We start from the raw sequence: 56024 nt of genomic DNA on the forward strand, positions 1-56024 counted from the left end.
GGCTTCTAGACACGACTCACATTCCCGTCAAACCCTTTTTGCAATTTTATTACAAAAGAAACTAGTTCGGAAAAAAGCGATTAAAAACAGACCTCTGTTAGGCCAGATTGTCGAATTCCTCGTGCGCAGGAGATAAGAGAAAGTCGGCGGATTGGCGGGAATCACAGCCCTTGGCCCGAGACTCACAGACTTCAACGAGGAGTCGTGCGATTGATCGGCCGAAAGATTGGGCAGATTCTTCACTTTTAGGGGCTACGAACCCCATCGTGACTCGAGAAGGCCAGACAATCGCACCGGACGATACCGGATTCGCAGCGCGTGTGCGCAGTGCCCTAGCCTGGCGTTGGGGTAGCCAGGTGCTCGCGCAGGCGATCACCTGGACCTCTACCTTCATGGTCATACGTATATTGGAGCCAGCCGATTACGGTCTGTTTGCAATGTCGCAGGCAGTGCTGACCGCCCTCGCCTTTCTTAACGGCTATTCCTTTGCGACCTCGCTAGTGCAATCCCGCGAGATATCCGACCACCGGATCAGCCAGGTTTTCGGGATGCTGATCCTAGCCAACGTGCTGATCGCTGCGGCTCAGTTCATTTTGGCACCAGTTGCGGCGTCCTATTACGGGCAGCCGTTGGTTGCTGATATGTTGCGCATTCAGGCGGTCATCTTTCTGGCCACTCCCTTTATAGCATTGCCATCGGCTCTGCTTGCCCGCCGCATCGAGTTTCGCAGCCAGGGTCTGGTCAACATGCTTTGCGCTTTGGCTGGCGCTTCGACAGCACTGATCATGGCCTGGTACGGGTTTGGCGTTTGGGCGCTGGTGTTCGCGCCGATCGCAATGGCTGCAGTTCGCGCCATCGGCCTGACCATATCGGCGCGCCTTCTCGTCTGGCCGACATTTGATTTTCGCGGAGCCGGTGACGTCGTGACATTTGGCGGTGCGCTAACCCTGTGCCAGCTGCTCTGGATCGTACAAAGCCAGAGCGACATCTTCATCGCCGGGCGGGCATTCGAACCGCATGACCTTGGCATATATACAACCAGCCTTTTTCTGGTGCTGATTGTGTCAGGCAAATTTCTGCCCCCGATCAATGAAGTCACGTTCCCGGCCATGTCCGAACTATCGAAGGACGGCCTGCCGCTGGCGCCATTCTTTATCCGGATGATGCGTACCGTCGCGCTAGTTACCGCACCTATCTATATAGGGCTCGCGCTGACCGCCGAGGCGACCGTCTTCACAATCATGGGAGACAAGTGGTCGGAGATGATCCCGATCATCGCTGGACTGGCTTTGGCCATGCCGTTTTTTGCGCTGCAAATCGTTTGCTCGCCTGCGACAAACGCGATCGGCCGTCCGCGTATATATGTTGCGACAAGCGCATTTGGCGCCGTGGTATTTCCAGCAGTCTTCCTGGTCGGAATAGCCAGCGGCCCAATGGGCCTCGTCCATGCATGGTGGGTCGCCGCCCCTTCGTTGCTCGCATTTACGCTCGCGCTCACTTTGCCCGCCATCAATGTCAAATTGTCGGACCTGATCCGGGAGCTTGCCCCGGTCGCCGCTGCCTGCACGGTTATGGCTGCCGGGGTTCTTGCCCTCGGGGCGTTTATCAGCCCCCTTCCGTACATTGTGCAGTTGGTGCTTCTCGCACTCGCTGGCGCGCTTCTCTACGGCGGGACACTGTGGCTTGTGTGGCCCCGCTTGCTGAAAGAAACATGGGCCATGATCCGCGAAGGCAAACAGGATCCAGTCGCCGCGGCTGTAGCGATCTGATCCGGCCGGCCACCCGCCGCCTCAATTTGGCGAGTCCGAGCGCGCGTGGTACACATCCGATGTAACTTATCGGAGTAACGCGATGTCTATCTTGGCGATGTTTGTAATGGGTATGGTGCCAGTGGCCGGGCCAGTGCCGGACCAGCCAAGCGCGCTGCAATCCCCGCCTGTCGCAGACGCTGAACACGATGCTTCGGCCTATGAGAACGTCACAGCTGATGAAATAGTCGAAGGCAAGGCCGACTATTACGAACGGATGACTGTGCCGGTCACGATCGAGGGCGAAGGTCCTTTTCGCTTCATGATCGACACCGGGGCACAGGCGACCGTCGTGACCCGCGGGCTTACTGAAAGACTGAACCTTGCTCCGAATGGCGAGGCCATCGTTGTTGGAATGGGTAGCCGAGCGCCCGTTCAACTGGTCGAGTTGAACGGTTTGGAATTTGCCGAACGCATTCTCGACAATATTTCAGCGCCAATGCTGGAGGCCCGCCACATAGGCGCCGACGGCATACTCGGGCTGGACAGCCTCCAAGACCTGCGCGTGATGATCGACTTTCGCGCAGACACGATCTCCGTGAACGATGCCGAGGTTCTCGGCGGCAACCGAGGATATGAAATTGTCGTCCGCGCACGCCACAAGCTGGGTAGGCTCGTGATTACCAGCGCAGAGATAGATGGCGTCCGCACTGCGGTCATCATCGACACCGGCGCACAGAGCAGCTTTGGCAATATGAAGCTGAAACAGCGTCTGCGCGCGCGAAAACTGGAACAGCGGAGTTCGACAGATGTGAACGGTGCGGAGATTCTTGGCGATGTCCACGTAGCCAAAGGGCTCGAGATCCAGGATATGCAATTGAGCAATCTCGCGATCACTTTTACGGAAAGTCCCGCCTTCACCGCCCTCGGCTTAAATGGCCGCCCTGCACTGATACTCGGAATGCGGGACCTGCGCCTGTTTGACAGAGTGGCGATCGACTTTGCGACCCGGACAGTCCTGTTCGATCTCCCAGCCAATTCGCGCAGGCGCGCTCCACTCCGGGGCAGCATTATGCCCTCGCGACTTTAGGGTCGGAACAGGGGTGAGGGGCAAGCGGCCCGGGAGCGGCAGGACTTCAAACCAAGAAATCCTCAGCGACCCGGGCTGCTCACCGCTTAATTATCAGTTGGGATTGTAGTACGCATAGCACCAGTTTTCGCACTGACGGACGGTTTGTGCGTCGGGCTGCCAGTCCTGACAATCCTGCATGCATTGAATAAACGCCTCATCATTCACGTACTGCGCCTGAACTTGGGAAGCTGAAAATGCCATGACAAAGGCAAGTCCGGTAATTTTCATAGAAAACTTCTTCATTTTGCGTCCCTTTCCTAGAATGCATCAAAATAGATGCACGCCTTTTGTGGTTAAACCAAAATGATTTGGAAAGCTGACTTGGAAGTATTCGAGACGATTTGAATTATTCAGGGGACGAGTTGATGGATAGCATACGCGGGAAGACATTGGTTTTAGTTTGATACTGTGTCGACTCGAAGAAAGATCACCTTCGGCTGAGCGGGTGGTGCACCGTGCGCCCTGCCTCGCCATGCTCCGACCATTGCGGCAGGGTTCATTCATCTCCACATAGCGGGCTATGCCACCAGATCCCGCCACGCCAACGCCCGCCGACCATGACAGCTGGAGCACACTGAGGCGGTTTCTCCCTTACCTCTGGCCCCACAACAATCCCGGCTTGAAAAAGCGGATCGTGATTGCAGTCTTCTTTGTGCTGGCAGCGAAGGCGACAACTCTCGCACTGCCATTTGCCTATAAAAATGCCGTCGATACGATGACCACTCAGAATAATGAGGCTGTCATGGTGGCAATGGCGCTCGTTCTGGCATTCGTGCTCGGGCGCTTCACCAGCCTGGTGTTCGACAATTTGCGCAACATAACATTCGAAAGGGTGGGCCAGGACGCGACCCGTCAGCTGGCCGAGAATGTTTTTCAAAGCCTTCACAAGTTGAGCCTGCGGTTCCATCTGTCGCGGCGCACCGGCGAAATCACCAAGACGATCGAGCGCGGAACCAAGAGCATCGATTCCATGCTCTATTTCCTACTGTTCAACATTGCTCCGACTGTGATCGAACTGATCGCAGTGGGAGTGATTTTCTATATCAATTTCGGATGGGAGCTCGTCGCGGCCACCGGCTTCACCGTGATTGCCTATATCGCGGTGACACGCTGGATCACCGAATGGCGGACCAAGCTGCGCAAACAGATGAACGATCTGGATGGACGCGCGTTGGACCGGGCCGTCGATTCCCTGCTGAACTATGAGACGGTGAAGTATTTCGGCGCGGAAAGCCGCGAGGAAGAACGCTACGCCTCGGCGGCAAGGGCCTATGCGCAGGCTGCAGTGAAAAGCGAAAATTCGCTGGGCCTGCTCAACATCACCCAGTCGTTCATCACCAATGCGCTCATGGCAGGTGCGATGGCTTACACCGTCTGGGGCTGGAGCAAGGGGGAGCTGACAGTCGGTGACCTGGTCTTCGTCAACACCTACCTCATGCAGCTGTTCCGGCCGCTGGATATGCTCGGCTGGGTCTACCGCACGATCCGCCAAGGCCTGATCGACATGGCTGAAATGTTCCGGCTGATGGATACAGATGTCGAGGTCGAAGATCCGCCGAGTGCGCCGGCTCTGATAATCCGCCGTCCCACGGTTGCATTCGAAGATGTGGTCTTCGGGTATGAGCGGGATCGCACTATTCTGAACGGGTTGAGCTTCGAAGTCCCGGCCGGTGACAATATCGCCATCGTCGGCCCCTCAGGCGCGGGTAAATCAACCATCGCCCGGCTGCTCTTCCGTTTTTACGATCCGTGGTCGGGCCGTATCCTGATCGACGGACAGGATATCGCAACGGTCAAACAAGCGAGCGTGCGCGAAGCGATCGGGATCGTCCCGCAGGACAGCGTTCTGTTCAACGACACAATCGGTTACAACATAGCCTATGGCAAGGACGGCGCGGGCAAGGATGCTGTTCGCAGTGCCGCCCGCGATGCCGCGATCATGCCCTTCATCGAGGCATTGCCTCAGGGCTTCGAAACGGAAGTTGGAGAGCGCGGCCTCAAACTGTCTGGCGGAGAGAAGCAGAGGGTTGCCATTGCACGGACGCTGGTAAAGGATCCGCCCATCCTGATGCTGGACGAGGCTACAAGTGCGCTCGATAGCCGGACGGAACAGGACATTCTTGCCACGCTAGACCGTATCTCACGCCACCGGACGACACTCTCGATCGCTCACCGCCTGTCCACCGTGGCAAGCGCGCACGAGATCCTAGTTCTCGATCAGGGTAAACTGGCAGAGCGGGGAACGCACACCGACCTGTTGAAGATGGATGGTCTCTATGCAGAAATGTGGGCGCGGCAACAAAACGAGGAATGATCCAAGTGCTGCCCATCGCGCGGTGATATCGCACAGTGATATCGCACAGTGAGATTCGCTAACCCGCCGAGGCAGCCAGCCGTTCAAGGATAGCCAATGCCTGCTCCGCATATTCTTCGGGTACGAAGATATGATCGTGGTGAAATGCGGCAACGACGTTGCAGGCGATTCCGGCGTCCGCAAGCGCCGCGGACACGGCCGCTGTCAGCCCCACCCCGTCCAGCGCTGAATGCACCTGCAGAATGATCCGCCTGTAAGATGCAGCGGCCAAATCAGCCTTTTGCGCAGCATCGGCTGGCACGATCAGGGACAGCCCTTCTTCCTCGCGGAACGTCGCGAGTGCACGCCGCATTAGCTCAATTGCCTGACCGGGGTCGCTGACCGTCACGAAGCACCAGCGCCTCTGGTCAAGCAGCGGTGACATTTGCGCGATCATGGCCGCCGGATCGCGGACCTGCGCCATCAGAGAATGTATTTGCTGAGGTCGGTATCTTCAGCCAGTTCAGACAGCCGCTCCCGCACATATGGTGCATCGATCACGATCGTTTCACCGGCGTGGTCTTCGGCTTCGAAGCTAAGGTCTTCCAGCAGCTTTTCCATGACAGTCTGCAGGCGGCGGGCACCAATGTTCTCGACGCTTTCATTCACCTGTGCGGCAATCTTGGCGACTTCGACGATCGCATCCTGGCTGATCTCGACCGTTACATCCTCCGTCCCGAGCAGCGCCTTGTACTGCGCAACCAGATTGGCGCGAGTTTCCGCAAGGATGCGGACGAAGTCTTCTTCGGTGAGAGCCCGTAATTCAACCCTGATCGGCAAGCGCCCCTGCAGTTCCGGCAACATGTCAGATGGCTTGGCGACGTGGAACGCGCCGCTTGCAATGAACAGGATATGGTCGGTTTTCATCGGACCATACTTGGTTGCCACGGTCGTCCCTTCGATCAGCGGGAGCAGGTCGCGCTGGACCCCCTCGCGGCTGACGGAACCGCCGCGCACATCGCTGACTGCAATCTTGTCGATTTCGTCGAGGAACACGATCCCGTTGGTCTCTGCATTCTCCAGGGCGACGCGGGCTACATCGTCCTGATCCATTCGTTTCTCGGCCTCTTCTTCGACCAGTTTGTCCCACGCGTCGGGGACCTTGAGCTTCCGGCGCTTGGCATTGCCCTTGCCAAAGGCTTTACCCATCATGTCGCTCAGATCGATCATGCCGATATTGCCGCCCATGCCGGGGATATCCATCGGCATGGATGGCGCATCCTGCACCTCGATTTCGACTTCGGTATCGTTCATCGAATTATCGGTGATACGCTCGCGGAAACTCTCACGGGTCGCCTCGCTCGCGTTCTCCCCGACGAGGGCGTTCAACAAGCGGTCCATCGCCGCCTTGGACGCCGCTTCGCGCACAGCCTCGCGGCGGCGCTCTTTTTCAAGGCGGATCGCCTCTTCAGCCAGATCGCGGGCAATCTGCTCAACATCGCGCCCGACATAACCCACTTCCGTGAATTTGGTCGCCTCGACCTTTACGAACGGAGCCTCAGCCAGTTTTGCAAGACGGCGAGAAATCTCTGTCTTGCCGCAGCCGGTGGGGCCGATCATCAGGATGTTTTTCGGCGTGACCTCGTCGCGCAGTTCGTCGCCGAGCTGCTGGCGGCGCCAGCGGTTACGCAGCGCCACAGCGACTGCCCGCTTCGCGTCCTTCTGGCCGATGATGTGTTCATCCAGCGCGGCGACAATCGCCTTGGGGGTGAGTGCGTCGGTCATATTTTCTCTTAAATGGTTTCTACGGTCACATTGCCGTTGGTGAATACGCAAATGTCGGCTGCGACCTGCATCGCCTTGCGCGCGATCAGTTCAGCATCGTCTTCGTACTGGTCGAGCGCACGGCCCGCTGCGAGAGCATAATTGCCGCCCGAACCGATCGCCGTGATCCCGCCTTCCGGTTCCAGAACATCGCCATTGCCGGTCAGCACAAGAAGGCTTTCTTCGTCAGCGACGATCATCAACGCTTCCAGATTGCGAAGGTATTTGTCGGTTCGCCAATCCTTCGCCAGCTCGACTGCCGCACGCATCAACTGGCCGCGGTACTGCTCAAGCTTTTTCTCAAGACGTTCGAACAATGTGAAGGCGTCGGCAGTAGCGCCGGCAAAACCGGCGATGACTTTCCCGCCTTCACCGATACGGCGCACCTTGCGGGCATTGGGTTTCATCACGGTATTGCCCATGGAAACCTGCCCGTCCCCGGCAATGACGGTCTTACCGCCCTTTTTTACGCCGATGATGGTAGTCCCATGCCACTGGACGAGACCGTGCGGATTGTCTGTTGTGCTCATATTCCCGGATATGGGGAGCCTGTGCCTGCGATCAAGCTACGCGCTTGTCGGGACTTTTCGGCAGGCCGGGTTAGCCTTAACGTCCGGGGCCGGCACCGCCGCCGGCACCAGGCGCACCGACCTGACCGATATTGCCGAACAGATCTTCGAAGAAGCTGCGTTCACGGCCGAGCGTCGGCGTCTCGTCCCCATCGGGCTGGAGATAGACCACCTGATCAAGTCCGCTGCGATCTGCAGCAACCACATTGCCGCCTTCGTCGAATTTCACGGCCAGCACCATATGTTGCCGGATGCGCGGGCGTACGAACGGTTTGCGTCCTGTAACGCTAGAAACGTAATACCAGGTCTGGTCGCCGAACTGGCTGGTGAAGGTAGGACGGCCGAGCGTGGCCACGACCGACTGCTGGTTATCGATACCAGGCTGAACAGAACTGATCAGGGTTTCATCGACAATATAACCGCGGTTCTCGCGGATGGACGAGCAACCCGCCATTGCTGCGGACGCGCCAAGCAGCAAAGTGGCTGTCATCATCTTGCGAGAAAAACGCTTGCCTACAGTCATTCAAATAAACCTTTTCGTGTCGCCCGCATCCGGCGCTGAAACGCACCTTGGAATTACGGGCTCAAAACCTATATTCAGGCGAAGCCTTACGGCGATGCCAACCGCCATGCAACCATGCGCTTGGGCAGTAATTGCCAGCGTGTGTCGGCGGCGGCTTGAATTGCCGCTGAACGGCTCAATATTCCGCGGTCCAGATGGCACGGCCGCAATTGCAGGTGAATGACCCCTTGTCCCAAACAAACAGATCGTCTCGTCCAAGCAGAACCTCTTTCCTGTCTAGGCTATTCGGCACTGCCCCGGATCCTAAGGACGAGCTCAAGCCGCTATACCTTTCGGTTGTCGGCGAGGCGCGCGATCCGATTTGGTACCGCGACTACGGCGCAGCCGACACGGTCGAAGGCAGGTTCGACATGATCTCAAGCGTTCTGGCGCTGGTGATGCTGAGGATCGAAAATGAGCCTGACATGTTGCCCGCCACCGCCCGGCTTACCGAATTGTTCGTTGACGATATGGATGGGCAGTTGCGCGAAACCGGGCTCGGCGATCCGACCTTGGGCAAAAAAATGGGCAAGCTGATGGAGGCGCACGGCGGCCGGATGGGTGCCTTTCGCAGCGCCCTGCCAGCGAACGAGGCGGAAATGGCCGGCGCGGTTAAACGCAATGCGCGACTGAATGACGGGGCTGACCCGTCCGTAATGGGCAGAGCGCTGATTGCGCTCGCACAGCGGCTGGCAGGCCGCAGCCACGAACAGATACTGGCTGGAGAGATTGCCGCATGATTGAAAGCGAACTGCATTTCCCCGTCAAGACCAAGGCACTGAAGGAAGACCCCTACATTATCGAAGCGAGCGAGGCGCAGCGCGTTGCGCTCGCCGAGCGGTTTTCTCTGTCGGAGATCAAGTCGCTTCGGGCCGAAGTCATGCTCACGCCCAAAGGCGGCCACATTGCCGCTGAGGGAAGCCTGAAGGCGGATTGGCTGCAACCTTGCGCAGTGTCCGGGGAAGATTTCCCGGTGTCGGTGCAAGATACGATCGATATCAGGTTCATTCCCGCCGCCCCGCCCCCATCGGTGGTATCTGCTGACGAAGAGATCGAACTGGACGTGGACGATTTCGACGAAATCGAATTTAGCGGCGATACATTCGATCTGGGGGAAGCAATTGCCCAGACATTCGGGCTGGCAATCGACCCCTACGCCACTGGCCCTCGTGCCGACACGGCGCGAAAAGAAAAAGGCATCGTCACAGAGGGGGAGCAAAATGGTCCTCTGGCTGAAATGCTCGCCGCGCTGAAAAAGGACTAAGCCAGGCGCCGCAAAACCTGCGAACTTGCTGCAATCGGCTAGCTGTGGCAGCTTTCCCCCGGGCCGCTGATTTTTTGACCACCGGGGGATGGCGGCAATGGTGAGCATCAAGGCAGGCAAGGCAGGCGAGCCGTTTTATCAGCGTATGGCGATTGTGCTGACCGCGATCGTGATCGCCGGTTTCGGGTCCGCGCAATTGACCGGCACAGCCTTCGGCTCTCTCGCAAACCCCCTGATTTTAGCCCACGGCACCGTATTTCTTGGCTGGTATGTCCTACTGATTGTTCAGCCGCGCCTGATCGCGGGCGGCAATTGGGCACTCCACAAGCGGCTTGGAATGATCAGCCTGGCGTTCGCCGCACTAATCGTTGCGCTCGGTTACTGGATCACCAGAGAAGCCTATGCCCGGCCCGAGTTTTCGATCGCCGGGATGGACGGCGCGGGGTCAACGATATTCCCCGTCACCGACATCATCAATTTCGTGATCATTTATGCGCTGGCATTCTGGAACCGGAAGAATGCGCAGGCGCACAAACGGCTGATGCTGCTGGCCGGGCTCGTGATGCTCGATCCTGCGGCCGCAAGGCTGGTATTGTCATTCGGCGGACCGCCCCCGGTGATAATGGCGCTACACCTTGCGCTCTATGCCGCTTTCTTTGTGCATGACTGGAAGATGCAAAAAAGGCCGCACTGGGCGACAGTGACGGCCTTTTCCTTGTTCGTTCTGGCTATGATAGCCAAATTCACCGTCGCTGGCGGCCTATGGTGGGCCGATGTGACAGCGCGATTGTTCGGCTGATCAGAACGGAATATCGTCGTCCAGATCATCGTAATTGGAACCGCCGCCCGAGCTTCCGCCAGAGCCGCCATTGCCGCCGCCCTGGTTCCAGCCACCGCCGGAGCCGCCGGCTGAACCACCACCCGAACCACCGCCCGATGCGCCGCCGCCGTAATTTCCGCCCCCTTGACCGCCACCTTGACCGCCGGGACCGTCGAGCATCGTCAGCGTGCCGTTGAAACCGCGCAGCACAACTTCCGTGCTGTAACGGTCATTGCCCGACTGGTCCTGCCACTTGCGCGTCTGCAGCTGACCTTCGACGTAAACCTTGCTGCCCTTGCGCAGGAAACGCTCTGCAACGTTCACAAGACCTTCGGAAAAAATGGCAACCGTGTGCCATTCTGTTTTTTCCTGACGTTCACCTGTGTTGCGATCTTTCCAGGTTTCGGTCGTCGCAAGGCGCAGGTTGCAGACCTTGCCGCCGTTCTGGAAAGAGCGCACTTCAGGGTCAGCCCCGAGGTTACCGATGAGCATTACTTTGTTGAGGCTGCCTGCCATAAGACTTTTCCTTCGCGAATCTGTTGACCAACGGGTTAGCTAATCGCTGGGAGGCAGACCAGATTGCCAGTCGGTTTTTCTGACTCAAGGTGTGGACAGCGGCTCGCTACAAGCCGGCCCACACTGCGACCCAATAGGTCAGGCCGGCAAACACGTAAGCTAGCGCGAACAGATAGCCGACCATGAACATCGGCCATTTCCAGCCATTCGTCTCTCGCCGCGCAACCGCGATTGTCGAAATGCACTGCGGCGCGAATACAAACCACGCAAGGAAGGCGAGCGCCGTCGGCAAGCTCCACCTCGCAGCGATCTGTTCCTTCAATGCTTCCTCGGCTTCGCTTTCATCGTCCGAATCGACGGCGTAGGTCGTGGCCAGCGATGATACGGCAACTTCGCGGGCCGCCATTGCTGGCACCAGCGCGAGGGTCATTTCCTGATTGAAGCCGATCGGATCGAAAACCGGTTGGACCACAGCGGATATCTGGCCAGCATAGGATGCGTCGAGCTGGCTCTCGCCGATGTCAGCCTTGGGGAAAGTCAGCAGCAACCAAAGCACAACCGTTGCCGCAAAAATGATCGTGCCTGCACGGCGCAGGAAAACCCACGCACGCTGCCAGAGGCCAATCGCCAGATCGCTGAGCCTGGGCAGTTGGTATCGCGGCAATTCCATGATGAAACCGCTGGCGCGCCCTGCGGTAACCGTGCGCCTCAGAACCAGCGCCACCAGCACGGCACCGACTATACCCGCCAGATATAGCAGGAACATCACCAGCCCCTGCAATCCGATCAGCGGTGCGATTTGCCTTTCGGGGATCACAGCGGCGATGATAATCAGATAGACCGGCAAGCGTGCTGAACAGGTCATCAGCGGTGCGATCAGGATTGTGGTCAGCCGGTCTTTCGGATCGGCGATGCTGCGCGTCGCCATGATGCCGGGAATGGCACATGCGAAGCTGGACAGGAGCGGAATGAAGCTGCGCCCGGAAAGGCCCACACTCGCCATCAGCCGGTCCATCACGAATGCCGCGCGGGCCATGTAACCCGTTGCTTCCATCACCAGAATGAATGCGAACAGGATGATAATCTGGGGCAGGAACACTACGACCGATCCAACACCTGCAAGCAGGCCTTCAGTGATCAGATCGCGAAAGAAGTTCTGCGGGAAAGTGCTGCTTACCCACGCTGAAATCGCACTCACCCCTGCCTCAAGCCCATCGGCAAAAGGGGTCGCCCAGGCGAATACCGCCTGAAAGATCACGAACAGCAAGACAAAGAGAATAGGGGGGCCGAGCCATGGATGGAGCAGCACCCCGTCGAGGCCATGGTGGAAACGCCGTTCTGCCGTTTCCGACAGGATCGCCGCCTTAGCGATATTGCCCGCAGCCAGGCGTCTTTCCGGCAGGGTCAGATGCGGCTTCGGTTCCGGGTTCGGATGCTCTTCGCGCTGCTTTTCTGCATCGGCAATCGCTTCTGTCAGTTGCGCCAGCCCTTTGCGGCGCACGGCGACTGTTGGGATGACTGGTACTCCCAGCGCCCCCGCCAGCGCGTCTGCATCCAGCGTCAGACCGTCGCGTTCGGCCAAGTCGACCATGTTGAGCGCGGCGATCGTGGGGATGCCCAGTTCGATCACTTCCTGCGCGAAGACGAGATGTTGTTCGATATTTGCGGCATCGAGCACGATGATCAGAACATCCGGCTGATCCTGCCCGTCCAGATCACCCATCACCACTTTGCGGGTGACTTCTTCATCAGGGCTGGTCGCATCAAACGAATAGCTGCCCGGCAAATCGAGCAGTTCGATACTTTCACCCGATGGCAGGGATATCCGTCCGGCTTTCCGTTCCACGGTGACGCCGGGATAGTTGGCGATCTTTTGCCGGGCGCCGGTCAGCGCATTGAACAGCGCGCTTTTCCCGGCATTGGGGTTACCCACCAGAGCGGCGGTGCGTGTGCGGGTCATGATGGATCCACCTCCATCGCAGAAGCGTGAACTTTTCTGACAGCGATTGTCATGCGTCCGACCATCAATGCAATTGGATCGCTCGTGCCGAAAACACCGCGGTGAGCGACTGCCACACGCGCGCCGACATCCAGACCTAGCGCGCGAAGCCTTTTTGCTTCCTCGGGGGCAAGATCCTCCCAATGAACGCGGGTGATGGTGGCGCGTTTGCCGCGCGCGATTCGATCCAGTGTAGTCGGTGCCAAATCCATAGCGGCGCGCTGCCAGAGAGGCGCGCTATTTGCAACTGATTATCATTAACTCGACGGGTAGCGGAGGCGGCCAAGAAAACGCGAGATGCTGAATGTCTCGCGATCCGGATTAAGCCATTTTGCCTTCACCTTCTCGAATTTCATGACGCCTTCGATGCGGCGATCCAGAAACGCTCTCGTTTTCTCTTTGCCGTCGCTCGCGTCGTCGGCAAAAACGGCCAGTGTTGCACCGTAAATTCCCGCCAGGATCGTACGCTTGGTATAGTGATTGTAATCCGTCGCCGTGTCGCCTGCGAGCCGCCACATCAGGTCTGCGCTGCGCCAGCCGGTCTTCAGTGCCTGCGGGGCATTCTGCGGCATGGCCATTATTGCCGAAGCACGCTTCAGCGCTTCCTCTTGTCCGGTGATTGCATCCAGCCGAAACTGGACCAAGCTCCTGATCCGTTCTCGGATCGGCATCTTGGCCAGAACATCAGCCGGCAGTGCGTCCGCCATCCGGCCATCCACCGAAGCGATCCATGCGTCGATCATATCCATAGCGCCGCCAGGAAACGCCAGCCTCGCCACGTCCGGGTCAGCGCCAAAATCTTTTGCTGCCTGCTCGACAGCGGCGGCGGTCCACCCGTCAAATACAGCTGCCTCAGCGACGAGCGGGGCCATTTCGACGCGCAGTTCGTCAAGCGTCAGATCGGCAGCATCAATTTTCATAGAATGGGTCCGTAATTCTTCACTTCCTTGGCAGAGGCACGCTCTGCATCTGCATCTTCGAATTCTTTCAGGAGCTGCGAGTTCCCGTTGACCAGCTGTACATAATCGCGCGCCGTGCGCCCTGAATTGTCGCTGCGGTCAGGGTTCGCCCCTTTGGATAGCAGCAGCCTGACCAGCGCGGTATCGCGGCGATGAACAGCCGCAATCAAAGGCGTTTCGCCAGCAGTGTTGCTCTCATCGACATCGGCCCCGGCGGCAATCAGCGCATCTACCCCGTCGATAAATCCAAGCGAGGATGCAATCTGAAGCGGCGTCACTCCGTTCTTGTCGCGGATATTGGGATTTGCCCCTCGCTGCGCGAGGAATTTGATCCATGTCACATCGCGGCGCTTCGTTACGATATGCAAGGCCGATTCGCCCGAAGTGATGTCGCGTGTGTTGACGATGACGCTGCCCGGCTCGTTCAAGGCCTGCGTCACTTTGTCGCCGTCACGGTCTTTCACCGCTTTCAGGAATTCATATCCATCAGAATACAATTGTGCGGCCGCCGGCGCTGCGGAGAGCGTGAGCGACAAGGCTGCAATTGCAAAAATCTTACGGAAAACGGCGCGGGCCATTTTCATTCTCCAACCAGAAATTACTTATGGGACAGATTCGTCCCCTTGCCCGCCAGCAATTAGCAGAGCATGAACCCGTACGCTATGCCGAACCCTATTCGAACATTCTTCGCCCGCTTCGCCCCCACCGCAGTACTGGCCGCTGGGCTGTTGCTTTCCGCCTGCGGTGATCAGACCGCGCAGTCGCCCCAGCCGCCGCTGAAATCCGCGCCGCTTTACGGCTCGGCAATCAAGGGCGGTTTCGAACTGACGGATGAGAATGGTGCTTCCCGCACATGGGAAGATTATGCCGGAAAATGGCGTGTGGTCTATTTTGGCTACGCCTATTGCCCGGACTATTGCCCCACCGACGTCAGCCGGTTCTCTCGCGGGATCAGTTTGTATGCGAAGGATCATCCGGATCTCGCCGAGACAATTCAGCCGCTGTTTGTCTCGGTCGATCCGGAGCGCGACACGCCAGAGGTGCTGCGCGAGTTCACCGACAATTTCGATCCCAACCTGATTGGCCTGTCGGGCACGCCTGAGCAGCTAGAACAGGCGGCAAAAAATTTTTTCGTCCAGTACAACCGCGGTGAAGAATCGGAAGGTGGCGGGTACCTGATGGATCATACGACGATCACCTATCTGTTCAGCCCGGATGGCGACGCCATTGCCACGCTGCCGACAGATGACGGGCCAGAAGCAGTTGCCGCGGAACTCGCAAAGTGGGTGCGTTGAGAGAGAAATTCTGGGAGCTTCCGCTCGAACAGCTGGACCGCGCAGAGTGGGAGGCGCTGTGCGATGGCTGCGGGCGCTGCTGCCTGCACAAGATCGAAGATGAAGACACCGGCGAGATCGAGGACACCAACGTTTCGTGTAAATTGCTCGATACCGGGACGGCCCAATGCCGCGACTATCGCAACCGCAAGGCTTTCGTTCCTGACTGCCTGCGCCTGACGCTGAAGATCGTGCAGGATGTGCCTTGGCTGCCAAAGACCTGCGCGTACCGTCTGAGGGCTGATGGTCAGCCGCTGAAGGACTGGCACCCACTCATTTCCGGCGATCCCGAAACCGTCAAACATGCCGGTGTATCCGTGGCTGGCCGCGTCATTAGCGAAACTGATGCCGGCCCGTTGGAACACCATCTGGTGGATTGGGATGCCGGATCCGACGGTGCGAAATGATCGACTGGATCAGAAAAAACTACGATAAACCGAGCGTGGAGATCGGCGGAGAAATTCTTCCGGTTGCGATCCGGCGCCACCCGTCGGCCAAACGCATGGTTCTTCGCCTGGCCCCCGATGGCAGGGAAGTCAGGCTGACCATGCCTCGCTGGGGGCGAACATCTGAAGCGATGGCTTTCATCCATTCACGCACCGAATGGCTGGAGGCACAGCACGCCAAGACAGAGCGAACCGCCCCGCCTCGCCCAGGCGGCACCATTCCCCATCGAGGCGACCATATGACCATTGACTGGAGCCCGCTGCACGGCCGGGCTCCGCAAATAGACGGCACCAGAATTCGGGTCGGCGGTCCGGAAGCCAGCCTGCCCAGTCGGCTGGAAAAATGGCTGCGCGCACAGGCCATCGAATTGATGACCTATGACCTTGCCGACTATTGTTCCGCAGCGGGTAAGGTCGCACCAGAACTGAAACTTTCGCGTGCGCAGCGGCGATGGGGGAGCTGTTCTGAAAGCGGCGCGGTGCGGATCAACTGGCGGCTGGTTATGGCCCCGAACGAGGTCCGGCGATCAGTGGTTGCGCACGAAGTTGCCCATTTGGTCCATTTCGATCACAGCCCTGCGTTTCACAGGTTCCTGGATGAAATTTTCGAAGGAGACATCGACGCGGCAAATGGCTGGTTGAAACTTCACGGACGCACACTTTATCGCGCCTTCGGATAGCATTGCATTCCGCAAATATCTGGCACCAAGTGCCATGCCACCCTATATGAAGCCCATGCGCCTTATCAGAAGATTGAATCCCCTGCCCGGGATCGCCGATTTCTGGCGGGAATTCAGCCGCCCGCAGCCGTATCGATTGCCAATTCTCGGCGTGTCGATGCTCATGACCTTTTGCCTTCTCTATCTGTTTACAGAAGAAGAGGTGAGAGGCCCGCCGCCTAGCCCGACCGTGACTTACATCACCAGTTTCGCGCCAGACCGGACCGATGCAGAGATTATCGAAACCAACATCGAAAATCAGCGCAAGAAGGATGAACGCGAGGCACAGTTCCTTGCCCGCGAAGAACGGCGCAAGGAAATGTACCGCGCGCTGGCCCGTGCAAGCGGGATGGACCCTGAAGAGATCGAGCGGCAGGCCGCTGAAGAACAGGCGCGCGAAGAAGCCGCTGCTGAGACAAGCACCAGTCAGTCCGATCCCGGCAATTCCAGTTCAGGCGACTCCGAAGCTGGCACGACAGGTGGCGACGCTGCAGAGTGACCGGCGCTGGCTGGCGGCAGCTGCGCGGCTTGGTTCGCGCGGCAGGCCGCAGAGCCGGCCCAACCCGGCGGTCGGCGCGATTGTCGTCAAAGACGGTAAAGTGGTTGGCCGGGGCTGGACACAGCCCGGCGGCAGGCCGCACGGCGAAGCAATGGCGCTTGCGCAAGCTGGCGAACATGCACGCGGCGCGACTGTCTATGTTTCGCTGGAGCCGTGTGCGCACAAGTCAGACCGCGGGCCTGCATGCAGTGCGATCCTGGTTCAGTCCGGTGCAGCGCGGGTAGTCTATGCCATCAGGGACCCCGACCACCGCACTTCCGGTGCCGGCGCGCAGACACTGATCGATGCCGGCATTCGCACGGAACATATCCAGTGCAACGAAGCCGACCACAGCCTAGCCGGCTATATCTGCAAAGCGGCGCGCGGGCGCCCGCATGTTACGTTGAAACTCGCCATGTCTCTGGATGGTTTCATCGCCCGCACTGATGGCGAAAGCCAGTGGATTACAGGCGAGATCGCGCGGCAGCATGTGCATTCTCGCCGGGCGATGGCCGATGCCATATTGGTTGGCGGCGGCACATGGCGGAAAGACAGGCCCCGGCTGGACGTTCGCCTGAACGGGCTGGAAGACAGGAGCCCGCAGCGGGTTGTGCTGACGCGCGGTGTGCCCATCGACGGCGTGAAGATTATCAACGAACCCGCGCAGATCGCATCGCTGGACGGGGTGCAGTATGTCTATCTTGAAGGCGGCGGACAGGCAGCTGCGTCTTTCATGCGCGAGGGGCTGGTCGACCGGCTTGAGATATACCGCGCGCCGATCCTGCTTGGTGCCGGTATCCCTGCGCTGGGCGATTTCGGTCTGGGCGCCCTCGCTGATGCCCATGGACAGTGGAAAATGACCGAGCGCCGTATGCTTGGCAGCGATACCTACGAAGCCTATGAGCGCGCTAACGAAACACCTCACGCAGGAGAGTAAATGTTTACCGGGATCGTCACCGCAATCGGCACCGTTCAGTCAGCAGAGCAGCTGGGTGATCTGCGTGTCCGGATCGAATGTCCTTACGACCCGGCGGATATGGCCATCGGCGCGTCGATCGCCTGTTCCGGCGCCTGCATGACGGTGGTCGATCGCGGCGGAGAGAAAGGCAATTCGTGGTTTGCGGTGGACGTATCCGGCGAAAGCGTTTCGAAAACCGCACGGGCGATGTGGGATGCGGGCGGCAAGCTGAACCTGGAAACCGCGCTCAAGCTGGGCGACGAACTCGGCGGGCATATCGTAACCGGTCACGTCGATGCAGTTGGCGAAGTGGAAGATGTCGCCGAAACCGCCGGTTCGCATACAGTGAAAATCCGCGCACCGAGGGAACTGGCCGCATATATTGCCCCCAAGGGTTCAATCACCGTCGACGGCGTGTCGCTAACGGTCAACGAAGTGACCGACAATGACGATGGCTCCTGCACTTTCGCGCTGAACATCATTCCCCATACATGGGAAGTGACCACTCTCGGCAGGCTGGCTCCGGACAGCCAGGTCAATCTGGAGATCGACGTGCTGGCGCGGTATCTCAAGCGTATGGAAAGCCTGCGAAACCAGGCCTGATCAGCTGGTCACTTCTTCCAGCGCGCCGATGAACTTCTCGATATTGCCCATGTGTAGCCCGGCAATATTGATCCGGCCCGACCCCGCCATGTAGATCGCGTGCTCATCACGCAGACGCTGGATCTGGTCTTTATTCAAAGGCAGCACCGCGAACAGACCGTTCTGCTGGCCAAGCGGACGCAGATCGAGCGTGCCGACATCACCGGCAACCGCGAGATGATCCCGTACCTGCCGCATCCGGGTGCGCATCGTTTCCAGTTCGTCCAGCCATAGTGCGGTCATCGCATCATCGCGCAGGACAACGCGCACCGCTGCACCGCCATGATCCGGCGGCATCGACCAGCTGGCCCGTGCCAGCGCATTGAGGTTCGAAAGCACGGGATCAAGCAGGCTGCTGTCTTTCATCATGACATACAGCGCACCGACACGGTCGCGGTACATGCCGAAGTTCTTGTCGCAGCTATAGGCAATCAGGGCCTCCGGAACTGCGGCCAGAACCTTGCGAATACCATAGGCATCTTGTTCCAGCCCGCGGCCAAGGCCCTGATAGGCAATGTCGAGGATCGCCAGCGCCTTGCTCTGCGAAAGTGCTTCAGCGATCTGGTCCCACTGTTCATCGGTATAGTCGATACCGGTCGGGTTGTGGCAACAGCCATGAAGCAGCACGGCTTCATTTTCCTGAGCGGTACGGATCGCGCCCAGGACGTTCTCCAGATTTGCTGTGCCGTCTTCGTTCGCGTGCTCGAAAGTTCGCACTTCGAGAGCAACGTCGGAGAAAATCTGCGCATGGTTGGGCCAGCTGGGCACGCCCATGTGGATGGTCTTCACTCCGGCCTTTTGCGCGACAGCCACTGCGAGGCGCACAGCGCCGGTGCCTCCGGGCGTCTGCATCCCTTCGATCCGGCCGCCCATGGTCGCATCTTTGCCGAAAATATACGGCATGAGTGCATGGACGAAGCCCAGATCGCCCTCCGGGCCGAGATAGCTCTTGCTATCCTGTTCTTCGACCAGCCTGGCCTCTGCCGCCTTGATTGCTGCAAATACAGGCGTGTCGCCCTGTCCGGTGCGATACACACCGACGCCAAGGTCGATCTTGTCCGCACGTTCGTCAGCGGCATAAAGCTTGATCAGCGCAAGCAGCGCGTCGGGCGATTGGGGTTGGAGTTTCTCGAGCATGGTCCCCCCATGCCGAGGGCGGCCTATAGTCGCAAGATTTAAGTGCGCCTTTCCAGCGTCAGATTTTCTTGCAGACCGTCAGGCTGCATTTTCCCGTGCGATCAGAAGGGCAGCCAGCGCTGCTTCTTGGAAAACTTCATATAACCGGCGTTGATGCCAAGCCGCAGACCAGCACCCACGCGAATCGGTATCAGGACCACATCGCCCTTGCGCATGTAACTGGCCGTCAGCCCGCCCACGACATAGGCCTGGCCTTCACCGGCCGGGTAACGCTTGTACAGTTCTTCACTGTCGTAAAGATTATAGACCAGAACAAAGGTATTGCCGGCATTGGCCCCTGCATCGATGCCGATCGACGGCCCCGTCCAGTAAACCGGGCGCTGCCCCTCCACCTTGTGATAAAGAGTGCCCGAACCATAGCGCGCACCCACGATAAAGGCGCCGCCCGCCTCACGGCCCACGATATAGGCGTTTGGTTCGCCCTGCTTTTTCAGCAGATCCTGAATCAGGCGCGCAACGCCCTCCGCGCCTTTGCCGAACACGCCTTCGGCTGCGCCGATCAGGTCGTCTTCCTTGTAGGTATCGCCTTGCGCAGCCGCGATGGCCGGCGTTTCCGATGCCTGTGAAGCAGCTTCCGATGCATCATCGGAGGTTACCACCGGGTCGGCCCAGGTTGGGGCGCTGTTGTACACCGTGCCCGTATCGGACGCCGTGCCTGTGTCCGCGCCAGAATCGGGCGCACTTGCTGGCGGCTCCTGCGCGAATTCATAACCGCTCTCATCGGTATAGACCGGCTGGTCGCCGGGCTGTTCAACAAGATCGCCGTCGATGGCTTCCGAAGGATCGACGGTTTCGATTTGTTGCGCGTTTACGGGGCTGGCGATGACAGCAGCCGCCGCCAATGCGGCCAGAAAAGCCTGTTGAAACCGGGATTGTACCTGTGCCGCGATGCTCATGATCCCTCCAGACCGCACGAATTGATTCAGTCTCCAACAGAGTCCTTTGCGCCTGAAGCAGCAATGAACCGGCGGCGAAGCGAATCGGAATTGCGGCGAACCGAGTCTGTGCTGAGGGTGGACGAACGATTTTCAGCTTTCTCAATGGACCACTTGCCGCGCCCAAAGACCCTCGTTATAGCGCGCCTCCGCAGCTAGCTGCGTTCCGGAGACGTGGGTGAGTGGTTGAAACCAGTTCCCTGCTAAGGAACCATAGGAGTAATCCTATCGAGGGTTCGAATCCCTCCGTCTCCGCCACTTCCCTTTCGTCTGCACGGCGAGCCTAGAAACTATGGCTCACCTTCACCCCGTAAGTGCGCGGGTCGGAGCGGAAGGTGTTGTATCCGATGAAACCATAGCCGGAGAGCGCGTAGTCCCTGCCGGTCAGGTTGCGGCCCCAAAACGTGATCGCAGTCCCGCTCCCAACAAACCGAAGCGACAATTGCGCCTGCGCCGTGAGAAAGCCGTTTTGCTTTCTGGTATCCAGCCCTTCCGCGTCCAGAAAATATGCGCTGCGGTATTTGCCATTGGCGCTGACATCCAGTTCAAGCGCCTGCGACAGGGTCGATCGATAGGAAGCACCCATAACCGCGGAAAATTCGGGCGCGAACGGCAGCGGGTTTCCATCGAACAAGGCAGCATTGCCGCCAATGGCGCTTTGCTGACGGATGCGGGTGCGGTTCCAGACGGCACCTGCATCAAGCTTCAGGCCATTGATCGGCCGCCATTTCACGTCAGCTTCGACCCCGTATGATTCTGCGCGGTCGAGATTGGACAGTGAATTGGAAACGATGGTCGATCCGTCCGGCAGCGGGAACTGGACGAAAATTCGCGCCTGCGGATTGTCGTAGTCCTGGTAAAAAGCCGCCAGCGAGTAAGCCAATACCGGCGAACCGGAACTCTTGTAGCCAAGTTCGTAAGCGGTCACCGTTTCTTGCCTGAACAGCCCTTCATCCGAATAATGCGCCGCATTGTTGGCGACCTCTCCGTTGAAACCGCCTGATTTGTAGCCATTGGATACCGAGGCATAGGCTTGCCCGTTCCCCGTGCGATAGCTCAGCGCGGCGTTTCCGCTGAGGCGTGTGTCCCTGATTCGGTTTGACCCGGCCGCCGGACCGGCACCGTCGCGGTTGTTAAGTGCCCGCACGCCGTCGGTGAACACGTGAAATCCCTGCCCTTCCCCCTGAATGTTCTCGGCAGTCAGCCGGGCTCCAAGGGTCAGAGAAAGCCTGCCGGTAAGGTCGATCTCGTTGAACGAGAACAACGCCAATGCGGTGCGTTCTTGCGCAATATCTGTGACCAGCGTCGACGGGGCGGCATCGCTGGCTGGATCGGGCCCTACACGGCCCGGTGCCCCGACATAGTTGCAGCTTCCGATCAATGTTTCAGCGTCCAGTTCGCCGCACCAGATCGTGTACCGCTGATCGAACTTCTCGTATGCCGCCGAACCGCCAAACATCACGCTGCCCCATGCCGTGCGGCGCAGCACCCGGGTTTCGTTGGACAGTTGGGTGAAATCGCGGTCGTAGGATAGGTTGGCATTCAGAGAGCCGATCCCGAACGGCGCCACCGTGCCATCGAAATCGAAGCCGTAATTCTGCCGGTAGCCCTCAAATGCGGTGAGCGAGAAAATCTCCCACCCCGCCAGGTCCGTTTCGAATTCAGCTGACACGCCGTAGAACGCATTCCGAGTATCCTGCACCCCGTCACCCGCGCTCGCGATCTGGTGTTGGCCAAGTTCCAGCGCATCGTTGCGCGGCGTGGGATTGATCCCGTTATCCGCCTCATAATGGGCGCGCAGGAGGAGGCTTGCACCGCCTCGGTCGAGCAATGCCGACAGGCGGAGCCCGAATTCGTCCCGCTCACCACCAGCTTCACTTGGCCCTGCGACATTGTTCAGAACCGGGCCGCGTTTGAGGTATTTCGCCGCCAGACGTGCAGAGAGACCGTCAGCCAATCCTCCGCCTATGGCAAGATTGGCATCGAACCGTTCGAAATTGCCGTAGCCAAGTTCGATAAATCCCTCTGTTTCTTCTGTGGGTCTGCGGCTGATCAGATTAATCGCACCGCCCGATGCATTTCGCCCGTAGAGAGAGCCTTGCGGCCCCTTCAGCACCTCCACCCGCTCAAGATCGTACAGCAGCGCTCCGGTCTGGACGTTTGTCGCCAGATAGACACCGTCGGAATACACGGCGGCTGCGGTCGGGGTCAGAGCCTGATGATCCACCGCACCGATACCGCGGATCTGGAAGGCCACTTGCGATCCGTTTGCCACGGCTGCCTCAACCCCCGGGAGCAGATCGGTGATGTCTTCCGCCCCGAGATAACCGATCGCTTTTCCAAGCTGCGCTGCATCGATCACCGCAATCGACATTGGCACAGCCTCGATGGGGGCGGCCTGCCGGGTCGCGGTAACGGTAATTGCAGCGTCCGATGCCGAGCCGGGCTCTTGTGCCGAAGCACTCGAAGACATGACGGCAATGCATGACGCACAGCCCGCAAAAGCGACAAAATTCATGATGATAGTCCGAAATTGATTGGATGGGGGTGCGCGCGAATAGCTTGCGCCTGACTGCCTGGTAAGCTTGCCAGACCATATTTGCTCAGTTTTTTGCAACACCTTGTGCTCGGAACTCTCTGTGAACACGCGTGCCGATGGTCTAGGCTCCTGCGGGAATCGCGCTATGGCGCGAGATGGAGATGGAAAGGCACTATCAATGGATCTGGATTTTAGCCCCGAAGACGAAACTTTTCGCGAGGAGGTCAGGACCTTCCTGAACGACAAGCTTCCTCCGCGTCTGGCGAACAAGGTTCGCACCGGACAGCGACTGTCGAAAGAAGACATGGAAGAATGGCACGCGATCCTGCACGAGCGTGGCTGGCTGGCCAATCACTGGCCCGAAGAATGGGGCGGCACCGGATGGAGCGTGATGCAGCGCTTCATCTTCGAACTGGAAACCGCGATCGCCCACGCTCCGCGCATCGTCCCGTTTGGCACTTCGATGCTGGCCCCGGTGCTGATCAAATACGGCAGCGAAGAGCAATGCCGCCATTACCTTCCGCGTATTCTGGACGGCACCGACTGGTGGTGTCAGGGTTATTCCGAACCGGGCGCAGGTTCCGACCTTGCCAGCCTTAAAACGCAGGCTGTGCGCGAAGGCGATCACTACATCGTCAACGGGCAGAAGACCTGGACCACGCTGGGTCAGCACGCCGACTGGATTTTCTGCCTCGTGCGGACCAGCAATGAAGGCAAACGTCAGGAAGGCATTTCTTTCCTGCTGATCGACATGAAAACACCGGGCATCGAAGTGCGTCCGATCAAGCTGCTGGACGGCGATGCAGAGGTGAACGAAGTGTTCTTCACCGATGTCAAAGTACCGGTCGAAAACCTGGTCGGCGAAGAGAACAAGGGCTGGACCTACGCGAAGTATCTGCTCACCTACGAGCGGACGAACATCGCAGGCGTTGGCGCATCGATCGCCATGTTCGAGCGTCTGAAAGAGGTAGCCAACACCACGTACCGCAATGGCAAGCCCTTGTCGGAAGACCCGCTGTACGCCGCGCGTCTCGCCAAGCTTGAAATCGATCTCGAGAATATGAAGACGACCAATCTTCGCGTGCTCGATGCCGCTGGCGCAGGTCATGCCCCGGTCGCAGAAAGTTCCATGCTGAAAATTCGCGGGACTGAAATCAGGCAGGAAATGAACGACCTGATGCGGCGCGCTGCCGGTCGCTATGCCCAGCCATTCATCGATGAAGCGCTGGACGAAGGCTATAATGGCGAACCCGTCGGCCCTGAATGGGCGGCCCCGGTTGCCGGCCAATATTTCAACAATCGCAAGCTCTCGATCTTCGGCGGTTCGAACGAGGTGCAGCGCGAAATCATCACCAAAGCGGTACTGGAGCTTTAATTCATGGATTTCTCAATTGGTGAAGACCGGCAGATGCTGGTCGATTCGCTTTCCCGTTATTTCGCCGACAAAGCGGATTGGAAAGTTCGTGAAGCTGCGATTGCGAGCGAGGCTGGGTTCGACCGCGATGTCTGGAACGGAATGGCTGAACTGGGCGTGCTTGGCGCATTGTTCGGCGAAGATGCCGGCGGCTTCGGCGGATCACCCTTCGACATTGGTGTGGTATTCAAGGAAGCCGGACGAGCGCTCTCGACCGGGCCGTTTCTGGCAACATTGATGGCCGGCAAGGTGCTTGAGGCTGCAGGCGACGCCGACACGCTGGAAGGCGTGATCAGCGGCGAGAAGATCCTGACCTTTGCAAACGATCCAGCAGTCAGCGCCGATGGGCGTCCGGTCGATGCGACAACGGCTGCCAAGTCAGGCGATGGCTGGGCGCTGACCGGTCAGAAGGGTGTTGTCGACTATCTCGGCAGCGCCGATCTGATCGTTGTCACAGCAGAGATGGATGGCAGCACGGCCAGCTTCCTTGTCGAACGCGGCGCAAGCGGCGCCAGCACCCGCGATTACCCGCTGATCGATGGCGGTTCGGCAGGTGAACTGACTCTCTCGAACACACCGGCAAAGCTGATCAGCGACGATGCCGGCGCAATCGATGCAGCAATCGCCGCTGGTCTCGTCGCGACAAGCTGGGAAGCTGTTGGCGTGATGGAGGTGCTGCGTGACAGCACTCTCGATTACCTCAAGACGCGCAAGCAGTTCGGCATCCCAATCGGCAAGTTCCAGGCCCTGCAGCACCGGATGGCAACGCTGGCGCTGGAAATTGAACAGGCATGGTCCGCCGCGATCAATGCTGCTGCCTATTTCGACAAGGATACGGCGACACGTGACCGCTATTGCTCTGCGGCAAAATTCTCCATCGGTCAGGTTGGCCGCCTGGCTGCCGAAGAAGCAATCCAGATGCACGGCGGCATCGGTATGACCTGGGAATTGCCGCTGTCACATTATGCGAAACGCATGACCATGCTGGGCCATGTTCTGGGCGATGACGACCTGCATCTGAGCCGGTTTATCGAACTGAGCAAAGCTGCCTGAAAAATCTGAACTGACGTAAAAAAGGCCGCGCGGGACAAATCCTGCGCGGCCTTTTTCATTGCTGGTTTGACGAGCCAGGCAATTAGCACTTCTTGTCTTTGTCTTTCTTGCGGAACAGATTGCCAATTCCGCAGCCGATCTTCTTGCCCGCGCGCTTGGCGTTATCGGTGTGGTGTTTTGCCCGGTCCTTGGCCACTGCGGTTACATTCTTGACCTTGTCGTCACCGGCCAGAGCATTCGCGTAACGGTCTCTAGTGTCCGAAACGCGATCAACCTTGACGCCCGTCGCATTCTGCAATCCGGCACGGGCCGTGCGGTCAGCCTGATCCATCTTGCCCGCAAACTGGCTGATCTTCTCGCCTTTCTCCTGCCCATAGGCCTTCAGGTTTTCTTTCAGCTTGCCCTTGGTGGTCAGCGTTTCGCCAATTTTGCGGAAGTTCTCCTTGTGATGGTCCATCCGCTGCTTCGCGACATCGCCCAAGGTGACATCCTTGTCGAAGATCGCGGCCCCGTACTGGAAAGTCGTGCTGACCGGATCCTGAAGCTCGGCGCCGGTCAGCGCCTTCACGCTTTCAGTGCCAGCGATTTCGGCGACGACTATCACCGCCCCGACACCGGTCCCGGCAAGCGCGGCCCTGCCGCCCTTGCCAATCTTGGCGGCTGTCGCAGCAGTCTTTGCGGTTTTTGCCATTTTTGCAGTCTTGGCTGCTTTGGCCATTTTCGCCGCATCACCTGCTGTTGAGGCTGCTTTCAAACCACCTGCACCGCGGGCGACCTGCGCAGTCCGGCCTGCCTTGTTGATCTTCGAAATGTCGCCGCCCTTGTCGGCGATATTGCGCATCAACTGACCTTCATTGACCAGCTTCCCTCCCCGGACGACTTGCGCTGCATCGCCTTTGGCAACCAGCTTGGCAACATCCGCTTTGGCTCCTTTAGGGCTCAGCAATTGCCGCGCGAAGGTATCGCCGCCGCTGGCTGCTTTGGCCGCGTTCTGCGCAGACCTGCGTGTGCCCTTGGCAATGTCGGCGCGGCGGCCGAGTTCGGCCAGCTCATCAGCAGATCCGGCAATCTTTGCCGATCGCGCGCCCTTTGCCAGGTCGCCGCGGCGGGTAAGATCGGCAAGTTCATCCGCCGAACCTGCCACGCGGGCGGAAGCGGTGCCGGGCCCCTTGACCTGATCGCGGAACCGCACTCTCATATTGCTCTTGGGTTTCTTTGCGACCGCCGCATTCTGGCGGACCGCCTTGCTGACATCGCCCCTGCGGCCAAGATCTGCCAGCTCGTCCGCCGAACCCGCAACCTTTGCAGCCCGCGCATTCTGCGCCGCTTCACCACGGACGAGCAGCTTATTCAGATCGGTGTTCGCCACATTCGCAGGCCGGGCAGCCTTGGTGGCGGCCTTCCGCGAACTGGATGCTTTTTGCACATCGAGAAGGCTGCTCGGCTTCTTGGCCAGCTTCCTTGCCTGCGCATCATTGGAGTTCCGCGCCAGTTCGCGCTCGGTAAATTTCTCCAGCGACTTTTTCGCGAGGTTGTTTCGCCCTTCGGCGATCGCCTCAACCGAGGATTCGGCCATCTGGCTTGCGGCATAACCGGAAACCACGCCGCCAATCACAATCGCGCCTGCGGCTGCCCCGTCGATCTCGGATCCGTCATCCGAATTGGCAGCGTCAGCCTGTGCAGTCTGATCTTGTGCCTGCGCAGGCGTTGCAACTGCGGCCAGCGTCAATACCGACGCGCCAATTGCAAGTTTCCAGTCCCGTGCCATCATAATCTTCACTCCCATCTATGATCTGACCGATTTGGCCAGTCCGGCGGTGTTCCGTGAATTCTGTTTAGGCTTGGAGGGGTCTGTCCAGAATGGGGGCAATACCCCAAAAGCGGCTAGCTGTTGTTCATGCCTTCGAAAGAATTAGCCGCGCAGCCGTGCCGTGGCCGGGCGAAGATTCCAGTTCGAAAGTAAAGCCGTGGCGATGTGCCAGTTCATGCACGATCGCCAGACCGAGACCGTCCCCATCGGATTCGGTTCCCTTTGTGCCCCTTGTCTGGACCGCAGAGAGCGTGGCTTCATCCATGCCCTGACCGTCATCGCGCACGGTAATTACACAGCCATCCTGATGCTCGACAGTCAGTGTGATCGTGCTCGCCTGTGCATGACGCAGGGCGTTGGCAACCAGATTGCTGGTCGCACGGATCAGCGCCAGCGCCGGAATGTCTGTTTGGCAATCGGTGGAGGCCGCTGTGAAGGCTATGCCAGCCGCCTGCGCTTCGCTGCCGAACATGTCGCCGACCGCCCTGACGATCAGGTCCAGAGAATAGGCTTCATCAGGCTTCATCGGCGCTGCAACCGAGTCCTCACGGTCGCTGTATTCATTCGTTAGATGTTCGAGATAGTCGATTGCCTCGCCCAGCCGGGCCTGCAACCCGGTCGACAGGCTGCCAGACTCGTTGTTGAGTGCTGAACGTAGTCCCAAGAGAGGCTGACGGATGTCATGGCTGGCTGCGGCCAGTTGATGCTTGCGCCGCGTGGCGGCCTCTCGCGCGCGGGAATAACTGCGCTCCATATCCAGCAGGCGCTGATTGGTTTCGGCCTGTGTTCTCATTGCCGCCAGCTTTTCATTCGCCAGCCGCACGCGCTCTGCACTGCTGCGCCGAACGTCGACCAGAACGACGATCAACATTGCGAAGCCTGCGGTGAGACGGATCGCATCCCGGATATATTCGACCGTCAAATCGGGCAGCGTCCGGCCTAGATAATAGGGTTCAACCAGGATCGCTGCCGCCACACAAAGCAGCAGCAGGATCATCGTCAAACGCCGCAAATTCGGATCGATATCCAGCTTCATTCCGATTGTGACAGCATGGAGAATGAGTGCGATGTAAACGGCCCAGATTATGTCGGTCGTCGCATCCGAATTGATTGCAATCCAGATCAGCGGCAGCGGCAACAGGATCGCGATAACGCCAAGCCACGGATACTTTCGCAAGCTTAGCGTCTCCTGACAGGCGAACAGGAACACGTAATAAAGGTAGAAAATCAGCGACACGGTCATGATTTCCCACACCATCCGTCCGGTCTGCGGTGTGCTCGCAAACGCAGTCGAATAAAGCGAAGTATCAACCTGGATCATCACAAAGCCGAAACCGATCGCAACAAAGAAACTGAGCCAGCGGCGCGTAAGTATCGAGATGACGGCAAGCACGATCCCGATCACCAGCAGGGTCAGGGTAAAACTGGCCTTGATCAAGGTGGCGATGATCTGCCTGCTGCCAAGCTCGCCTTCCCGGAAAACGCCAAGCGTCGGGCGGTCATTAAGATGAGTGTTTATCAGTGCAATGCGTGTCGCGCCGGGCGAAAGGTCGAAGCTTTGTGTGCGGATATAGGTGAAATAGCGCGGCACCAGCGGCTGCCCCTCCCCCGCCTTGGTTCCCAGTATCTCGGTCGGCGTCACCCCGTCTCCGGCAAGGTAGACTCGGGGGTAGTCGACGAAAATTCCCCCGAGGCCCAGAACCCTGCGAATATCGCCCTGCCCGTCTCCTGCCGTGTTCTTCAACGCGATTGCCATCCACAGGTCACGTTCGAGCAATGATGCGCCGCTCTCGCTTGGCACCTCCTTGCTGAAGTCGCCCGCATCCAACGCGGCAAGCGCCTGCGCTGCATTCATCGGCGTGCCTGACGGAGCCAGCAGATATACGGCATCGCGGTCGATCCGCTCCACCGATTGCCCGGGCACAACTGCGACCACACCGGGCATGTCCGAGGCAGCAACCTGCCCCGCACTGAACGCCGCAACGTTCAAAACTGCCAATAGCCGCAGCGCCAGCAAGAGGTATCTTCTGGTCATCGGGAAGTTATGCTACCCCCCCAATCAAACAGGGACAATCATCATGAGCTTTGGCAGGCCACATCGCGCGATTATCGCGGACGACCATGCGATTGTTCGCAGCGCCCTGTCTGCCACTTTGAGCGATCCGGACGCTATGGATGGCCAGACCATCGAAATCTGCGAAGAGGTCGAAAACGGGATCGAGGCGATCAGGGCCGTGCGCCAGCATCGTCCCGAATTGCTCATGCTTGACGTGACGATGCCTCATGCGGGCGGCACCGAAGTTCTGCTGGAGGCGCGCCGCTGGTCGCCTGAAACGAAAGTCGTCATTCTGACAGGTGTCGAAGCCAGCGGGAAAATTGCAGAACTGGTTGCGACCGGGGCTGACGGTATCTTCTGCAAATCCGACGATCTGGGCGAAATGACCCGCGCAGTACCGCGCATTCTGGAAGGTGCGCGCGTGGTGTGCAGCCGGTTTGCAAAGCTGCTGGAAACCGCAAGCGAGGCGGAACCGCTGACCACCCGCGAGAGGCAGGTTCTCAACCAGGTGGTTGCCGGCCGGACAAATCGCGAAATTGGCGAAACTTTAGGCATCAGCATCAAGACAGTCGACAGGCATCGGACCAGCGTGATGGGCAAAACCGGGGCGCATTCCGCCGCTGAACTGATCGCCTTTGCCCTGCGCGAAGGGCTGATTGATCCAAACAGCAGCCAATAGACGCCGCCAGCCAATCCGCCGGGAATTTCGCTCCCCACAGCGCGTACCCTATTCAAGATCTTCGACGGAGACCCAGCCGAGGACACCGTACGGATCGCGCACGGGCAGAAAAATACCCTCCAGCCCGCCGATTACGGTCAATTCGTTACCGGGGCGGATTGCCCGGACTTCCTCGGCTGTCCGATCCGGTTCGAGATATAACGCAGAGGGTGCCGCGACCCTTACAACTACCGGTTCGGGATCGGGGTTGACCTCGATGATCTCGTCGGCGGCTTCAGCGAATTCCTCAACTGGCGGCGGCTCTTCGATCTGCCCGACACCCATCGCGCGCGCCTGCGACACGAGATTGTTAAATGCCATGACGAAGCCGTGCACCATTTCCCGGCCGTCTTCTTTCTTCGTATAATGCAGGCCGTTTGTCGCCGCCTCCACGCCGGTCATCCAGTAGCCTTCGGGCAGGCGCGCCATCGCGTCGTCATCATCATCGTGGAATTTCAGTTTTGTCTGCTGCACCAGCCCGGTGCCGGCGGCAATGGGCTGGCCATCCAGCGTGCTGGAAAGAGTTAGTCCGGTGACCACGGTCTTCTTCTTCCCGATGCCAACCATTCCGGCGAGGCCGTTCATCACTGCGCCCGCAAGCGGAATCATACCCGCAACATCGCCTACGGTGCCCAGCCCTGCACCGCGGCCGCTGTTCTGTGCGATGGCGGCGGCAGTCGCCATCCGGTCTGAGTTAAGGCTGGTCGCTGTTGCAACTTCCACCTGGTCCCCCGCTACGATCGAGAGCAGGAAATCGGCTCTTTCCCCGGTCGAAGGATCGAAACCAGAAAAACAGCCTGACTGCTGGGCCAATGCGGTAATCAGCGCCTTGGGGCTGCCCAGCTTCTTGTCCACCCAGCTGCGCGCATCACCTTCTATGATCGCCGCCGAGCCAATGGGTTCATCGCATTTTACCAGTTGCACCGGACGGTGCTTTGATCCGGCCTGCGCGGGTGCAGAGACGATCAGCGCTGCGCAGCCAGCGAACACCGCCAAAAGAATGCGCGACTGCATTATTCAACTGACCATTGCTGATGCGGTGCCATGTTGCATTCCCATAGCTGAACCACCCCGCCATTATTGCTGGCCCCTGCTGCATCGGCATCGAGACATTTCATAGTCGCATTGTGCCGGATAGCCGTACCGACCAGCGGGACACGCACCACCGTCCATAGCTGCGCACTGTTCCCGTCGCATCCAAACGCCTGCACAGCTGCGCCGTCGCCTGACCCGACAGCTTCCAGACACATACCGCTGGCAGTGAGGATCAGCCCGTCATCTTCCAGATACAGGAAACGCTGGTTGGCACCGCCGAGGCAGTTCCAGACCTGGACCTTGCCGCCCTGCTTCGTGGCATCCGGGCCATGCAGATCGAGACACTTGCCCGCGCCATTTTGGATCGGACCAGTGATGCTGATGTCCAGATCAAGCGGTTCAGGGCGCTGGGGTTCCACTGTCAGGCCGGGGGGCGGGCCTGGCAGCGGAACTGGCTGAGGTCCAGGCTGGATGGCCGGAGGGGGCAATGGGCCCGGCAATTCCGGCGCCGGATTATACTGGCCCGCACGAAGTTCCTCGAACGCGGCCGGATAAGCCAGCTCAATAGGAGAGAGCGTGAATTTGGGGTCAAGCAGCCCGTTCCCGCCGCTTGCAACGATGATGCCGTCTTCACGTACGGTCCATTGCATGGTGCGTTTCAGCAACGCATCGTAGGCAGAAAAGCTGCTGGGACCGGTCTGGCGTAAATCGGTGCTAGTCACCATGCCGCGCTCCACCGTCCACAAAAACATGTGGTTCCATTCTTCCATGGCTATCACGTGACCGTTTTCGATCAGAACCTGCCGATTGAGTTCCTGCAACCTCCACACCCCGTCGATCGGCAGCGGAGCCATCGGGGAAATTTCCTCGAAGGTCCTCAGATCTGCGGGCACCTGCGCGGCTGCCGGCGCAGCGACGAGAAAGGAAATAAACAGCGCCGCCAACGCCAAGCGCGTCTGCAGTAACACGGCACGAAATGCTGAAATCATCGAATCACCCCTCAAAACCATGCCAGATTGATGGCGGTTTAAGGGGCGGGATGACATGGGGTGGATGCCCCAATTGGAAGGGGCAGGCAGGGGCGGCAATCCGGTACTTTTGCCGAACCCGATCCTACTAAGCGCTGGCCTCTTCGATACCGGGGACCATTAGCGTGCGCCCGCCGCCATACTCCTCGCGAATGACAATCAGACCCAGACTTTCGAGATGATCGAGCAGCCGCCGGATGCGGCCCGGTGAACTGGTTCCGTAGGCAGCGGCAAGCTCATCCTGATCGGGGGCAGTCCGCCCCTCAAGCGCCGAACGGATGATCACCAGATAGGGCGCCAGGATATCGCTTTCGACATTTGCGGCCATGCCCAGCGCGGTTTCGCGGTGGCGCTCTTCCAGCCGCTCTAGCCCGGCAATGGCGATCGAGAACCGGCGGCGAAACTGTTCCATGTCGATGCCCGACGCAAACGCACCGGCGGCGCGGCACTGCATCTGGAACGATTGGAACAGCTGGGATGATGACTGGAACGGACTGGACGGGTCCGATGCCATTTTCGCGAGAACCTCTGCGGCAATATTCTGCTGGCTCGGACCTTTGGTTCCGGGCATTTCTGCGGGTTCTGACGGGGCCGGTTCGTCGAGGATTTCCATGTTCCGCGAAATCGGTTCCGGCGGAGGCGGAGGCAGTGGCCGCTCCACAGCAGGCGCAGCCGCTTCCTCCAACTCGGCGTGAAGCAGCGCCTCCATTTCGTCCGGCTTGGCGGTCGGCAACGGCATCAACCCGCTGCTGTTGGATTTTGCTCCGGTGCGGGTGGATCCCACCCGGATCGACAACGGACGGCGGGTGATCGCAGGCCCCAGACCCAGAAAGCTGCCCCGTTCCAGATCGCGGATCTGCTCGGCCTGCCGCCGCTCCATCCCTAGCAAGTCTGCGGCGCGGATCATGTCGATGTCCAGGAATGTACGCCCCATAAGGAAATTGGACGCCTCTGCCGCGACATTCTTGGCCAGCTTCGCCAGCCGCTGCGTTGCCACGATGCCTGCCAGACCGCGTTTGCGCCCTCGGCACATCAGGTTTGTCATCGCGTTCAGCGACAGCCTGCGCGTCTCTTCACTGATTTCGCCTGATACGGCTGGCGCGAACATTTGCGCTTCGTCGACCACGACCAGCGCCGGGAACCAGTGTTCGCGCGGGGCATCAAACAGCGCCGCGATGAACTGGGCAGCACACCGTATCTGCTGTTCGACATCGAGCCCTTCGAGAGCCAGAACAACCGAGGCACGGTGTTCGCGGACGCGGCGTGCCAGCGCCTCGATCTCGCCCACCGAATGCGCCGAGCCGTCGATCACGATATGCGGGAACAGGTCCGCCAGCGACGTGAAGTCACCTTCCGGATCGATGATCACCTGCTGCACCATGTCGGCGCTTTCTTCCAGTAGCCGCCGCAGCAAATGCGATTTGCCCGAGCCGCTATTGCCCTGCACCAACAAACGGGTGGCAAGCAGCTCTTCCATGTCGATGCGAATCGGTTTGCCGGTGCGGTCTTCGCCGATAATGATTTCGGTGTTCACACTGGCTGGATAGCGTGCGCAGCATCAACGCCCAAGGCGTGCGCGCCAGCTTTCCCCACTCCGTTTCACGAGAAAGTCGTTTCCATTGAAACCGGAATTTGCAAAAGGCGGTGGATGGACCGCGCCCAGATAGTTCACGAGAATTTCCTTCGCCGTGTAGCCGCAGGCGATCTTCCGCAAGGCCATGCGCCTTCGGGACCGCTAAGCCCCGAGCTTGCCGTATCGATCTACCGGTCAGGTTGCCTGACCCGCGCGCTGGACCGCACTAGCCGGGCGATGCAGGGCAAGGGCCAAGGCTTCTACACAATCGGATCGTCCGGGCATGAAGGGATGGCCGCGATTGCCGCGGCGCTGCGCCCGACCGACATGGCATTCCTGCATTACCGCGACGCTGCATTCCAGATCCAGCGCGCCGAACAGGTGCCGGGTCAGACGATCACCTGGGATATGCTGCTGAGCTTTGCGTGTTCCAGCGAAGACCCGATTTCCGGCGGCCGTCACAAGGTGCTGGGATCAAAGGCGCTGACGATTCCGCCGCAAACATCGACCATCGCCAGCCATCTGCCCAAGGCGGTCGGCGCGGCGTATTCGATCAGCCTCGCAAAACGGCAGCCGCCCGAACACAAGCAATTGCCCGACGATGCGATCGTAATGTGCAGTTTCGGCGATGCATCTGCTAACCATTCGACCGCACAAGGCGCGATCAACACGGCAAGCTGGACTGCGTATCAGAACATTCCGATGCCGCTGCTGTGGGTCTGCGAAGACAATGGCATCGGCATTTCCACCAAGACACCGACAGGCTGGATCGCGGCCAATTTCAGCACCCGCCCGGGATTGAAATATTTCAGCTGCGACGGTCTGGATATCTACGAAACATTCCGCGTCGCGCAGGAAGCGGCGGAATATGTTCGAAAACGCCGCAAACCGGCTTTCCTCCATATCCGCACCATCCGGCTGTACGGTCACGCCGGGGCAGATGTGCCGACAACCTATATGGCCAAGGCAGAGGTCGAGGCTGAAGAGGCAAATGATCCGCTGCTGCATGCGGTCAGGCTGCTGGAAACGGCGGGCGCGCTTTCACCCTCACAGGCGCTCGATATCTACAACAGGACAGGCGAACGGGTGGACCGGATCGCACAAGAGGCGTGTTCGCGCCCCCGGCTGGACAATGCCCGCGATGTAATGGCCAGCCTGATCCCGCCAAAACGTGAATGCGCGCCCTCCAACGGGCCGACGGCGGAAGAACGCGCCGCTGCCTTTGGCGGCGACATGAAACAGATGGATCAGCCACAGATCATGTCGCGCTTGATCAACTGGACACTGACCGACCTGATGCTCGAACACCGCGAGATCGCGATGATGGGCGAGGATATCGGGCGTAAGGGCGGCGTTTACGGGGTGACGCAGAAACTCGCCAACCGGTTTGGACGGGCGCGTGTGATCGATACCTTGCTGGATGAACAATCCATCCTCGGCCTTGGTCTGGGAATGGCGCAAAACGGATTCCTGCCGATCCCGGAAATCCAGTTCCTCGCCTATTACCACAATGCGGAAGACCAAATCCGCGGCGAAGGCGCGACCCTGCCGTTTTTCTCCAATGGCCAATACACCAATCCGATGGTGCTGCGGATTGCGGGCCTTGGCTACCAGAAGGGTTTTGGCGGACATTTTCATAACGATAACAGCTTCGCCGCGATACGCGATGTGCCGGGCGTGATCCTGGCCTGTCCCTCAAACGGTGCCAACGCGGCGCTGATGCTGCGCGAGGCCGTAAGGTTGGCACGCGAAGAGCAGCGGCTCGTGATCTTCCTCGAACCGATCGCGCTGTATCCGATGCGCGACCTGCACGAGCAGGGTGACGGTTTGTGGATGCAGCGATATCCAGACCCGTCACAGCGCCTCGAATTCGGTCAGGTGTCGGTCCACGGACACGGGACTGACCTGGCTATCGTGACTTTCGGCAACGGCACATACCTTTCGCGGCAGGCGCAGGCGAAGCTCGCCGAGGGCGGGATCGATGCGCGGGTGATCGACCTGAACTGGCTGTCCCCATTACCCGAGGAATCCCTGCTCGAAGCGGCCGCGGGCTGCGCCAATGTTCTGATCGTGGACGAGACACGCAGAACCGGAGGGCTTGCGGAGGCATTGATGGCCCTGTTCACTGAAAGATCGGACGTCCCCCACGCGCGGCTGGTGGCAGAAGACAGCTTCATCCCAACCGGTCCGGCCTACGCCGTGACGATGCCATCGACAGACAGCATAATCGCCGCCGCCCGCAGCCTTGTGGGAGAGACACGGTGACCAATCCGCGCAAGACCGCTGTCGTCATCTGTCCTGGCAGAGGGACCTATAACAAGACCGAGCTTGGTTATCTTGCCGCGCATTTTCCCGATCAGGGGCTGCTTCAGGAATTCGACGAGCAGCGCTCGGCAATGGGGCAGGACACCCTGTCCGCCCTTGATGGGGCCGACAGGTTCAGCCTTGCGCGCCACACACGCGGTGACAATGCATCGGGCCTGATCTTTGCCGCCACTGTGGGCGATTTTCTGTCGCTCGACCGTGACGCGGTCGACATCGTTGCAGTGACCGGCAATTCGATGGGCTGGTATTCTGCGCTCGCCTGCGCCGGTGCCACCAGCCCGGAAAGCGGCTTCACCGTCGCCAACACCATGGGCACCCTGATGCAGGAAGCACTGATCGGCGGACAGTTGGTATATCCGTTCCTGGGCGACGGTTGGGAACCTGATCACACACGGCGAGAGTACCTGCTTGATATCGTTTCGGATATTGACAGCAGGCCAGAGCATATCCTCCTGCCTTCGATCCATCTTGGCGGTATGCTGGTGCTGGCGGGCAATGAAGCCGGCCTCAAGGCATTCGAGAACACGGTCGAGCCGATAGACGGCCGCTTCCCCATGCGGTTAGGCAACCATGCGGCGTTCCATACGCCCATGCAGGAACCGGTGGCTGCGAAAGGGCGCCAGCAGCTTGGACTTGATCTCTTCCGTCAGCCGGAACTGCCGATGATCGATGGACGCGGCGCGATCTGGTGGCCGCAAGCCAGCGATGTGGCGGCACTGCGCGAATACACACTGGGGCATCAGGTCACCCAGACGTATGATTTCACCCGCGCCATCGGGACCGCTGCCCGTGAATTTGCCCCTGATCTGTTCATCGTCACTGGCCCCGGCACCACACTGGGCGGAGCGGTCGCCCAATCGTTGATTCTGTCCGGATGGAAGGGAATGGGTAGCAAGGCCGACTTCAAGGCGGTGCAGGAGAGCGAACCGCTGCTCGTGTCAATGGGCCTGAAAGACCAGCGTTCTCTGGTGGTTTAACCGCCGGGCCAAGCTCCGTCCGACGCCAATATCAGTACTCATTCGCAACCTGACTCGCATTTCCTCTTCGGCTGTGCTTATCTGCGGTCAGGAGAGACAAAGATGCTGGCAACACCACCCGATTTCGATGTTCTGATTGTAGGTGCCGGAATTTCCGGCATTGGCATGGCAGCCCATATGGAAATGCACTGCCCCACCCGCTCCTATGCGATCGTGGAGATGCGTGAAAACCTTGGCGGCACGTGGGATCTGTTCAAATACCCCGGCATCCGTTCGGACAGCGACATGCATACCCTGGGTTTCGTATTCGAACCGTGGAAGCATGAAAAAAGCATCGCTGATGCGCCGTCGATCATGGATTACCTCAACACCATCGTCGACGAACGCGGCATCCGCGAACATATCCGCTATCAGCAGAGGGTCATCGCAGCTGATTGGCGCGGGGACGAGGCGCGCTGGCACGTGACCATCCAGATGCCCGACGGCGAACACAAGCGGATGACCGCGAATTTCGTCTATCTCGGATCCGGATATTACGACTACGACGAGCCTTATGATCCGGGCTTCGATTTCGGCGAATTCAAAGGTCAGGTGATCCACCCGCAATTCTGGCCGGAAGACCTCGATTACGCCGGCAAGAAGATCGTCGTAATCGGTTCGGGCGCGACGGCGGTTACGATCGTCCCGTCGATGGCCGACAAGGCCGCGCATGTTACGATGCTGCAGCGCACGCCAACCTGGATGTTCTCGCGCCCGGCGAAAGACGCGCTGGCAAACTTCCTTCGCAAGATTCTGCCCGAAGAAATGGCGTACAAGATCACGCGCTGGAAAAACATCAAGATGCAGGACTTCTCCTTCAAGATGGCTCGTAACAAGCCGGAGAAAGTGAAGCAGGGACTTCACAAGCGCATCCTCAAATCGATGGGCAAGGATTACGATCTTTCTAATTTCACCCCGCCCTACGATCCGTGGGATCAACGCCTGTGCCTAGTACCCGATGATGACCTGTTCGAGGCGATGAAGTCGGGCAAGGCCAGCGTCGTAACCGGTCGGATTGCCAAATTCGTCGAAGGCGGCGTGGAGCTGGAAAGCGGCGAGAAGCTGGATGCCGACATCATCGTCACCGCGACTGGCCTGAAACTGGCCGTGGCAGGCAAGATCGCTGTGACCCAGGAAGGCGTTCCGGTCGATTTCAGCGAGCGGTTCTATTACAAGGGCTGCATGTTCTCGAACCTGCCCAACCTCGCGGTTGTGTTCGGTTACCTCAACGCCAGCTGGACGCTGCGGGCAGACATCAATTCCGATTTCGTCTGCCGCGTGCTCAACGAAATGGAGCGCAAGGGCAGCGACATCGCCGTGCCTGTGCTGCCACAGGATCACGGATTGGAAGAGGACGACATTTTCGACTTTTCATCCGGCTACATTCAGCGCGGCAAGCATATCATGCCGAAAAATGCCGTGTCCTATCCATGGCGTCTGAACCAGGAATATATCGCCGACCGCAAGATCATGATGACAGAACCTGTCGATGATGGACTGCTGTCATTCCGCAAGGCTGGTGCAAATGCGCAATTGCCAGGTGAGCAGCTTGAGGCCGCAGAATAGGCAAACGCCGCTTCACCTTGCGGTCGCAATCGCCTAACCCGCTTGCATGAGCGAAAAAATCTATACGGCAGGTCTCGTTATCATTGGTGACGAAATCCTGTCTGGCCGCACCCATGACAAGAACATTGCGCAAGTTGCCAGCTGGCTACAGGTGCAGGGTATCCGGCTTGACGAAGTGCGCGTGGTTGCGGATGTGCAGGAACGCATCGTCGAAGCGGTGAACGCACTTCGTGCCCGCAATGATTACCTGTTCACAACCGGCGGGATCGGCCCCACGCATGACGATATCACTGTCGATGCAATTGCCGCTGCACTTGGTGTCGATGTTGTAATTCATCCAACCGCTCGGGCAATCCTGGAAAAATACTACGCCGACAAAGGCGGCCTGACAGAAGGCCGATTGCGGATGGCGCGCGTGCCAGATGGGGCAGAATTGATCCCCAATCAGAAATCCGGGGCGCCCGGCATCAAGATCGACAATCTCTATCTGATGGCTGGGGTCCCGCACATCACCGCAGGTATGCTGGATGCGCTAACCGGCACGCTGGAAGGCGGCGCGCAGCTGCTGACAGAGACTGTTGGCGGCTGGATTCCAGAGAGTGAGGTTTCGGACCTGTTGCGGGAAACAGAGCAAGCGCACGAAAATTGCCAGATCGGCAGCTATCCATTCTTCCGCGAAGGCAAGGTCGGATCGAATTTCGTGGTCCGCTCAACCGATGCGGACGATCTGAAGAGCTGCGTCGATACACTTTGCGATGGCTTGAGTGTGGCCGGTTTCGACTTCACCCCCGGCGGCATCTGATCGCAGGCCTTCTGCCCCGGGGGCTGAATACGCTGTTTTAACCTGTCGCGGCTAAGGTCGGTGGCATGACGGCGGTCTACATCACGATCGACACCGAATATTCTGCTGGCTTTGCCAAGGCAGAGGGCGTCCACCTGCGCGAAGAAAATTTTGCCCGGTCCATTGCCTGCGACACGCCGGCGGGATCGGTGGGAACAACCTACCAGATGGACGTATTCGATGCTCACGGGCTCAGAGGCGTGTTCTTCGTCGACCCGATGCCAGCCCTGATCTGGGGAGTCGAATCGATTACCGACATCGTCGAGCCAATCCTCATGCGCGGCCATGATGTGCAGTTGCATGTCCATACCGAATGGCTGGAACTTGCAGGAGACGCAAACCCGATTGGCAGCCGGACCGGCGACAATATCGCCGATTTCGAATTTGAAGACCAACTCGCTATCCTCGATTACGCGAGAGACGTTTTGGTGGCAGCGGGCGCCCCGCCGCCTACCGCCTTCAGAGCCGGTAATTACGGGGCCAATGATGTAACCCTCCGGGCGCTTAGCGAATTGGGAATCGGCTACGATACCAGCCATCCACCGGGTATACCGGACGGCGCTTGCGAGATCTCGCTTTCAAGCAATGACAGGCAGCCGCTGGAGCATGAAGGCGTGATCGCTGTTCCGATCGGATGTGTCGCAAATTTCGGCCAGGACTACCGCCATGCGCAGATCACCGCGCTTTCCGCCTGGGAGCTGCTCGCTGCAATTCGGCATGCAAAAGCCAATGGATTTCCGTCTTTCACTGTCGTTTCACACAGTTTCGAATTGCTGAGCCGGGACAGGTCGCAGATCAATCATATTGTCCAGAAACGGTTTGAACGGTTCTGTGCCGGGTTGTCGGCGATGCCCGGCGTCTATTCTGCGACATTCACAGGAACGCCGCCGCAACCTGCGACGACCATTGATCCGGGCGCCATCCTGCCACTGAGCGAAGTGCGCTCCGGCTTGCGCCTGGCAGAACAGGCACTAGCCAACCTGATGTACGGGACGAATTGATGAGCGGTGCTGTCCCTGTAAAATTCGTCGCTGGCTCCAAGGTTCTCTTCTCGGTCCCGAAAACGCTCCAAACCGTGTCGATGTCCCTGCCCGAAGCTGTGAGCGGTGCCGTCCTGAATTTGCCGGAACTCTCCGCAGGAGACGATGGCTACCGCATTTTGTCGGCGCCCGCGGGCAGTGTGGCGGGCCTGCTCGCACAGCATCCGGAGATGATGATTGGCGGGGCGCAGGAGTACCGCCGGCACTATATCGACATGGCCGGAACCTTTGATGACTATATGGCCCGGTTCTCAGGAAAGACGCGTTCGACCCTGCGCCGCAAATATCGAAAGCTGCTGAAAGATATCGGCAGTACAGCCGAATTCCGCGAATTCCGCACACCTGCCGAGATGGATGAGTTTCGCGATTTGGCGCTGCCCCTCTCGCGCCGCACCTATCAGGCCAAATCGCTCGATGCGGGGTTGCCGGAAGATGAAGCATCGCATGCCGAGCGGCGCCGCCTCGCGCAGAGCGGCAATGTTCGCGCTTACCTGCTGTGTGCCGATGGAGAGCCGGTCAGCTACCTCTACCTGCCCATAGATCAGCAAACGATCAGCTACGCTTTTCTCGGCTATGATCCCGCATATTCACGGCTGTCGCCAGGCACCGTTCTCCAACTGGAAGCACTCGAGCGTCTGTTTGCGGAGCAACGCTATCGCTATTTCGATTTCACCGAAGGCGAAGGCGCGCACAAGGCGATGTTCGGCACCGACAGCGTCGAATGTTGCAGTTTCCTGTTCCTGAAACGCGATACATCCAACCGCTTGCTGCTCGGCTCGCTTGCCGCATTCGACAGCAGCGTCGCCGCCGCACGGACGCTGGCCGAGAAAACCGGTGCGTTGGCCGCTGCGCGCCGCGCCCTTAGAGCCTGACGACCCCAGCCTCAGACACCACAATCCACCCGGGCCGGCTGACAAAGAAAAAGGGCCGGAGGATTTCTCCCCCGGCCCCAATTTCAGTTCCTACCGAATGGAAAGCGCGAATTATGCGCCTTCGATTTCAGCGAGATCGATCTTCAGGCCCGGGCCCATCGAAGAGGTCAGCGAGACCTTCTTGACGTATTTGCCCTTCGAACCCGACGGCTTCGCTTTCACGATTGCCTGAGTGAGCGATTCGAAGTTCTTCTTCAGGTCGGCATCGTTGAACGACATCTTGCCGATGCCGCTGTGGATGATGCCCATCTTCTCGACGCGGAATTCAACCTGGCCGCCCTTGGCGTCCTTGACTGCCTGTTCCACGTTCGGCGTGACAGTGCCCAGCTTGGGGTTAGGCATCAGGCCCTTAGGACCCAGAACCTTACCAAGACGGCCAACAACGCCCATCATGTCAGGGGTTGCGATCACGCGATCGTAATCGAGATTGCCGGCCTGCATGTCTTCCATCAGGTCTTCAGCGCCAACCTTGTCGGCACCGGCAGCGGTGGCTTTTTCTGCGTTGTCGCCGCGTGCGAACACAGCAACCTTCACGTCCTTGCCCGTGCCTGCTGGCAGGGAAACCATGCCGCGGACCATCTGGTCTGCGTGGCGCGGATCGACACCGAGGTTGATGGCGATCTCGACGGTTTCGTCGAACTTCTTGCTGGCGTGCTCGCGCAGCGTAGCGATTGCTTCGTCTACGCCGTAGATCTTTTCGCGATCCATTTCAGCGCGAACTTTTTGCGTTTTGGTCAGTTTAGCCATTGGATCAGCCCTCCACCACTTCGAGGCCCATCGAACGCACGGAGCCTTCGATGATTTTCATTGCCTGATCGATATCGTTTGCGTTGAGATCAGCCATTTTGGCTTCTGCGATCTCTTTAACCTGGCTCCGCTTGATCGAACCGGCGACAACCTTGCCCGGCTCGCTCGAGCCCGACTTCAGCTTGGCAGCTTTCTTGATGTAGTAGCTGGCAGGCGGCGTCTTGGTGATAAAACTGAACGAACGGTCCGCATAAACGGTGATGATCGTCGGGATCGGTGCACTCTTTTCAAGGTCCTGCGTGGCAGCGTTGAACGCCTTGCAGAATTCCATGATGTTTACGCCGCGCTGACCCAGCGCAGGGCCGATCGGCGGTGATGGGTTCGCAGTGCCTGCTGGCACCTGCAGCTTGATATAGCCGTCAATTTTCTTGGCCACGATGGCCTCCTTTCACACTATCGCCCCGGCATCACGGAATACCGCAAATGCCGAAGTTCATGTTAAGCGGTCGAGCAGCGAGTACGCCCGCCTCCCGCATGGTTTTTCCAAAGCTGTTGCTTGGGAAGCGCGCAGATAGCGGATTACGGCTCAAATGCAAGGTTTGTTGGCAAGTGCGCGCGACAAAATCGCCGCCCTTGGCTTGCACTTACCGCCCATTAACGTAATCACAGGCAAAAGTGACAGGAATTCGGTGCGTTAGGCCGTGTAGGGGGGAATATTCATGCAGATTGTCATTCGAGTGCGCGAGCTGGTTTCCAACAATGTTTCTTCGATGGTCGCATCCGCTTCGAGCCCTGCAAAGATGCTGCGTCACTTGCGCCGCGAAATCGAAGAGGCGGACATTGCCCTGCACGGTGAGATCAGCAAGCTCGAACGCCAGCAGGGACGCACGGAAGGTGCCTCCGCCAAGGCGCAGTCCGATGCCAAAGACTGGTCGGACAAGGCGAAGATCGCCATGGACCACGGGCGGGAAGATCTGGCCCGTTCAGCATTGCTCGCCCGTGAGGACTGCAAGATCAACGCCGAGCAGCACAAGGCCGACGCCGAAAGCCTTGGTGCGAAGATTGACGAGGCACGCGAAGCGCTCCAGCAGCTTGCCGGAAAACTGGCTGAAACCGATGAAAAGCTGCGCGAAGTCGGGGCCGCAACTGAAACGGCACCGTCTGCCAAGCAGGGTGCCGGCAGCGACGGCCAGAACGACAAACGCCTGGACCGAATTTCTGAACTGGAACGCCGTGTAGCACTGGCCAATGACCAGCAAGGCGGAAGCTCGCCTTCACACACTCAGATCGAGCAGGAAATCGCCGCCATGCAGCGAGAAACCTCGATCGATGCCGAGCTGGAAAAGCTGCGCAAATCAGCCAAACCAGCCGCCAAAAAGCGCAAGGCTGGATAAGCTCCTAGTAAAAAACAAAGGGTCCGCGCCTCAGCAGACGTTCCAGACATCAACGGTCCGGGAACGAGCTATCCGCTCGCACTCTGCCGGCGCGGCACTGGTGCGCCATTTGCCCGAGACAAACGGCGACTGGATCTGATTTTTATTGGTAAGTCCCCGAGGGGAGCAGCTTACTTGACCAGTTCGACCTGTTCGAATTCCAGCTCGACCGGCGTTGCACGGCCAAAGATGGACACCGAAACCTTGACCTTCGCCTTGTCGAAATCGAGCTCTTCGACCACGCCGTTGAAGCTCGCGAACGGACCGTCGAGAACTTTGACCTGATCGCCGATTTCGTAATCGACCTGGATTTGCTTCTTCGGGGCCAGCTTCGCTTCTTCCACGCCGCCAAAATACCGTGCAGCTTCCTTTTCGGAAATCGCCTGCGGCTTGTTGCCCGAACCAAGGAAACCGGTGACTTTCGGCGTGTTCTTCACAAGGTGATAGATGTCGTCGGTCATGTTCAGCTTTGCCAGAACGTAGCCGGGCATGAACTTGCGTTCGACCTGAACCTTCTTGCCGCGCTTCACTTCGGTCACGGTTTCTGTCGGAACTTCGACTTCCTCGACGCCCTCGGAAAGGCCAAGACGCTCTGCCTCGGCAATGATCGCGTCGCGAACCTTGTTCTCGAAACCCGAATAAGCGTGGATGATGTACCAGCGAGCCATCTGCAATCCCTGTAAGATAAACTTTTAATGTGCCGCCCGCCATGCGGGCCGCGTTACGGTCAGGCCAGCGAAAGCAGCCAGTTCACGATCGAGCCGAATACCGAATCGACGCCGAGGAAGAACATCGACAGGATCACCATCATGATACCCACGAAAATCGCGGTCGTGATCGTTTCCTGACGTGTTGGCCACACGACTTTCTTGGTTTCGTTCTGTACCTGTCGGAGGAATTCCGCCGGTGAAGTCCTGCTGCTTTTCTCGGCCATAATATCCAGCTCTCGCTGCCCGTGTTAAATTTCGTCTCTTCCGGGATGGGGTCATCGCCGCCCCGATTCAAGATCGGGAGGGGCTTTTATAACTCCGATGTCGGAAGAGAAAATCCATCTAGGCCCGCAAGCCAGTAAAAGCAAGGCGGTGATTGCGGCCTCATTTGCGCTGGCCTTGACCCGCGCATCACTCTAGCGTGCGCGCCAGCAATTTCCGCATGAGGGGGAGCCAAATAATGGCCGCAAATGCAACCGGGTCGACCAGTCTGATCGACCAAGTAACAAACGTTTCCGATTTCATCTGGGGCGGCACGTGGAATGGGGAGCCGCTGCCGTGGCTTTCCATTGGCGACCAGCCGGTCCCGCCCATGACCCTGATCCTGCTGGGCATTGGCATGTGGATCATGATCGGTCTGAAATTCTATCCAATCCGCAAACTGGGCAGTGCATTTGCCGGGCTGTTCAAGAGCCGCAAAGGCGAAGGCGCCGGTGAGATTTCGCCATTTGCCGCGCTTTCCACCGCACTTTCAGGTCAGGTCGGCACAGGCAACCTTGCCGGTGTCGCAACAGCTATCGCGCTCGGCGGACCGGGTGCGATTTTCTGGATGTGGGTTACCGCGTTGATCGGCATGGCACTGGCCTTTGCAGAAGGTTCGCTGGCCATCCGTTATCGCGAAAAAACATCGGACGGCGTCTATCGCGGCGGCCCGATGACTTACATCATGCTGGGCCTGGGCAAGAAATGGACCTGGCTCGCCATCGTGTTCTGTATCGGCACCCTGTTCTCTGCACTCGTGACCGGCAACTCGATCCAGGCCAACGCAATTGCCGACGGCATGAGCGAATTGTTCGGGATTGAGGAATGGATCGGCGGCGCAGTTACTGCGATCCTCGTGTTCATCGTCATTATCGGCGGCATCAAATCCATCGGCAGCGTGGCTGAGAAGATCATCCCGTTCATGGCCGGTGCCTACATCGTGATGGCGATTATCGCGCTGATCCTGAATTTCGGTGATCTGCCCGAAACCTTCGCCCTGATTTTCGACGGAGCGTTTAACCCGCAGGCCGCCACGGGCGGATTTGCTGGGGCAGCGATCATGTTGGCGATCCGGGCCGGTGTTGCACGCGGGCTGTTTTCCAACGAAGCGGGGCAGGGTTCCACCCCGATCGCGCACGCTGTGGCGCAGACGAGCGACCCTGAACAGCAGGGCCGGATGGCAATGCTCGGCACGTTCATTGATACCATCGTGATCTGCACCATGACGGCGCTGGTAATGCTGACGGTCGAAGGCAACTTTACCGCCGGCGATCAGGTCGTGCGCCATGCATGGAATTCCGATCTGCAAGGCTTTGCCATGACCAGCGGTGCCTTCGCTGCGGCCTTCCCGTTCGAAATCTTCAATGTGCCAATCGGCACCTTGATCGCTTCGATTGCATTGATCCTGTTCGTGTTCACCACGCTTCTGACATGGAGCTATTACGGGGAACGGGCGATCACCTTCATCTATGACCGGGTGCCCGGTTCGACCCGTGCGGGCGAGAAGGTCCTCCACATGATCTGGCGCGTGCTGTGGTGTGTGGTGATCTATCTCGGCTCCACACTGGATCTGACGCTCGTCTGGCGCATGGGCGACATTTCCAACGCCGCGATGGCGCTGCCTAACTTGCTGGCACTGGCGCTGTTGTCGGGCGTGGTCTTCAAACTGGCGCAAGGCGACCGCAAAGCCGGACCCGATCATCACGTCGACACGCCGGAAGAGCCGAACGAATACTGACCGGTTCACTGCCAACGCCGTTCCAAACGGCAAAACAAAAGGGCCGGTCATCGCGACCGGCCCTTTTCGTTTTACGGACCCAGCGGGCCCGCGGTCTGATTCGCAAGGCCCGTCAGCGCATGCCGAACAACCGCGCGAGAAAGCCCGGCTCTTCCATCGGAAGAATTCTGCCATGCTTCATCATACGCTGCGAAGGATCGCTGTAGGCACGCGGCTGGACCCAGTTGTCAGGGCGGCTGCTGCGATAGGTCAAGTTTGACATAATCGTTTCTCCAACTTCAATCCCCTCGTCCCACCGCTGATAATGCACGGATGGGCAGCATGGTTCCTGAACTGCAATGTTGACTTCGGTTCAGATAGGACAAGTTCGAGCGCGAACGCAGGCTCACATCCGGTGCGGCAAGTCGGCGATTTGGGAAATTTGCCTGGCAGGGGCACAGAGACTCGAACTCTGGACCTTCGGTTTTGGAGACCGACGCTCTACCAACTGAGCTACGCCCCTCCAGGCAGCAGCGCCTCTAATGCGATGCCGCGCCCTTGGCAAGCGGGCACAGCGTATCCCGGCGAAGTTTTGGCACCTTTCATCATGGCCGCAGGATGACTAGGTTGGCGGTGATGCACGCACCCATTCCGCCGTTGATACCATCCGACATGCTCCTGCTTGCTTATCGCAGTGGCATATTCCCCATGGCCGACAGCCGCGACGATCCGGAGATTTTCTGGGTCGAACCAAAAGAGCGTGCAATTTTTCCGCTCGGCGAATTCCGGATGGGCCGATCATTGGGGAAAGTGGTCAAAAAAGACCGCTTCACGGTGACTTGCGATCAGGCGTTTTCGGATGTGGTTGATGCCTGCGCGGCGCCGCGTCCAGGCCACCCAGAAAGCTGGATCAGCCGCCGGATTGCAGCAAGCTATGCCGCGCTGCACGATCTGGGCCATGCGCATTCGATCGAATGTTGGGACGGCGGCAAACTTGTCGGCGGTCTTTACGGAGTGTCATTCGACCGCGTGTTTTGCGGCGAAAGCATGTTCAGCCTGGCGGACAACGCATCGAAAGTGGCGCTTGTCTGGCTAGTCGCATTGTTGCGCGAGGCCGGATACGAGGTTCTGGACTGCCAGTTCATGACCGATCATCTTGCTTCGCTGGGTGCAGTCGAGCTCGAGCAGGATGACTATGTTAAAATGGTCGAAGGGGCGAAAGGCCCCGCCCGGATGACCTTGGCGGAAGCTTATTCTTCGCTAGTCGGGGATTCAGCCGGTTCAGGCGCAGGAGCCGCGGCGGCCGCAGGCGAAGCCGGTGCGCTGCCTTCCCCCGGAAAACTCATCGCGCAATCCTTGACCCAGACATCGTAGATCGGATGTTCGACCACGTTGACCGATGGGGCATTCTTGAACAGCCAGCCTGAGAAAATCCGGTTCCACGAATCGTCGTCTGTCTTCGAGCGGACCAGCACCTGAACAAAGGCACCGGTTTCACGCTGCAATTCCCACGGAGCGGTGCGCTCACACGCTGAAAGCTGGACAATGATGTCCCCGACCCGGCGCGATTCGCCTGGCGACATCTCCAGATCCTGAGACAAATTGTTGCGTTTGTTCAGCAGCCCGATGGTGGCGACGCGATCGGCCATCGGCGTGCCGATACCGGCCTCGCCCGCAGGCTGCGCAGGAACCAGATCCGCTTCCTGCAGATCTTCGGGAATTTCAGTTTCGACTGCTTCGGGCTTGGTCGGGCCGCTTTGCCCGCACGATGTCAGCAGCAGAGCGCAGCCGATTGCGGCCGGTCCCGCCGCAGCGGTGCGAAAGGCCCTGCGCATGATCAGCTATCCGGCGTCCAGGCTTCGTAATCACCAGAAGCACTGGCACGTTGCCCGCCGCGCTCCAGCGCGCCAGCAGGGCGATAAGCCTGAGCCGTTCCGGTGACATTCGGCGTGTAGTCCACTTCCCAGATCTTTGCCGGAGGCAGGAAGCTTTCAGGAACGTCGCCGAACGACCCGTGCAGCCAGCCGTGCCATTCGGACGGAACCCGGCTCGAATCATTTGCGCCGTTATAGATTACCCAGCGGCGTTCCCGCTGACCGTCTTTCTGTTTCTTCGATCGGTAATATTTGTTGCCCTGAGCGTCAGTTCCGACCTGTTCGAAGCCGCGCGCGGTGGCCAGCATCGTGCCGATCGTGGCACCATCCCACCAGGTGAAGATTTTTCCAAGAAAGCTCATGGCGCGCGCCTAGCCGATTACGCCGCGCTGGCCAAGCGGGAATGGTACCACAACCATCTCGTTATTGATCCCGCCAATCAACAGCGTCCCCCGGGCCGATCCCCAGTTCTTCCGCGCGGCCGCCGGGGATCTCCAGAACCAGCGATGTCTGACCTGCCGCGCTGACCGATTCGAGCGAATACGGCACCGTGTTAGCCGCGATATTCATGATTTTCCCGTCCACACCGACGAAAATAATATCCAGAGGAAGCGGCGTATTGCGCATCCAGAAGCTGGCGATGTCAGGTGGATTGCGAGGAAAGATCATCCCTTCGTTCGGGCCCAGCTCCGTCCGGAACATCAGACCCTGCGCCTGTTCTGCCGATGTCCGCGCAACTTCGACGCTGAAATGGAACGTCTCCCCGTCGGATTTCACGGCAAGCGGAACCACTTCGAGGCCCGACACAGGATGCACAGATGGCGCTTCCGCCGCGACCGGCTCTGCCGCCTCTTGCGGCGCGCAGGCGGCAAGCAAAATGGCGCTGCACATCATGATGTTTCTGGAAATCATCGCTTAATCCTTAACCGTCTGGCCGTCGCTAGGGGCCTGGGCCATGTTCGTCGCGGGCTTCTTCAGCCCATTCCTCAGCCGCATTTTCATCCGGTGCATCCATTACAGCACGCACACAATCAAAGCCATGCCCTGCGCGCAGCAACGCGGCGATCTGTTTCTCGCGCCGGTCCTTTTCCAAATCTCCTTGGAAAAACGGCCCGAAACGGCGTTTGCGAGCCATTGCCAGAACTGCCTGGCGGCGCGCCGCCTCGTCCGGGGCAACGTCGCTGCGGATGCCCTCGCCGACTCCCGCGGCATACAGAGCCTGATTGACGCGGCGCGACCCGTAACCTCGGCCCAAAAGGCTGCTGGCCTTCGATTTGGCATAAAGCGCATCGTCGATATAACCGAGTTCGACATAGCGAGATGACAAGGCCGAAAGGTCCGGCCAATCCTCTTCATCCCAGCCGCGTTCGCGCAATTTTCGCTGCAAATACGCTTCCAGCTTCGCCTGAGTGGTGGAAAATCGTGCCACATATGCGAGCGCCAATTCCTGCAAACGCGCAGAATCGAGCGGTTTTGGCTGCTTTTTGTGCCGTTTCTGGGGGTAGTCGCGTTCGCTCATTGGCCATATTCGTGCCACAGTCTATCTGAAATGGGAAAGGTTACAGCATTGCGACAGGATCAATCGTATAGCTGGGACTGCTTGGAAGCGCCGATAGGCGCGCAATTGACGGGTTTTTGCATATTCTATGACCGATGCTGCATCGACGCCAACGGCCTTGATTCCAACGCCGAATGACTGCCCCTTGCCCCGGCGCAGGTCGAATTTTTCGACTTTCACCGACGCGGTCGATTATGCCGCCCAGAGCGAAAAGGGCCTGAACTTTCACGATATGCGCGGCAATTTGCAGCGTGTGTACACTTATGTCGAAATGCGCGAGGATTCGCTGGCAATGGCGCGGCGCTTTGCAGCGTCCGGCATCGGCAAGGGCGACCGCGTCGCCTTGATCGCGGAAACCTGCGCAGAATTTGCCGCCCTGTTCTGCGGCGCTGTCTATGCAGGCGCGTGGCCTGTCCCCCTGCCCCTGCCGACAGGTTTTGGCGGCAAGGAAGGCTATATTGACCAACTGGCGGTACAGCTCGATAGTTCCGATCCAAAGATGCTGATTTACCCGGCTGAAATTGCGGAAATGGGCGCAGCTGCTGCGGCCCGGCAGGGCTGCGAGGGGATTGACTGGGAAAGCTTCGCCACCCGCGAAGCGCCCGATTGCGAGCTGACCCCGCCGGAACCCGACGATATTTGCTATCTGCAATATTCCAGCGGCTCGACCCGCTTCCCGACCGGCGTTGCCGTTACCCACCGTGCTTTGCTCGACAACTTGGCCGGTCACGCCATTTCCATGGATATCGGGACCAATGACCGCGTCGTCAGCTGGCTCCCGTGGTATCACGATATGGGACTGGTCGGCTGCTTCCTGTCGCTGATCGCGAATCAGGTGTCCGTCGATTACCTGAAAACCGAACATTTCGCCCGCCGCCCGCTGGCCTGGCTGGACCTGATCAGCCGCAATCAGGGCACCACCCTCAGCTATTCACCGACATTCGGCTACGACATCTGTGCCCGGCGCATTTCCAGCCAGAGCCATGTTGCCGACAGGTTCGACCTGTCTCGCTGGCGTACGGCCGGTAACGGAGCCGACATGATCCGGCCCGATGTGATGCAGAATTTCGTGAATGCCTTTTCCGAGGCTGGGTTCAGGGCCAACGCCTTTACCCCCAGCTACGGCCTGGCGGAGGCGACTCTGGCAGTTACCGTCATGCCCCCGCGCGAGGGAATTCGCGTGGAACTGGTTGAGGAAGAGCGTCTGTCAGGCACACGCGGCGACCTTTCGCGCCCGGCCCGCTACCGCGCGATCGTCAATTGCGGCAAACCAATCCCCGGAATGGAAGTCGAAATTCGCGGTGAAGGCGGCGCAGCCAAAGATGATCACCAGATCGGCAAGGTCTGGTGCCGCGGAACCAGCGTCATGCATTCCTATTTCCGTAACGAGGAAGCGACCAGCGAATGTCTGGTCGATGGCTGGCTCGACACCGGCGACATGGGTTATATGGCAGACGGTTATCTGTTCATCGTCGGCCGTGCGAAAGACATGATCATCATCAACGGCAAGAACCATTGGCCGCAGGATATCGAATGGGCGGTCGAACAATTGCCCGGCTTCAACCACGGCGATGTAGCAGCATTTTCGATGGAGACATCCGGCGGCGAGGAAGCGCCCGCCGTGCTGGTCCATTGCCGGGTGTCCGATCCGGAAGAACGCAGCAAGCTGCACGAACAGATCCGCGACAAGGTCCGCTCGATCACCGGCATGAACTGTGTTGTGGAACTGGTGCCCCCGCGCACTCTTCCTCGCACCAGTTCGGGCAAGCTTTCACGGGCGAAGGCGAAGCGGCTGTACCTGAACGGCGAAATTCAGCCGTTCGAAATCCTCGAAGCTGCTTGAAACTGCTTAGCCGATCCGCCCCCAGCGGGCGGTGACGCCGCCATTGGCAGAATCCGAACTATCGACTTCGATATTTTTGGCACCCAATTCGACTAGCAACTGCCTGGCGCGCTCTGCATTTTCCGGCGATCCGCTAAGGTTGATCGGCGCGCCCACGCGCTGCGAAGCCCATGCGATCAGTTCCAGAGCGGCGAGCCCGGCCTCCGTCGGTTCGCCTTCTTCGAAAGATACGCTGGGCAGTGCGCGTGTTGGCGGGACCAGTTCGACCTTCCATTCCGGTTCGGTCGCGGAAATACGGCGCTCCAGTTCTGCATAGGCAGACAGCGTTGCGCCCTCCAGCTCGGTCGATTTGACCAGCGCGCGGCGGCGCTGCCGGTCGACAATGACATCTTCCATGCTGACGCCTGCCACCAGGGCCAGCCGTTTTGCCAGATCGTCTGCCCGCTCTGCTGCCGCAGCTTCTGCCTGCACGCGTGCCGCGCTCAGCTGCGCCTGTTCTGCGGCGGAAGAGCTGGTACCTACTTGGTACTGCGTGATCACCAGATTGACCGGCCTGCGCAGCTGCCGCGCCAGCGCACGGGCACCATCCGCCTCGGCATCGGGCTGCAGGGCGGGCGTCATGACAGTCGCATCGATAGTAATCGGGTCCGCATCCCAGTTGATCTGAACGTCTGACAGCCGCGACCGGTCACCGAACTGGTCCAGCAATTCGCCGCGCACCTGCCGTGCGGCGTTTGCCTCCCACGCGATCTGGCGCAGCGAATAGGCAAGCGGCACCGCCAGTGCCACGAAGACGACAACGATAACAATGTTCTGCAGCTGGGTTTGCCGATCGGACAGTGCAGTGCGAAAACCGTAGAGCCGCGCCATCAGCGCCGCCGTGAGGGCGATCGTCATCAGGTTGGTAATATATAGCAGCAGCGCGCCGGAAAAGACGGTCCAGTTCCACGTGGCCAATCCGTATCCGACCACCGCCAGCGGCGGCATCAAGGCGGTCGCGATCGCCACGCCGACAATCGTACCCTCGCGCCCGCGGATCATGGCATAGGCACCGGCCAGCGCGGAAAACAGCGCCACCAGCAGATCGAACAGGTTGGGCCGTGTGCGCGAAGCGATTTCGGAAGTCAGTTCCTGAAGCGGGGACAGAAACACCACCGTCGCACACAGGCCGACGGCCATCAGCGTGCCCCAAGCCAGCGAACGGGCCGACTTGCGCAGCCATTGGTAATCGCCAATCGCCAATGCAAATCCCAGCCCCATGATCGGGTCCATCAGGGGGGACAGCAGCATGGCGCCGATTACGACCGCAGGCGATGACAGCAGCAGGCCAAGTATCGCAATTCCGCCCGACATCGCTGTCATGAACAGATAGCGCGCGGACATTTCCCCTTCGACGCGGCGCTTGTCGATCACCGCCTGCTGGTCGACTGAGCCGATGACCGATTCCCGCCACCATTGACGAAAACCGAATACAGCGCGTGCGAAAGCTAGATCGTTGCGTTCGACAGGTTCCTGGCTTGCCAAATGTATTTCCTCAACTGGTAATTCGCGGTCCTTATACCGCACCGGATGGCAACGAAAGCATAGACGTGCACGGCGCAATATTGCACAAATCTTGAACTTCGTGTCTTATGCCCTTAATACAGTAGTGAAACAGGAAATCCGCCGGCCTTGCCCGGCACAGTACAGGAGCCGGCCCCCAGCCATGAGTTCGACCGAGACAAAGACCGCAACCCAGAACAGCACTGGCCTCGATCTCGAGCTCACTGCACCCGATCCGGTGCCCGAGGTAAAGCCGGCCAACGCGGCCGGGCTGGTGCCGGTGTCCGAAGAAGTGCAGTCCAAACTTGCGACCAAGGTCGAATCCTTCGTCATGGACTTGGTAAACCAGGACGCTAACTCCCCTGAATTCGGCAAGAAGGTCGATCAGCTGACCAATATGGGCCGCAAGGAAATCATGGCCGCCGCGCAGATGTCCAATCGCTTTCTGGACCGCCCTATCCGCGCGATGGACAAGGACGAAGGCGTCGGTGCCAATTTGCAGGAATTGCGCAATGTGGTTGAGGATCTCGACCCCGGCAAACGCGGCAAGCTGACCGGCACACGCAAAATTTTCGGCATCATCCCGTTCGGCAACAAGCTGACCAATTATTTCCGCAGCTATCAGAGCGCGCAGACCCACATTCAGGAAATTCTGTCCAAGCTGTCGAACGGCAAGGACGAACTGCTGATGGATAACGCCGCGATCGATGTCGAACGGCAGAAGCTGTGGGAAGCGATGGGCGATCTGGAACAGATGATCCATATCTCCAAAACGCTGGACGAGCGACTGGAAGAGAAAGCAGCCGAGCTGGACGCAACCGATCCGGCGAAGGCGAAGGCCGTGCGCGAAACCGCGCTATTCTATGTCCGCCAGCGGACGCAGGACCTGCTGACCCAAATGGCCGTGAGCGTTCAGGGCTATCTTGCGCTGGATCTGGTGAAGAAGAACAATGTCGAGCTGGTCAAAGGTGTCGACCGTGCCAGTACCACGACAGTCGGCGCGCTGCGCACTGCCGTGACGGTGTCGGAAGCGATGACCAACCAGCGCCTCGTGCTGGGCCAGATCACCGCGCTCAACGAAACGACCGCCGGTATCATCGACAGCACCTCTACCCTACTGCGCGACCAGACTGGCAAGATCCACGAACAGGCAGCGGCCAGCACAATCCCGCTGGAAACGCTGCAACGCGCATTTCAGAACATCTACGACACGATGGATGAAGTGGACCAGTTCAAGGTACGCGCACTCGATTCCATGAAGCAGACAGTGAACGTGCTCTCCAACGAGGTCGAGAAGTCGAAAGGCTACATCGCCCGAGCCGAAGGACAGAACCAGGCGTCCAGCAAGGTCGCAGAATCCAACCTTCTCACCGTTGAAGACTGATGAACGATCTTACAAACCAGAGCGACGATATCGTGCGCGCTGCTGGACAATCCCTGTCACAACAGCGCGCTGGTGGAGTTCATCGCCGCGCCAGTTCGATCGGTCGAGGTTCAGCCAAGCTCAAGCTGGGTCACTGGATGAAAAAGGCGCGAAATATCGTGCTTGCTGTTGGCGCACTATGGGTCGCGGGTCTCACGATTGGCGCGGTGATAGGCGGCATCGGATTTGCGGGCGTCATGGCTCTCGGTATTGGAACAGTCGTCGCTCTGGCTATTCTCGGTAAATATCCAAAAATGAAGGTGCCTGAGCGGGCAGACCTGAACACCGAAAACGTACGCGAGCTCGTTGCAAAGACAGAACTGTGGCTTGAAATGCAGCGATCGAGGCTGCCCGTTCCGATCGCCAAGAGCCTGACTATCATCGGCAGCCAACTGGACGAGTTGCAACCCCAGCTCGAAGAGACTGATCAGAAGCACCCTACCGCAACGGAAATTCGAAAACTTGTCGGCACAGACCTCCCTGACATGATCGAGGGCTTTCTGAAAATTCCTGAAAGTCTTCGGTATGAAGAGCGCAACGGCACCACACCGGTAAGCACTCTCGAGAACGGCCTCGACGTCATTGGCCGAGAGATTGACTCGATCAACCGTCAGCTTGCCCAAGGGTCAATCGACAATCTCGCAATCCGCCACCGCTATCTGGATTACAAATATAGCGATGGATTGGATGAAGGCGGCGGAGTGCCGTTGCCAGATTTTGAACAAAACAAAACGAAAGTTATCTGATGCGGGTTGCAATTCCACACGAATTACCGCGCGAAGAAGTGCGCAAGCGGCTGCGGGAGCGCAGCCACGAAATTGCGGACCATATCCCTGGCGGGGTGGCTGACGTCACCACTGACTGGGCCAGCGAAGACCGGATGAACATCAGTGTCAGCGCCATGGGGCAAGACCTGCGCGGCGCGGTCGATATTGAAGATGGCCAGCTCGTCTTCGTCATCGACCTGCCGATGGCGCTAAGCTTTTTCGAACCGATCATTTCCGGCGCGATCAAGCAACAGGGCCAGAAAATGTTGGCCCCGCCCGCCGGTTCCGACGCCTAGATTTTGCGGTCCAGCTCCAGATAGGTCTGCGGTATTCGCAAGGATGCCGATGCTTCGCGCGTTTCCAGCATGAAGATGATCAGTCCGATCAGCAGGAAAGCAATTGCAAGGATGAAGGTGCCAGCTGCAATCTGATCCAGATCGGCACCGGTCAGCCCATTCAGAAACAGGATCACGACCGTCGATCCAATCGTCAGCGCGCTCAGCACCAGCATCAGGATAGCGCGGCCAACCAACTCGATACGCTTCGCCGTGGAGCGTATCTCGAACACGATCATGTCATGTTCCGCCCCGGTCGTCTCGCCATGCTGCTGCTTTAGCAGACGCGAGCGGTCAACCACCCTGCCCAGCCTGGTGGTAAGGAAGTTTAGAATGCTGGATATCGCGACCAGCACGAAGACCGGCGTCAGCGAGACCTGAATGGTTTCTGCAATCATGATTGCCGGGAGATA

General features: G+C 59.0%; 56 protein-coding genes, 2 tRNA genes and 1 pseudogene. 29 read left to right on the forward strand and 30 right to left on the reverse strand.

The annotated features are described in order from the left end of the window. The first annotated feature begins 266 nt into the window (after positions 1–266). Together PO778_RS08870 and PO778_RS08875 are read left to right on the forward strand one after the other, a co-directional pair. Positions 267–1769, forward strand: coding sequence for a lipopolysaccharide biosynthesis protein (locus PO778_RS08870; RefSeq protein ID WP_271439367.1), 1503 nt, complete (start codon positions 267–269; stop codon positions 1767–1769). 82 nt (positions 1770–1851) lie between these two features. Next, complete coding sequence (locus PO778_RS08875) at positions 1852–2838, forward strand: aspartyl protease family protein (protein ID WP_271439368.1); 987 nt, start codon at positions 1852–1854, stop codon at positions 2836–2838. Between the two features lie 93 nt (positions 2839–2931). Here PO778_RS08875 and PO778_RS08880 read toward each other — a convergent pair whose 3' ends face one another. After that, entirely contained in the window at positions 2932–3123 is a 192-nt protein-coding gene (locus PO778_RS08880; RefSeq protein ID WP_271439369.1) for a hypothetical protein, read from the reverse strand. A gap of 277 nt (positions 3124–3400) precedes the next feature. Between PO778_RS08880 and PO778_RS08885 the strand changes: the two genes are divergently transcribed. Further along, complete coding sequence (locus PO778_RS08885) at positions 3401–5194, forward strand: ABCB family ABC transporter ATP-binding protein/permease (protein WP_271439370.1); 1794 nt, start codon at positions 3401–3403, stop codon at positions 5192–5194. 58 nt (positions 5195–5252) lie between these two features. Here PO778_RS08885 and PO778_RS08890 read toward each other — a convergent pair whose 3' ends face one another. The 4 genes from PO778_RS08890 to PO778_RS08905 all read right to left on the reverse strand — a co-directional run bounded on the left by PO778_RS08890 (position 5253) and on the right by PO778_RS08905 (position 8056). Next, complete coding sequence (locus tag PO778_RS08890) at positions 5253–5657, reverse strand: ACT domain-containing protein (RefSeq protein WP_271439371.1); 405 nt, start codon at positions 5655–5657, stop codon at positions 5253–5255. Then, on the reverse strand, positions 5657–6958 hold the full coding sequence (gene hslU, locus PO778_RS08895; protein ID WP_160731641.1) for an ATP-dependent protease ATPase subunit HslU: 1302 nt from the start codon (positions 6956–6958) through the stop codon (positions 5657–5659). The genes PO778_RS08890 and hslU overlap by 1 nt, the downstream gene beginning before the upstream one ends. 8 nt (positions 6959–6966) lie before the next feature. Continuing rightward, positions 6967–7527: an ATP-dependent protease subunit HslV gene (hslV, locus tag PO778_RS08900; protein ID WP_160731640.1), complete on the reverse strand. Its 561-nt coding sequence runs from the start codon at positions 7525–7527 to the stop codon at positions 6967–6969. 76 nt (positions 7528–7603) lie between these two features. Further along, on the reverse strand, positions 7604–8056 hold the full coding sequence (locus tag PO778_RS08905) for an outer membrane protein assembly factor BamE (RefSeq protein ID WP_420850012.1): 453 nt from the start codon (positions 8054–8056) through the stop codon (positions 7604–7606). Between the two features lie 227 nt (positions 8057–8283). Between PO778_RS08905 and PO778_RS08910 the strand changes: the two genes are divergently transcribed. From PO778_RS08910 to PO778_RS08920, 3 genes are all read left to right on the forward strand, one after another. Beyond that, complete coding sequence (locus PO778_RS08910; protein WP_271439372.1) at positions 8284–8868, forward strand: ubiquinol-cytochrome C chaperone family protein; 585 nt, start codon at positions 8284–8286, stop codon at positions 8866–8868. Continuing rightward, positions 8865–9392 (forward strand): YceD family protein, encoded by a 528-nt coding sequence (locus tag PO778_RS08915; RefSeq protein WP_271439373.1) that lies wholly within the window; start codon positions 8865–8867, stop codon positions 9390–9392. Before PO778_RS08910 ends, PO778_RS08915 begins: the two co-directional genes overlap by 4 nt. Positions 9393–9489: 97 nt before the next feature. Next, entirely contained in the window at positions 9490–10191 is a 702-nt protein-coding gene (locus PO778_RS08920) for a class II aldolase/adducin head domain-containing protein (protein ID WP_271439374.1), read from the forward strand. Here the strand turns inward: PO778_RS08920 and ssb are convergent, their stop codons facing one another. The 5 genes from ssb to PO778_RS08945 all read right to left on the reverse strand — a co-directional run bounded on the left by ssb (position 10192) and on the right by PO778_RS08945 (position 14264). After that, entirely contained in the window at positions 10192–10728 is a 537-nt protein-coding gene (ssb, locus tag PO778_RS08925; protein WP_271439375.1) for a single-stranded DNA-binding protein, read from the reverse strand. A gap of 106 nt (positions 10729–10834) precedes the next feature. Further along, positions 10835–12688 carry a ferrous iron transporter B gene (gene feoB, locus PO778_RS08930; RefSeq protein ID WP_160731634.1) on the reverse strand — a complete coding sequence of 618 codons (1854 nt, stop codon included), beginning with the start codon at positions 12686–12688 and terminating at the stop codon, positions 10835–10837. Next, complete coding sequence (locus tag PO778_RS08935; RefSeq protein WP_160731633.1) at positions 12685–12939, reverse strand: FeoA family protein; 255 nt, start codon at positions 12937–12939, stop codon at positions 12685–12687. The genes feoB and PO778_RS08935 overlap by 4 nt, the downstream gene beginning before the upstream one ends. Before the next feature lie 45 nt (positions 12940–12984). Then, positions 12985–13647, reverse strand: a complete 663-nt coding sequence (locus PO778_RS08940) for a COQ9 family protein (protein WP_271439376.1) — start codon at positions 13645–13647, stop codon at positions 12985–12987. Continuing rightward, on the reverse strand, positions 13644–14264 hold the full coding sequence (locus tag PO778_RS08945; RefSeq protein ID WP_160731631.1) for an ankyrin repeat domain-containing protein: 621 nt from the start codon (positions 14262–14264) through the stop codon (positions 13644–13646). The genes PO778_RS08940 and PO778_RS08945 overlap by 4 nt, the downstream gene beginning before the upstream one ends. An 84-nt stretch (positions 14265–14348) precedes the next feature. Here PO778_RS08945 and PO778_RS08950 point away from each other — a divergent pair, with 84 nt between their 5' ends. The 6 genes from PO778_RS08950 to PO778_RS08975 all read left to right on the forward strand — a co-directional run bounded on the left by PO778_RS08950 (position 14349) and on the right by PO778_RS08975 (position 18284). Then, positions 14349–14981, forward strand: a complete 633-nt coding sequence (locus PO778_RS08950; RefSeq protein ID WP_160731630.1) for an SCO family protein — start codon at positions 14349–14351, stop codon at positions 14979–14981. Continuing rightward, positions 14969–15427 (forward strand): YcgN family cysteine cluster protein, encoded by a 459-nt coding sequence (locus PO778_RS08955; RefSeq protein WP_160731629.1) that lies wholly within the window; start codon positions 14969–14971, stop codon positions 15425–15427. Before PO778_RS08950 ends, PO778_RS08955 begins: the two co-directional genes overlap by 13 nt. Continuing rightward, a complete protein-coding gene (locus tag PO778_RS08960; RefSeq protein WP_271439377.1) occupies positions 15424–16146 on the forward strand; it encodes a M48 family metallopeptidase in 723 nt (240 codons plus the stop codon). The genes PO778_RS08955 and PO778_RS08960 overlap by 4 nt, the downstream gene beginning before the upstream one ends. A gap of 163 nt (positions 16147–16309) precedes the next feature. Continuing rightward, positions 16310–16684, forward strand: coding sequence for a hypothetical protein (locus PO778_RS08965; RefSeq protein WP_271439378.1), 375 nt, complete (start codon positions 16310–16312; stop codon positions 16682–16684). Next, a complete protein-coding gene (ribD, locus tag PO778_RS08970) occupies positions 16674–17660 on the forward strand; it encodes a bifunctional diaminohydroxyphosphoribosylaminopyrimidine deaminase/5-amino-6-(5-phosphoribosylamino)uracil reductase RibD (protein ID WP_271440017.1) in 987 nt (328 codons plus the stop codon). Before PO778_RS08965 ends, ribD begins: the two co-directional genes overlap by 11 nt. Further along, a complete protein-coding gene (locus PO778_RS08975) occupies positions 17661–18284 on the forward strand; it encodes a riboflavin synthase (RefSeq protein WP_271439379.1) in 624 nt (207 codons plus the stop codon). On the opposite strand, the gene PO778_RS08980 is transcribed toward PO778_RS08975, so the two are convergent. After that, on the reverse strand, positions 18285–19460 hold the full coding sequence (locus PO778_RS08980) for an amino acid aminotransferase (protein ID WP_271439380.1): 1176 nt from the start codon (positions 19458–19460) through the stop codon (positions 18285–18287). Between the two features lie 101 nt (positions 19461–19561). Further along, positions 19562–20416, reverse strand: a complete 855-nt coding sequence (locus tag PO778_RS08985; protein WP_271439381.1) for a DUF1134 domain-containing protein — start codon at positions 20414–20416, stop codon at positions 19562–19564. A 207-nt stretch (positions 20417–20623) separates the two neighbouring features. On the opposite strand from PO778_RS08985, the gene PO778_RS08990 reads away from it, so the two are divergent. After that, positions 20624–20713, forward strand: a tRNA-Ser gene (locus tag PO778_RS08990). A 25-nt stretch (positions 20714–20738) separates the two neighbouring features. Here the strand turns inward: PO778_RS08990 and PO778_RS08995 are convergent. Continuing rightward, the gene (locus PO778_RS08995; RefSeq protein ID WP_271439382.1) at positions 20739–22928 is read right to left on the reverse strand and encodes a TonB-dependent receptor; all 2190 of its coding nucleotides are present in this window, start codon (positions 22926–22928) and stop codon (positions 20739–20741) included. A gap of 244 nt (positions 22929–23172) precedes the next feature. Here PO778_RS08995 and PO778_RS09000 point away from each other — a divergent pair, with 244 nt between their 5' ends. Continuing rightward, a complete protein-coding gene (locus PO778_RS09000; RefSeq protein WP_271439383.1) occupies positions 23173–24369 on the forward strand; it encodes an acyl-CoA dehydrogenase family protein in 1197 nt (398 codons plus the stop codon). Positions 24370–24372: 3 nt separating this feature from the next. Further along, entirely contained in the window at positions 24373–25461 is a 1089-nt protein-coding gene (locus PO778_RS09005) for an acyl-CoA dehydrogenase family protein (RefSeq protein WP_160731611.1), read from the forward strand. 82 nt (positions 25462–25543) lie between these two features. Here PO778_RS09005 and PO778_RS09010 read toward each other — a convergent pair whose 3' ends face one another. Together PO778_RS09010 and PO778_RS09015 are read right to left on the reverse strand one after the other, a co-directional pair. Further along, positions 25544–27247, reverse strand: a complete 1704-nt coding sequence (locus PO778_RS09010; protein WP_271439384.1) for a hypothetical protein — start codon at positions 27245–27247, stop codon at positions 25544–25546. Between the two features lie 109 nt (positions 27248–27356). Further along, on the reverse strand, positions 27357–29306 hold the full coding sequence (locus PO778_RS09015) for a sensor histidine kinase (RefSeq protein WP_271439385.1): 1950 nt from the start codon (positions 29304–29306) through the stop codon (positions 27357–27359). Positions 29307–29349: 43 nt separating this feature from the next. Between PO778_RS09015 and PO778_RS09020 the strand changes: the two genes are divergently transcribed. Beyond that, positions 29350–30006 carry a LuxR C-terminal-related transcriptional regulator gene (locus PO778_RS09020; protein WP_271439386.1) on the forward strand — a complete coding sequence of 219 codons (657 nt, stop codon included), beginning with the start codon at positions 29350–29352 and terminating at the stop codon, positions 30004–30006. 48 nt (positions 30007–30054) lie between these two features. On the opposite strand, the gene PO778_RS09025 is transcribed toward PO778_RS09020, so the two are convergent. From PO778_RS09025 to PO778_RS09035, 3 genes are all read right to left on the reverse strand, one after another. Beyond that, positions 30055–31059, reverse strand: coding sequence for an SH3 domain-containing protein (locus PO778_RS09025; protein ID WP_271439387.1), 1005 nt, complete (start codon positions 31057–31059; stop codon positions 30055–30057). Beyond that, on the reverse strand, positions 31059–32069 hold the full coding sequence (locus PO778_RS09030; RefSeq protein WP_160731606.1) for an RICIN domain-containing protein: 1011 nt from the start codon (positions 32067–32069) through the stop codon (positions 31059–31061). The genes PO778_RS09025 and PO778_RS09030 overlap by 1 nt, the downstream gene beginning before the upstream one ends. A gap of 127 nt (positions 32070–32196) precedes the next feature. After that, positions 32197–33642 (reverse strand): helicase HerA domain-containing protein, encoded by a 1446-nt coding sequence (locus tag PO778_RS09035; RefSeq protein ID WP_271439388.1) that lies wholly within the window; start codon positions 33640–33642, stop codon positions 32197–32199. Between the two features lie 114 nt (positions 33643–33756). Between PO778_RS09035 and PO778_RS09040 the strand changes: the two genes are divergently transcribed. The 6 genes from PO778_RS09040 to PO778_RS09065 all read left to right on the forward strand — a co-directional run bounded on the left by PO778_RS09040 (position 33757) and on the right by PO778_RS09065 (position 41341). Then, on the forward strand, positions 33757–35946 hold the full coding sequence (locus PO778_RS09040; protein WP_271439389.1) for a thiamine pyrophosphate-dependent enzyme: 2190 nt from the start codon (positions 33757–33759) through the stop codon (positions 35944–35946). Beyond that, positions 35943–36983 carry an ACP S-malonyltransferase gene (locus tag PO778_RS09045; protein WP_271439390.1) on the forward strand — a complete coding sequence of 347 codons (1041 nt, stop codon included), beginning with the start codon at positions 35943–35945 and terminating at the stop codon, positions 36981–36983. Before PO778_RS09040 ends, PO778_RS09045 begins: the two co-directional genes overlap by 4 nt. A 102-nt stretch (positions 36984–37085) precedes the next feature. After that, positions 37086–38588, forward strand: coding sequence for a flavin-containing monooxygenase (locus PO778_RS09050; protein ID WP_271439391.1), 1503 nt, complete (start codon positions 37086–37088; stop codon positions 38586–38588). Between the two features lie 46 nt (positions 38589–38634). Then, positions 38635–39390 carry a competence/damage-inducible protein A gene (locus PO778_RS09055; protein ID WP_160731601.1) on the forward strand — a complete coding sequence of 252 codons (756 nt, stop codon included), beginning with the start codon at positions 38635–38637 and terminating at the stop codon, positions 39388–39390. A 65-nt stretch (positions 39391–39455) separates the two neighbouring features. Next, complete coding sequence (locus PO778_RS09060) at positions 39456–40430, forward strand: polysaccharide deacetylase family protein (protein ID WP_271439392.1); 975 nt, start codon at positions 39456–39458, stop codon at positions 40428–40430. Then, positions 40430–41341, forward strand: a complete 912-nt coding sequence (locus PO778_RS09065) for a GNAT family N-acetyltransferase (RefSeq protein ID WP_271439393.1) — start codon at positions 40430–40432, stop codon at positions 41339–41341. The genes PO778_RS09060 and PO778_RS09065 overlap by 1 nt, the downstream gene beginning before the upstream one ends. A 111-nt stretch (positions 41342–41452) precedes the next feature. Here the strand turns inward: PO778_RS09065 and rplA are convergent, their stop codons facing one another. Continuing rightward, on the reverse strand, positions 41453–42148 hold the full coding sequence (gene rplA, locus PO778_RS09070; protein ID WP_160731598.1) for a 50S ribosomal protein L1: 696 nt from the start codon (positions 42146–42148) through the stop codon (positions 41453–41455). 4 nt (positions 42149–42152) lie between these two features. Beyond that, positions 42153–42584 (reverse strand): 50S ribosomal protein L11, encoded by a 432-nt coding sequence (rplK, locus tag PO778_RS09075; RefSeq protein WP_271439394.1) that lies wholly within the window; start codon positions 42582–42584, stop codon positions 42153–42155. Positions 42585–42867: 283 nt separating this feature from the next. On the opposite strand from rplK, the gene PO778_RS09080 reads away from it, so the two are divergent. Continuing rightward, positions 42868–43542 (forward strand): PspA/IM30 family protein, encoded by a 675-nt coding sequence (locus PO778_RS09080; protein ID WP_271439395.1) that lies wholly within the window; start codon positions 42868–42870, stop codon positions 43540–43542. Positions 43543–43712: 170 nt separating this feature from the next. Here the strand turns inward: PO778_RS09080 and nusG are convergent, their stop codons facing one another. Together nusG and secE are read right to left on the reverse strand one after the other, a co-directional pair. Continuing rightward, positions 43713–44249, reverse strand: coding sequence for a transcription termination/antitermination protein NusG (gene nusG / locus PO778_RS09085; RefSeq protein ID WP_160731595.1), 537 nt, complete (start codon positions 44247–44249; stop codon positions 43713–43715). 59 nt (positions 44250–44308) lie between these two features. After that, positions 44309–44515: a preprotein translocase subunit SecE gene (gene secE, locus PO778_RS09090; RefSeq protein ID WP_160731594.1), complete on the reverse strand. Its 207-nt coding sequence runs from the start codon at positions 44513–44515 to the stop codon at positions 44309–44311. Positions 44516–44751: 236 nt separating this feature from the next. On the opposite strand from secE, the gene PO778_RS09095 reads away from it, so the two are divergent. Further along, on the forward strand, positions 44752–46290 hold the full coding sequence (locus PO778_RS09095; RefSeq protein WP_271439396.1) for an alanine/glycine:cation symporter family protein: 1539 nt from the start codon (positions 44752–44754) through the stop codon (positions 46288–46290). 112 nt (positions 46291–46402) lie between these two features. Here the strand turns inward: PO778_RS09095 and PO778_RS09100 are convergent, their stop codons facing one another. Together PO778_RS09100 and PO778_RS09105 are read right to left on the reverse strand one after the other, a co-directional pair. Continuing rightward, positions 46403–46552, reverse strand: coding sequence for a hypothetical protein (locus PO778_RS09100; protein ID WP_202391715.1), 150 nt, complete (start codon positions 46550–46552; stop codon positions 46403–46405). A 164-nt stretch (positions 46553–46716) separates the two neighbouring features. Continuing rightward, positions 46717–46792 (reverse strand) — tRNA-Trp (locus PO778_RS09105). Positions 46793–46905: 113 nt separating this feature from the next. Here PO778_RS09105 and aat point away from each other — a divergent pair. Beyond that, positions 46906–47643: a leucyl/phenylalanyl-tRNA--protein transferase gene (gene aat / locus PO778_RS09110; protein ID WP_271439397.1), complete on the forward strand. Its 738-nt coding sequence runs from the start codon at positions 46906–46908 to the stop codon at positions 47641–47643. A 35-nt stretch (positions 47644–47678) separates the two neighbouring features. Here the strand turns inward: aat and PO778_RS13655 are convergent. The 4 genes and pseudogenes from PO778_RS13655 to PO778_RS09130 form a co-directional block, all read right to left on the reverse strand. After that, positions 47679–48104: pseudogene (locus PO778_RS13655) on the reverse strand (DUF2155 domain-containing protein); the annotation flags it as partial. A gap of 2 nt (positions 48105–48106) precedes the next feature. Beyond that, entirely contained in the window at positions 48107–48505 is a 399-nt protein-coding gene (locus tag PO778_RS09120) for an NADH:ubiquinone oxidoreductase subunit NDUFA12 (RefSeq protein WP_160731592.1), read from the reverse strand. Positions 48506–48566: 61 nt separating this feature from the next. After that, complete coding sequence (locus tag PO778_RS09125) at positions 48567–49055, reverse strand: DUF192 domain-containing protein (RefSeq protein ID WP_271439398.1); 489 nt, start codon at positions 49053–49055, stop codon at positions 48567–48569. A 28-nt stretch (positions 49056–49083) separates the two neighbouring features. After that, positions 49084–49662: a regulatory protein RecX gene (locus PO778_RS09130; protein ID WP_271439399.1), complete on the reverse strand. Its 579-nt coding sequence runs from the start codon at positions 49660–49662 to the stop codon at positions 49084–49086. 127 nt (positions 49663–49789) lie between these two features. Between PO778_RS09130 and PO778_RS09135 the strand changes: the two genes are divergently transcribed. Next, complete coding sequence (locus tag PO778_RS09135; protein WP_271439400.1) at positions 49790–51544, forward strand: fatty acyl-AMP ligase; 1755 nt, start codon at positions 49790–49792, stop codon at positions 51542–51544. A 6-nt stretch (positions 51545–51550) separates the two neighbouring features. On the opposite strand, the gene PO778_RS09140 is transcribed toward PO778_RS09135, so the two are convergent. After that, positions 51551–53068, reverse strand: coding sequence for a DUF389 domain-containing protein (locus PO778_RS09140; protein WP_202391713.1), 1518 nt, complete (start codon positions 53066–53068; stop codon positions 51551–51553). A 181-nt stretch (positions 53069–53249) separates the two neighbouring features. Between PO778_RS09140 and PO778_RS09145 the strand changes: the two genes are divergently transcribed. From PO778_RS09145 to PO778_RS09155, 3 genes are read left to right on the forward strand one after another with little or no spacing between them, the layout of a single operon-like run. Then, positions 53250–54470, forward strand: a complete 1221-nt coding sequence (locus PO778_RS09145) for a toxic anion resistance protein (protein WP_160731587.1) — start codon at positions 53250–53252, stop codon at positions 54468–54470. Beyond that, on the forward strand, positions 54470–55255 hold the full coding sequence (locus PO778_RS09150) for a hypothetical protein (RefSeq protein ID WP_271439401.1): 786 nt from the start codon (positions 54470–54472) through the stop codon (positions 55253–55255). The genes PO778_RS09145 and PO778_RS09150 overlap by 1 nt, the downstream gene beginning before the upstream one ends. Continuing rightward, positions 55255–55572, forward strand: a complete 318-nt coding sequence (locus PO778_RS09155; protein WP_160731585.1) for a polyhydroxyalkanoic acid system family protein — start codon at positions 55255–55257, stop codon at positions 55570–55572. The genes PO778_RS09150 and PO778_RS09155 overlap by 1 nt, the downstream gene beginning before the upstream one ends. Here PO778_RS09155 and PO778_RS09160 read toward each other — a convergent pair. After that, entirely contained in the window at positions 55569–56009 is a 441-nt protein-coding gene (locus tag PO778_RS09160) for a DUF2721 domain-containing protein (RefSeq protein ID WP_160731584.1), read from the reverse strand. The two genes, PO778_RS09155 and PO778_RS09160, sit on opposite strands and share 4 nt — an antisense overlap. Positions 56010–56024 lie beyond the last annotated feature (15 nt).

Source organism: Pontixanthobacter luteolus, assembly GCF_947494915.1.
GTDB classification, from domain to species: Bacteria; Pseudomonadota; Alphaproteobacteria; order Sphingomonadales; family Sphingomonadaceae; genus Pontixanthobacter; species Pontixanthobacter luteolus.

Excerpts from the sequence above, each read along its gene's own strand:
- PO778_RS08875 (WP_271439368.1), top strand. The coding sequence starts at position 1,852 with ATGTCTATCTTGGCGATGTTTGTAATGGGTATGGTGCCAGTGGCCGGG.
- PO778_RS08880 (WP_271439369.1), bottom strand. The coding sequence starts at position 3,123 with ATGAAGAAGTTTTCTATGAAAATTACCGGACTTGCCTTTGTCATGGCA.
- PO778_RS08885 (WP_271439370.1), top strand. The coding sequence starts at position 3,401 with ATGCCACCAGATCCCGCCACGCCAACGCCCGCCGACCATGACAGCTGG.
- PO778_RS08890 (WP_271439371.1), bottom strand. The coding sequence starts at position 5,657 with ATGGCGCAGGTCCGCGATCCGGCGGCCATGATCGCGCAAATGTCACCG.
- hslU (WP_160731641.1), bottom strand. The coding sequence starts at position 6,958 with ATGACCGACGCACTCACCCCCAAGGCGATTGTCGCCGCGCTGGATGAA.
- hslV (WP_160731640.1), bottom strand. The coding sequence starts at position 7,527 with ATGAGCACAACAGACAATCCGCACGGTCTCGTCCAGTGGCATGGGACT.
- PO778_RS08905 (WP_420850012.1), bottom strand. The coding sequence starts at position 8,056 with ATGACAGCCACTTTGCTGCTTGGCGCGTCCGCAGCAATGGCGGGTTGC.
- PO778_RS08910 (WP_271439372.1), top strand. The coding sequence starts at position 8,284 with ATGGCACGGCCGCAATTGCAGGTGAATGACCCCTTGTCCCAAACAAAC.
- PO778_RS08915 (WP_271439373.1), top strand. The coding sequence starts at position 8,865 with ATGATTGAAAGCGAACTGCATTTCCCCGTCAAGACCAAGGCACTGAAG.
- PO778_RS08920 (WP_271439374.1), top strand. The coding sequence starts at position 9,490 with ATGGTGAGCATCAAGGCAGGCAAGGCAGGCGAGCCGTTTTATCAGCGT.
- ssb (WP_271439375.1), bottom strand. The coding sequence starts at position 10,728 with ATGGCAGGCAGCCTCAACAAAGTAATGCTCATCGGTAACCTCGGGGCT.
- feoB (WP_160731634.1), bottom strand. The coding sequence starts at position 12,688 with ATGACCCGCACACGCACCGCCGCTCTGGTGGGTAACCCCAATGCCGGG.
- PO778_RS08935 (WP_160731633.1), bottom strand. The coding sequence starts at position 12,939 with ATGGATTTGGCACCGACTACACTGGATCGAATCGCGCGCGGCAAACGC.
- PO778_RS08940 (WP_271439376.1), bottom strand. The coding sequence starts at position 13,647 with ATGAAAATTGATGCTGCCGATCTGACGCTTGACGAACTGCGCGTCGAA.
- PO778_RS08945 (WP_160731631.1), bottom strand. The coding sequence starts at position 14,264 with ATGGCCCGCGCCGTTTTCCGTAAGATTTTTGCAATTGCAGCCTTGTCG.
- PO778_RS08950 (WP_160731630.1), top strand. The coding sequence starts at position 14,349 with ATGCCGAACCCTATTCGAACATTCTTCGCCCGCTTCGCCCCCACCGCA.
- PO778_RS08960 (WP_271439377.1), top strand. The coding sequence starts at position 15,424 with ATGATCGACTGGATCAGAAAAAACTACGATAAACCGAGCGTGGAGATC.
- PO778_RS08965 (WP_271439378.1), top strand. The coding sequence starts at position 16,310 with ATGACCTTTTGCCTTCTCTATCTGTTTACAGAAGAAGAGGTGAGAGGC.
- PO778_RS08975 (WP_271439379.1), top strand. The coding sequence starts at position 17,661 with ATGTTTACCGGGATCGTCACCGCAATCGGCACCGTTCAGTCAGCAGAG.
- PO778_RS08980 (WP_271439380.1), bottom strand. The coding sequence starts at position 19,460 with ATGCTCGAGAAACTCCAACCCCAATCGCCCGACGCGCTGCTTGCGCTG.
- PO778_RS08985 (WP_271439381.1), bottom strand. The coding sequence starts at position 20,416 with ATGAGCATCGCGGCACAGGTACAATCCCGGTTTCAACAGGCTTTTCTG.
- PO778_RS08995 (WP_271439382.1), bottom strand. The coding sequence starts at position 22,928 with ATGTCTTCGAGTGCTTCGGCACAAGAGCCCGGCTCGGCATCGGACGCT.
- PO778_RS09000 (WP_271439383.1), top strand. The coding sequence starts at position 23,173 with ATGGATCTGGATTTTAGCCCCGAAGACGAAACTTTTCGCGAGGAGGTC.
- PO778_RS09005 (WP_160731611.1), top strand. The coding sequence starts at position 24,373 with ATGGATTTCTCAATTGGTGAAGACCGGCAGATGCTGGTCGATTCGCTT.
- PO778_RS09010 (WP_271439384.1), bottom strand. The coding sequence starts at position 27,247 with ATGGGAGTGAAGATTATGATGGCACGGGACTGGAAACTTGCAATTGGC.
- PO778_RS09015 (WP_271439385.1), bottom strand. The coding sequence starts at position 29,306 with ATGACCAGAAGATACCTCTTGCTGGCGCTGCGGCTATTGGCAGTTTTG.
- PO778_RS09020 (WP_271439386.1), top strand. The coding sequence starts at position 29,350 with ATGAGCTTTGGCAGGCCACATCGCGCGATTATCGCGGACGACCATGCG.
- PO778_RS09025 (WP_271439387.1), bottom strand. The coding sequence starts at position 31,059 with ATGCAGTCGCGCATTCTTTTGGCGGTGTTCGCTGGCTGCGCAGCGCTG.
- PO778_RS09030 (WP_160731606.1), bottom strand. The coding sequence starts at position 32,069 with ATGATTTCAGCATTTCGTGCCGTGTTACTGCAGACGCGCTTGGCGTTG.
- PO778_RS09040 (WP_271439389.1), top strand. The coding sequence starts at position 33,757 with ATGGACCGCGCCCAGATAGTTCACGAGAATTTCCTTCGCCGTGTAGCC.
- PO778_RS09050 (WP_271439391.1), top strand. The coding sequence starts at position 37,086 with ATGCTGGCAACACCACCCGATTTCGATGTTCTGATTGTAGGTGCCGGA.
- PO778_RS09055 (WP_160731601.1), top strand. The coding sequence starts at position 38,635 with ATGAGCGAAAAAATCTATACGGCAGGTCTCGTTATCATTGGTGACGAA.
- PO778_RS09060 (WP_271439392.1), top strand. The coding sequence starts at position 39,456 with ATGACGGCGGTCTACATCACGATCGACACCGAATATTCTGCTGGCTTT.
- PO778_RS09065 (WP_271439393.1), top strand. The coding sequence starts at position 40,430 with ATGAGCGGTGCTGTCCCTGTAAAATTCGTCGCTGGCTCCAAGGTTCTC.
- rplA (WP_160731598.1), bottom strand. The coding sequence starts at position 42,148 with ATGGCTAAACTGACCAAAACGCAAAAAGTTCGCGCTGAAATGGATCGC.
- PO778_RS09080 (WP_271439395.1), top strand. The coding sequence starts at position 42,868 with ATGCAGATTGTCATTCGAGTGCGCGAGCTGGTTTCCAACAATGTTTCT.
- nusG (WP_160731595.1), bottom strand. The coding sequence starts at position 44,249 with ATGGCTCGCTGGTACATCATCCACGCTTATTCGGGTTTCGAGAACAAG.
- secE (WP_160731594.1), bottom strand. The coding sequence starts at position 44,515 with ATGGCCGAGAAAAGCAGCAGGACTTCACCGGCGGAATTCCTCCGACAG.
- PO778_RS09095 (WP_271439396.1), top strand. The coding sequence starts at position 44,752 with ATGGCCGCAAATGCAACCGGGTCGACCAGTCTGATCGACCAAGTAACA.
- PO778_RS09100 (WP_202391715.1), bottom strand. The coding sequence starts at position 46,552 with ATGTCAAACTTGACCTATCGCAGCAGCCGCCCTGACAACTGGGTCCAG.
- aat (WP_271439397.1), top strand. The coding sequence starts at position 46,906 with ATGCACGCACCCATTCCGCCGTTGATACCATCCGACATGCTCCTGCTT.
- PO778_RS09120 (WP_160731592.1), bottom strand. The coding sequence starts at position 48,505 with ATGAGCTTTCTTGGAAAAATCTTCACCTGGTGGGATGGTGCCACGATC.
- PO778_RS09125 (WP_271439398.1), bottom strand. The coding sequence starts at position 49,055 with ATGATTTCCAGAAACATCATGATGTGCAGCGCCATTTTGCTTGCCGCC.
- PO778_RS09130 (WP_271439399.1), bottom strand. The coding sequence starts at position 49,662 with ATGAGCGAACGCGACTACCCCCAGAAACGGCACAAAAAGCAGCCAAAA.
- PO778_RS09135 (WP_271439400.1), top strand. The coding sequence starts at position 49,790 with ATGACCGATGCTGCATCGACGCCAACGGCCTTGATTCCAACGCCGAAT.
- PO778_RS09145 (WP_160731587.1), top strand. The coding sequence starts at position 53,250 with ATGAGTTCGACCGAGACAAAGACCGCAACCCAGAACAGCACTGGCCTC.
- PO778_RS09150 (WP_271439401.1), top strand. The coding sequence starts at position 54,470 with ATGAACGATCTTACAAACCAGAGCGACGATATCGTGCGCGCTGCTGGA.
- PO778_RS09155 (WP_160731585.1), top strand. The coding sequence starts at position 55,255 with ATGCGGGTTGCAATTCCACACGAATTACCGCGCGAAGAAGTGCGCAAG.
- PO778_RS09160 (WP_160731584.1), bottom strand. The coding sequence starts at position 56,009 with ATGATTGCAGAAACCATTCAGGTCTCGCTGACGCCGGTCTTCGTGCTG.